Below are 57,671 nucleotides of genomic sequence, written 5' to 3' on the forward strand. Positions count from 1 at the left end.
AAAGCCTTACCTAATAATCTGACCAGATTATTAGGTAAGGCTCGATGATGCCAAATGACTAAATTTACTAACTCCAGTCCAAGCGTCCCAAGGGCTGAAGGCTATTTGAGTACTTTCAACCTTTAGTTAACAGGTTATCACTAACTCCCATCAAAATGGCCGCGGTCCTGCTCTGCTAACAATTGATTAAGCGCCATCATGGGGGAGCATTTCATATCACTCTAGAAATGAGCCCGCATTAATACCAGCTAGGCTTATCGCCGTCAGTTCCGGGCTTATCCAACCCAACACTCACATTCTGATAGGTGCTAGGATCTTGAATCACCTTAAAAGCAAAGTCAGCCACGCTCTGGCGGGAGACCTCAGTTCCCTTAAAACCTTCGGCGAGCGTCGTCACTTCGTAGGTCACCTCGTCGTTGTCCGTCAGCCAGGCCGGACGAATCTCCGTGTAGGTCAGGCCAGATGCCGCAACCAGTTCACCCATCTTGCGGTAGGTCCCCATGTAGGCCCCAATCATCTGGTTATTCCACTCGCCAAATTTACCAGGGACTTCATCATAAGCGCCCAACGAACTAATGTAGATGAACCGTTGCTTTTCGGCCTGCTTCATCGCCGTCACGATACTTTGCGTTTGCTGGTCCAAAGCAGCTCCACCGACGTTTGAGTAGACGATATCCACATCGGCCATCGTTGCAGCCAGCTTGGCCGTGTCACTCACGTCACCATCAACGACCGTCACCCGAGCATTGTCGGCATACTGGCTCAACCGCGCTGCGTTCCGCAAATACAGGACCAACGTGGCCGACGTTTCCGCTAGCAAACGGGCCGTCAAAATCCGTGCCATGGCGCCATTAGCACCAATAATCATCACTTTTGTCATTTGATAATCTCCTTAGATTCTCAGCGCGTTACGCCAGCGCTTGAGTTGCCTCACGCCGTTCATTTCTGGCCAACATCATGTTTACCCGACACTAGTCACCAACTGGATGCCAGCCATTGGGATCAGACAGCCGGTCTAGAAAGGCCATGTCCTTGTCGTTGATCACAAAGTCCAGTTCCGTATTGGCCTGAACATGCTGCATGGCACGACCCTTAGGAAGCGGTGCCACACCCTTTTGGACGATGTAGCGCAGCGCTAATTGGGGAATCGACACGCCATAGTTACCAGCGACCCGTTCCAATTCGGGGCTGTCGATCAACCCACCGGTAGCCAGTGGCGAGTATGCCTGAACCGTGATGTCATTGGCTTCCGCCGTCTTCACGATGGACGCCTGCGTGTGACCCACGTAGTATTGAATCTGATCAACGGCGGGCTTGACGGTCAAGCCCTCCCAAGTTAACAGGTTTTCCAGATCGTGAGAATTGAAGTTGGACACGCCAACTGACTTGGCCTGACCGCTAGCATAAATATCCTGCATGGCACGCCAAACGTCACGGTTCTCGGCGTCGTGGTTGGACCCCATTTGTGCCCAAGGCCATGGCGCGTGGATGATGTAGGAATCCACGTAGTCGAGATTCAGGGCGGCTAAGCTGCTCTTGAAGTCGGCCATTGCAGCATCGTACGATTTGGATTCTGCAGGCAACTTGGTCTGCACGAAGATATCTTCGCGGGCCACATCGCTGTCCCGTAAGGCTTCACCGACACTCTGCTCGTTGTTGTAAGCCTTGGCGGTATCGATGAATCGATAGCCGGCTTGCAGGGCATTGCTAACAGCATCGTAAGTTTCCTTACCAGGCCGCGTTTGCCAGGTTCCAAAACCGACCTTAGGCATCTTAAGCCCGTTGTTTAACGTAAATGTATCCGTAATTGTTGGCATAGCTAATCCTCCATTTTTTAAATGATAGATTCATTTTAGCCCCTTAGGCCCACTCTAAGGCAAATGATTTGCCTCCTGATTTTTCCATATTTTGACTGATTTCTGGTAGCTAGTACCCCAAATTAGGCAACATCGTCCAACCATCGCCTTACCGGCCGGCAAATATGGGCTGGAACGGGGCGAACACAACTTGAAGCCTCGAAAGTACCGAGTCTCCAAGCTTGGTTTTCTACTAAGCCAGTGGGAAAAACACCCTCTGACTAAGTAGAACGACGCGCCTGAGCCCATATCTGCCGACCTCTCGGCTTATGTGGTTGATCTGAGGCAACGTGGATTATACCTATAGAAACGTTATTGTTTTATGCTTAAACCCTAACACCCATATGGAATTCAGTGCTCGAAATTGACGTGCACAATCAGAGCCGGAGGCGGTCAGGGATGCAGCTAGCCGTGTCGACGATGTTAGTCGGTGCTTTCCCCGGCTTACATCGTGGGACTACCTGAGAGACGCCTGCACTTGGCGGCTTTCAGGCGAGCTGGAAGCCCGTCCTTTGGCTGGAGACGTTCCCCACAGCCAGTGGAATCCCTGGCCGCCGGAGTGCGACCATTGCCATTAATTTAGTGGTGACAAATCCTACGGTCGCAAGAGTAAGGTGAGCATTTTGGCTTCCAACCTTTAGTTAGCCAGCCCGGCCATAGATGACCCAGTCGGCCCACTGGTAAGGAATTATACCTAGAAAAGCCAGCCATATCCACAAGCCGATCAGAAATACAAGGCCATAGAGCGTTAGTAAAATACGCTGCCGGGTTGGAAGGTGTCGCCACCCCATCCGATAACCATGAATGCCATAGGTCAGGACACCAACAAACCCAACGATTCCCCAAATCAATAGTCCCATCAAGACTAAGAAGTCTGGATGAGACGGATCCTTTTGCGCCATCAAGACGTATCCATGAATCATAGTTGCCGCTGGTAAACCGATAGTCAGACAGGCAGTGACACCCGCAATCCAAGGCCGTATCTTTGCATATGTCTGCATACACCCCCCCTTAACTATAGAATGCGCGTTTCGCTTCTAGCCGTCAACGACGACTGGTGTTCACCGCAACATCACGGTGCGGCCTATGGTATCTGAGTTGAACCGACTAAATGCGTCCCATCATCATTGGCGACACCCTGATTTAGGTAGACGAAAGTGAGGCACAGTTGTAAAAAGGCTGGGAGATTTCTCCCAACCTTAGTTTACGCATTCTGATAATCCAAATACGCTTATTTTTCCCAGCCGCAGAGCTTGTAGTGGCGGCCCTTTGCCCACTTCAACGTCACGTGTTTGAGCTTGCCCGCGTGACTGAGGCCCCGACAGTTCTTGGCAAAGTGATACTTTTTGCTATGATTGGGCGCGATCCAAACTTTAGAAGCCTTAGCCTCCGCCGTCGTTGTCTAAATGGCTAGGGGTTCTGCAACTCCGGTCAACGTAAAGGTGGCGGCAATCAGCAGGGCCGCCTTCCGTAGTGTCTTCATGTGTCTCCTCCAAATAATCGCAAAATATATTTCTCTAAATTAATTAGATAGCGTACACACTAAAAACACAATTCAAATTTACCGCTTAACGTTGATAAACCAGGTCCTGTGGTCGTACGGCATGGTAGAGAGCAAAGGCGCCGTCCAGATTGACCACATCAAACCCGTGCTGACGCAGGATTCGCTCGGCAATATAGCTTCGCTGACCGCTGAAACAGCTGACCACGTATGGTTGTGCTGGATCCAACTCAGTCAGTCGCTGACGTAATTGATTCAACGGAATATTGTGTGCTTGTTTAAACTCACCGTCTGCCAGCTCATCGACATCCCGGACATCCAGCACCTGTCGCCCGGCCGCCAACGCCGCCGGCAACTGATACCACTGAATCGTCTTACTCAGGCCCTCTGCTATATTCATCGCGACATAACCTAACATATTCACGGGATCCTTGGCCGAACCGAACGGCGGCGCATAAGTCAATTCCAGCTCCGGCAGGTCATCGATCCCCATGCCGCCTTTGATAGCTGTAGCCAGCACATCGATCCGCTTATCCACGCCCTGTTCCCCGACGCCCTGTGCGCCATAGATCTCCCCAGAATCGGGATTAAAGACTAATTTCAACGTGAGCGGGGTGCTGCCGGGAAAATAACTCGCGTGACTGTCGCCGCGTACGTGAACCACACGACATGTGAGTCCAGCCTGCTGTGCCTGATACTCACTAAGACCCGTCGCCGCAGCCGTTAGCTTGAACGCCCGCACAATGGCGGTGCCCAAGCTCCCTTGGTCGAGATGCATTAAATTGGCAAGGTTGTCCGCAACCTGACGGCCCTGGCGATTAGCCGGCGATGCCAGGGGAATCAATGTCGGTTCGTCAGTGACCTGTTGTTCAACCACGATAGCATCCCCGACCGCATAAATATCCGCTTCACTGGTCTGATACTGACTGTCAACGAGGATGCCGTCGTGTAAGCCCAACTGAAGGCCCGCATCTTTGGCTAATTGACTGGCCGGCCGCACCCCAACTGCCATAATTGTGAGGTCGGTAGTGAGCCGCGTACCATCCGCCAAGATAGCCACTTTGCCAGCATCTTCGAATGACGCGACTGCCTGGCCGGTGATGACCCGCACACCGTTACGCATCAGTTCAGTCTGAACAAATGCCGCCATCTCGGTATCCAACGGGGGCAACACGTGCGGTGCCTGCTCGACGACCGTCACGGCTAGACCACTCAACACTAAGTTTTCAGCGACTTCTAACCCGATGAAGCCCCCGCCAACGACCAGCACGTGTTGCGTGGATTCGGCCTGCAACCCCGTCATGATGCGATCGAGGTCGGGAATACTCCGTAAAGCATAGACGTTCTTGGCGTCCGTAACACCCGGCAAGTCTGGCATGATTGGTTGTGCACCCGGTGCCAGAATTAGCCGATCATAGGACTCGTGCGTGAGCTGCCCCGCATACCGTACGATGACCTCATGACTGTCTGGTAGAATCTTGGTGACCTCATGGTTCGGCCGCACATCCAGATTGAACCGCTGCTGCAACTCTTCTGGCGTTTGAACGACCAAGTCTGCGTGGTTACTGATTTCACCGGATAGGTAAAAGGGCAGACCGCAGTTGGCAAACGACACGTAGGGCCCCTTCTCAAAAACGATAATCTCAGCATCTTCATCCAACCGTCGTAGCCGGGTCGCGGCCGACATCCCGCCGGCCACACCACCAATAATGACGACTTTCATCCACAAAACTTCCTTCCGTTTCCAGTTGATACCCCAACCGGTATCTATGCGCCAAGTATACCGGACCCAGATAGATTTTCAAGCATTTTTGAAACCGTTTTCCATTGCGTCCACTCTGGTTTCCGCCTACAATTGGATTAATGTCTGGTTTGTGCACTACCACCCGTGGTTAGCATTACACACAGCTTTTTTCTAAAACTAACTAAAAGTTGAAAGTTCCAAAATATCCATTATGACTGGTGCCACAACGATACTGGGCCTAAAATTAGTCAACATTGTCCAACCATCGCCTTACCGGCCAGCAGATATGGGCTGGAACGGTGCGAACACAACTTGAAGCCTCGAAAGTACCGAGTCTACAAGCTTGGTTTTCTACTAAGCCAGTGGGAAAAAGCACCCCCTGACTAAGTAGAACGACGCGCCTGAGCCCATATCTGCCGGCCTCTCGGCTACCGTAGTTGGTCTAATGCAATGTGGATTATGCCTATAGAAACGTTATTATTTTGTGTTTAAACCCTAACAACCACTTGGAATTCAGCGAGTGGAATTGATATGCACAATCAGAGCCGGAGGCGGCCAGGGATGTAGCTAGCCGTGTCGACGATGTTGGTCGGCGCTTTTTCCGGCTTACATCGTGAGACGACCTGAGAGACGCCTGAGCTTGGCGGCTTTCAGGCGAGTCGGAAGCCCGTCCTTTGGCTGGAGGCGTTCCCCACAGCCAGCGGAATCCCTGGCCGCCGGAGTGCAACCATTGCCACTAATTTAACGGTAACAATTCTTACGGTCGCAAAAGCAAGGTGAGCATTTTGGCTTTCAACCTTTAGATCCAATTGAATTGCGATGTAGCTAGACGTAGAAACTGCTCACGGAAGCAACAACTTTTACCGATAAACTAGAAGACAATAAAAATAAGGAGAATCCAAATATGGCCTACATAGAAGTCCGTAACGAAACGCGTCAATTTACCCAAGGTGATCAGGTCACCACCGCCAACCGCGACATCTCCTTTAGTGTCGAACAGGGCGAGGTCGTCACTATTCTGGGACCTAGTGGTGCTGGCAAATCCACGCTACTCAACGTTCTCGGGGGTATGGACAGTCCCACCAGCGGCCAAGTCCTGATCGATGGCAAAGATATCGCCCAGCTGACTGCTAAACAGCTCACAACCTACCGGCGGCAAGATGTCGGCTTTGTTTTTCAATTCTACAACCTCGTCCCCAACCTCACCGCCAGAGAAAATGTCGAACTGGCCTCACAGATCACCGCGGACGCCCACGATGTCAGCGAAACACTGGGGTTGGTTGGCTTAACCGACCGAGCCGCCAACTTCCCCGCGCAACTCTCTGGAGGTGAACAGCAACGGGTGGCCATTGCCCGAGCCATCGCCAAGAACCCCAAGCTCCTCCTGTGTGACGAGCCGACCGGTGCCTTGGATTACCAGACCGGTAAGCAGGTACTCCAAGTCATTCAGGACGGCGCCCGGCGCACCAACATGACCGTGATCATCGTCACCCACAACAGCGCGATTGCCAAGATGGGCGATCAGGTCATCCACATCAATGACGCACAGGTCCAGTCCTCCCAACGCAACCCGCATCCTACGCCAGTTGCCGAGATTGAATGGTAGGTGTCCTCATGACAAAAAGTTATCTCAAAGCTATATTCAGAGAAATCGCGCGTTCCAAGGCCCGTTTTCTCTCGATCATGTTGATCATCTTTCTCGGAGTTGCCTTCTACACCGGCATTCGGGCGACCGGTCCGGATATGCTGCAAGCTGCCGATGACTACTACGCACGGCAAAAGCTAGCAACGAACAGCGTGCAATCCACGGCAGGTCTCACCAAGCAAGATCTGGCCATTTTACATCAGCACCGTCGTCAAATCGCCTATCAGGCTTTAAAGTATCTCGATATTAATCAGCTCAATAATAATCAGACCGTCCGAGTGGCAGAAGTCCCCGCCAAGCAACAGGTCAATCGGTTAACGGTGGTCAGTGGGCACCTGCCGCGTAAGGCCAACGACATCGTTCTTGACCAGCAAGCACGAACCCTTCAGCCCCATCTAAAGTTGGGATCGACCTACAAGATTGCGACCACCTCGAAGCTGAACAAAGCCTTTAATCGCCGGACATTCACGGTCGTCGGCTTCGTCAAATCACCCCGCTACATCGAGAAGACAACCCGCGGTGTCACGACTGTCGGCAAGGGCACGCTAGATTATTTTGCACTGGTCAAATCGGGAACGTTGACCCAAAAGGTCGTCAGCCGGATCGACATTCAGTTCAAGAACCTCGCGACCGTGACGCCCTACTCCGCAACGTACAAGCGTCGTCAACGGACCAACACGGCCAAGCTGAAGTCCTGGCTCAAACCCGAGGCCGCTAAACGCCAAGCTCAGCTCCAGCGGCAGGCACGCGCGCAATTGGCGCCACAGATCCGACAAGTGACCCACCTGGCCCAGCAACTCCCGGCTAACTCACCAATCCTCATCAAAGCCCAGACGCAACTCAAGCAAGCCCAGGCCAAGATTGCTGCGATTGGTCAGCCCACCTACCTCTACACCAGTCGGAACGCCAATCCCGGTTATAGCGAGTACCACGAGAATACTCAGCGGGTCGTGGCCTTGTCCACGGTCTTTCCACTCTTCTTCATCGCCATCGCCGCACTGATCTGCCTCACGACCATGACGCGAATGGTCACCGAACTACGGATTCAGATGGGGACGCTCAAAGCTCTCGGCTACAGCAATCTCGCTATTGGCAGTGAATTCGTGCTCTACGGTGGTCTCGCTAGTCTACTAGGAACCCTCTTGGGCGTGGGCTTCGGGGTCAATTTCTTCCCACGCTTCATCGCCCAAGCCTATGGTAGTATGTACAACCTCCCCGCCATCACCGTGCAGTACCTGTGGCCGGACATCCTGATTGCGCTGGTCATTGCGTTGACCTGCACCATGGGGAGTGCCGCCATCGTTCTACGTGTTGACCTTCACAGCACTCCGGCAACGTTGATGCAACCCAAGGCACCCAAGGCCGGCAAGACTCTGTGGTTGGAACATTGGCGCGGTCTCTGGCAACGCTTGAGCTTCAACCATAAGGTCACGCTGCGAAATCTCTTTCGCTACAAACAACGCCTGTTGATGACGGTTCTGGGCATTGCCGGCTGTATGGCGATGATGATCACCGGCTTTGGCTTAAAGGATTCCATCGGCGACATCAGTATCAAACAGTTCAATCAACTCTGGCACTACGACGCCATTGTCGTGCGCAACGGCTCGCAGACTGCCCAACAACGCCGCGCCCTGCACCGACAAGCCTTATACAAGAACGATCTCGTTCTCAAGCAATCGCAAGTCACCGTGGAACGCGCAGGCGTGGCCAACCAAACGGCAACGTTGAGCGTGCCCCAGCGGCCGCAACAACTGAAGAAGTTCGTGGTGCTGCGTAACCGTCAGAGTCATCACGCTTATACGCTCAACAGCCAAGGTGCCATCATCGATGAGAAGCTGGCTAAGCTCTACGACGTCAAGGTTGGTGACCAACTCCCCGTCAAGCTGGGCAACCACACCATCAAGCACGTCCGGATCGCAGCCATTGCAGAGAACTACGTCAACCACTTCATTTACCTGTCACCCCAGACTTATCACCATGTCTTTGGCCAACAGCCCGTCTACAACGGCAATCTGGTTCAGTTCAAACATCACGGCCAAACGACCCAGAACCAATTTGCTAGCGACCTCCTAAAGACCAAGGGTATGCTCAACGTCAGTCTGTTGAGCACGGAGAAGAAAAACAATTTCCAGATGCTGGACACCATGAATCTGGTCGTGATCATCTTCGTAGTCGCTGCCGGAGCGCTGGCCTTAGTCGTCCTCTACAACCTGACGAATATCAACGTTTCCGAGCGCATTCGCGAACTCTCGACGATTAAGGTGCTGGGCTTCTACGACAGCGAGGTGACGATGTACATCTTCAGGGAAAATCTGATCTTAACGGTCATGGGCATCTTCGTTGGTTGCTTCATGGGCGACTGGCTTCACAGCTATATCCTCAATACGGCAGAGACCGACAGTCTGATGTTCTCGCCAGGCATTCATCCCATAAGCTACGTGTACTCAGCACTCTTGACGCTGGGCTTTAGCCTGCTGGTCATGTGGCTGATGCACCGCAAGCTCAAGCGGATCAACATGCTAGATGCCTTGAAATCCGTGGATTAACCCGCTTCGCCTCCGCAGGGCAGGGATTCCGCCTGCCATGGGATGAACCACCCGCCCTAACGCCATCGACACAGCCGGACTACACCCTGCCCTCCTGCAGCTACACTAGTTAGACCCATCTAGATTTCAACTCACCAGGTGTCATAACACTGATCGCCTAAAAATCATCACCTACACACCATGCAAAAATATTCTCGAACGAAAACAAGGTACGAAGCCAAGATAATCTGGTTTCGCACCTTGTTTTAGCTTACAGACTGACGAGAATAACGTTGCCTCAGAACTGTCACGAGATCCAACCACGCAAAAAGTCGTGCTCCCCATTCAAAGCTGAATGGGGAGCACGACTTTTTAACTTAATTTACTTTTTTAAACCGATCTGCTTACTTAGCAGCTTCTTTTTCCTCTTCAGCGTTCTCAGAGTGAATTTCAGCTAACTTAGCAGCGTTGGCGTTAACGCGCTTCTTACTCAATGGGTAGAAGAACAGTAAGACCAAGGCAGCTAGTAACAGACAGAAGGTAGGTACCCCAGTAGCTAACGTGTAGATGTGGTTAACAACGGAAGCTGACTGTTGTGCACCACCACCAGTAGATGACTTGTAACCGATGAAGGTCAACATGAACCCACCGAAACCACCGGCGATAGCTTGGGCAACTTTACGGGCAAACGAGTTGACACCGTAAACCACCCCATCTTCACGGACACCCGTCAAGACTTCATGATTATCGATAACATCGGTGATGAAGGCCCAAACCATCAGGTTGAAGACCCCGGCACCTAAGGAACCGAAGAATAACATAACCAGGTAGAACCCAGCACTTTGCGTCCGCATTAACATTAAAGTCCCGTAAATTGCGGCACCAATGAATAAGGCGACGATTGAACATTCCTTACGACCAAATGTCCGCGTCATCCAGTTACTGAATGGGGCTAACAGAATAACAGTCGCAAAGTTGAAGACCAACGCAATACTCAAGGCTTTAGTATCCTTGAAGTAATCGTTGAACAAGTACGTTAACAGCGTCCCTGACAAGTTTTGGTTAATAACGATTAAGATATCAACCAGAACTAAGACAACTAAGGCTTTGTTTTCAAACAAGCCCTTAACCAAACGTGATAATGGGACCTTTTCAGACTTTTCAGTCCGCACACGTTCAGTCGTTAAAGCAGTTGTTAACGTGTAGCAAGCCCAGGCGATGAAGGCACAGCCGACAACGACCCAGAAGAAACGATTCCCAGAAATCTTTTGGGAAGCACCCACGTAAATGATCAGTGGTAAAACGTAACTGGTCAACGCACTACCAACGGCAGAACCGATGGCACGGAACGTAGACAGTGAGGTCTTATCGTTAGGGTCACCACTAATAGCGGAGGCCATTGAGCCATAAGGGATGTTAACAGATGAGTAGAAGATCCCCCATGATAAGTACGTGATGAAGACGTAAGCCAAACGTGCTGGCATTGCCCAATCTTTAACGATTGGCACGAATGTCAAGATGAAGGCCAACATCAACGGGTACTTCATCCGGTTGATCCAAGGCTGGAACCGGCCACTCTTATGTAACTTACTGTTATCGACGAATCGCCCAACCATGATGTCGGCAAAGGCGTCAACGAACCGAGCAGTCAAGAACAAGATACCAACTTGAGCCCCAGTTAAACCAAGGACGTTGGTGTAGAAAATCATTAAGAACGAGTTGATAACGTTAAATGAGAAGTTGTTCCCAATATCACCAAACATGTAACCAATACGGTCTTTTATGTTAAAAGGCTCGGCAGCGATGGTAATCGTTTTTTGAGTTTTATCCAATTTTCCTGACACTTCCTAAAAAAATATAGTCTAAACGTGCGAAATAAGGGCTTAACTGAACGCTGTGGTAATCCTAGCTAGGGTATTTACGGTAACGCTCTCTTGCATAACTAATATACAAGTTAGGTTCAGCCTACCACGTGTAGAAATCGCTTTCAAGCACAAATTAAAAAAAAAATGTGCATTAGGTGTCGATTTACCTCCATTTGACGTGCTCTAATGCCTTGCTACATCAACGTTTATCGTTATACGTGTTGTTGTGATAAATTTTAAAATAAAAATGTTTCCGCTTTCACTAAAAACCAAGATTTAAGCATATTTTCCTTCTGATATACCACCTACGCACAAAAAGTAGTGATTATGACTACTTTCAGTTAGCAATCAACTACTCAGTATTCAGAATGGCCACTGACCGTACTCACCCAGCGCTTAAACTGCCGGTTATTGGTCGGTCGTGCTACCCTAGGCTTGCTGTAGCTGACGTAGCTACAGCCCCCCCAAGCAGATATTTCCCAAGAAAGATTGGCAGGTTGCCCTTGTCCCCGTCAATCTCTCGGAAAAACCGACCTCTTTTTTCTGAAAATACCCGATCCAACGCCACAAATTTCGCCATAAAATAGTCCGGACGAATTTCAAGCTTGCGGTATAAGTCGGACTATTCACCGGTGTCCTAGTCATTGCCATCGTTTTAGCTTATCAAATGATCAGATTTTTCCTTCCTATAAATAACGAAACCAGAAAAAAAGAACCGAGACAACTGTCCCGATTCCACTTGCTCGCATTGAGTTGGTTTAACTGTTAAAACAAACTAGCTACCGGTTGCTTCAACGCCGTCAACAGTTGATCGCTCGTCGACTTCGCTGTAAACACGACCCGTTCTGCAAATAAAGTCGCCGTCTGATCAGCCCGGTACGTGATCTGCTGCGCAGTACCAGTCTGCGTGTCGGTCACTGTTGCTTGTGCCACGGGATCCCCCGCATCGACCGTCCCCGAACTCAGTTGACTCGGTGTAAGCTTCGTTTCGACCTTCGTCGTGAGGCTGGCCGTTTTATCTTGGTACCAAACGCCAGCTTGTGAGGTCGTTGGCGTGGCAGTCACGGTCGTCGCCAGCCCATTGGCTAACGCAATTCGTTGCGAAGTTAACGGTGTCGTTTCCAAACTATACTTCTGCTTCAACTGTTTGATCAGTTTGTTCATGGCCGAGAACGTCGTGTCCCCACCCAGAATCGTGGCGACCATGCGTTGCCCATTAACCGTATAGGTCGCCGTGAAGCACAGCTTGGCATTCTCCGTATAGCCAGTCTTCAAGCCATCGATGCCGCTTTCCTTCTTATACTGCGACTTGCCTGGCAGACAACTGTTCTCGTTGTAGATTTCCGTTCCATTGATACTAGCTTCCGTCTGACTGGCGATCTTGGTAATCTCCGGGTCCGCCTTCAACAATTGTTGTGCCACTGTTGTGATGGCCTTGGCGGAAACTAAATTCTGTTCGTTCTTCCCAGTATCGGGTAACACCAGGCCATAGTCCTTAAGATCCGAGTTATCGAGTCCAGACGAGCTGATAAAGTGGGCTTCTAACCCCCACGCCTCACTCTGTTGATTCATTAATGCAATGAACTTCGCGTTACTTCCAGCAACGATCTCACCCAATTCGGTAGCCGCACTATTAGATGAAGCAATCATCGCTGCGGCAACCAATTGTTTGACCGTAAACTTCTCTCCCGCCTTCATTCGGAGAGAGGAATAGGCGTAGCTGTGACTGAGTTTCAAGAGGTTTTGTGGCATCGTAACTTCCCCATCCCAGCTGAGTTTCCCCTCGTTGATCGCTTTGACGGTGAGGTAAACCGTTAGTAATTTAGATAATGAAGCAATCGGATACCGTTTATCAGCATTCTGTTGATAAAGGACTTGGCCACTGTTTGCATCCATAACATAAGCGGCCCGTGCCGGCACCTTACTGACCGTCTTACTTGCCGCCTGGGCCGTTCCCGGCGCCAAAATGGTGACTATCAGGCCGACGATTGCCATGACGCGTAACCAGCGTTTTAAAAGAACCACGGGTAAATAAGCTCCCTTCGTGAACTAAACTTATCTTTCAATTATACAAAGTCTCTGTGGTAACACCACGATTATTGGGAAACTTGCGGAAATTTTAATGACTTATTAGTGAATTTGTAATCGAAAGGGACTTTTGTTCTTGACAGTTTGCGTTTACAGATGTAAACTTTAGTCGTTAATTAAACTACAACCGTAAACGAAGGAGTGACTCATCGTGGCAATCACCGAAAATACTGAAATTACCGAAACCATCACCAACGCCGAATGGTGTGTGATGCGGATCGTCTGGACACTGGGTGAGGCCGACAGCCACACCATCATCGATCTGGTCGGCCAACAACACGACTGGAAGGCGGCAACAGTTAAAACGTTAATTGGCCGACTGGTCAAGAAGGGCGCGCTAGGTACCACCAAGAATGGGCGGCAATTTATTTATACCCCGCTCATTCCGGAACAGACCGCCATGGATACGGCGCTCGCCGGGCAGCTCGACCAGATGTGTGCGATGTGTCGGGGACAAGCCTTCGTCCACGCCATCGACCAAACTGAATTGAGTCAATCGGATATTCAAAAATTAATTTCGCATTTACAGGAGAAATTAACCACGGCACCCACCACGATTACGTGTGACTGCCTGCCAGAGGGTTATGAAGGGAGCTGTTAATTATGAAAGAAACTGAACGGCACTTGGGGACGACCCACATGAATATGGACCATGACATGAAGAACATGGATCACGGACAAGCCAACCACGATGACATGAAAGATATGGATATGGGGTCCGGCCACGATCATCAGGACATGAGTAACATGAATATGAGCCACATGGATATGGACATGGGCGACGGACACATGATGCACATGGGGAATCTAAAACGTAAATTCTGGGTCTCCCTGATTCTCACAATTCCCGTAGTCCTGTTGTCCCCGATAATGGGGATGGTGTTGCCCTTCCAATGGAATTTTCCAGGGAGCGATTGGCTCGTCGCCGTTCTCGGCACAGTCCTCTTCTTCTACGGCGGTGCCCCATTCTTCAGCGGTGCCAAGGCTGAGCTTCAAATGAAGCGTCCCGCGATGATGACCCTGATCACCATGGGGGTTGGTGTGGCTTATATCTACAGTATCTATGCCGTCATTGCCAACAACCTCTTTCACGTGACACCCACCGTCAACAACTTCTTCTGGGAGCTCTCCACACTGATCGTCATCATGCTGCTGGGCCACTGGATTGAAATGAATACGGTCATGAATGCCGGTTCCGCTGTCGAAGCGCTTGGTAAACTTCTGCCACAGAGCGCACACGTCGTCGATGACCAAGGCAACACGACTGACGTTCAACTGAGCGACCTGCAAGTTGGTCAAACGGTTGCGATCCGCGCCGGTGAACAAGTACCAGCCGATGCTTTAATCCTGGATGGCAGCTCGGACATCAACGAATCACTCGTGACTGGTGAATCCAAAGCCATTCGTAAGACAGCCGGCGACCAAGTCATTGGTGGCTCCGTCAATGGTACAGGCACGATCACAGCAAAGGTCACAGGGACTGGTGATTCCGGTTACCTGGCCCAAGTCATGGCTCTCATCAAGGATGCACAGAAATCCAAGTCGAGGTCCGAAAATCTTGCGGACCGTGTGGCCGGTTGGCTTTTCTATGCCGCCTTCTTCACGGGCATTCTATCCTTCATCATTTGGATGACGGTCGCTAACCTGGCTGTTGCCTTACCAGTCGCCGTCGCTGTCTTCGTCATTGCCTGCCCACACGCACTGGGCCTAGCCGTACCTTTAGTTGTCTCTCGGAGTACTGCATTAGCCGCACAAAATGGCTTGTTGATTCGGAACCGGACCGCTATGGAACAAGTGAAGCAGATTAAGTTTGCTTTAATGGATAAAACGGGTACTCTGACGATGGGTGAATTCAAGGTCAACCACCTGGTCAGCTTCGATGCTCAACGCAGTGAGGAAGACATTCTGAGTCTGATGGCTAGCCTGGAAAAGGGCTCTAGTCATCCCCTCGCAACTGGGATCTTAACCGCTGCCAAGGGCAAGGACCTAACCTTCGCAGCTGCAACTGATACGCGTCAAGAAACTGGGATGGGCCAATTCGGTAACGTTGCCGGTACCACTTACGGCGTCGTCTCCGTCAACTACCTCGACCAGCATCAGTTAGCCTACGACCACGAGCAATTCACGAAATTTGCCGCTGAAGGAAACTCCATCAGTTACTTGGTTGCTGGCGATGCCGTACTTGGTTTGGTCGGACAAGGTGATCAGATCAAGCCGGCCGCTGCAACCCTGGTGGCTTCGTTGAAGAAGCAGGGCATTACCCCAGTTATGCTCACCGGTGACAACCAGGAAACGGCCACTAAAGTTGCCGCTTCCGTCGGGATTGACGACGTTCAAGCTCGCCTCCTACCGGAAGACAAGGAACGAATCGTGCAACAGTACCAAAAGGATGGCAAGGTTCTCTTTATTGGGGACGGGGTCAACGACGCCCCTAGCCTGGCCCGCGCTGACATCGGGATTGCGATTGGCTCCGGGACTGATGTAGCGATTGAATCCGCCGACATCATTCTGGTCTCCAGTGACCCCGCCGACGTCATTCAGTTCTTAGATTTAGCCCGGGCAACGCACCGCAAGATGACTGAGAACCTGTGGTGGGGAGCCGGCTACAACCTGGTTGCAATTCCATTAGCCGCTGGCGTATTGGCACCAATTGGCTTCCTACTGAACCCAATGGCGGGTGCAGTTGTGATGTCACTAAGCACGATTATCGTGGCTATTAATGCTATGACGCTTAAGATTAAGACGGTCGCTTAGACGGTTCGAAATAATTGGCAGCAATAACCAGGAAATCCACCGACTGGTATCAAACCAATTCTGCTAGACATTCAGTTGTTTTCAATTTTTAAACCTAGACCAAAAGTACCGCAATCCTCTAAACACGGGGAGTTGCGGTACTTTTTCGATTAAAAACTGAGGTTGCAAGTTCCAATGCACCTAGAAAGGTCCAGCTAATCGAGATTTAATCCACAAAATTAGTTGGAAATTATCACCTGCGGCTGCCAGAGATTCCGGCTGCTGTGGGGACCGCCTGCGGCCTGAGAAACGGTCCTCCGGCTCGGTTTGAAGCCTGACATAAACCGCCAGTCTCCAAACGCGTCCCACGCTGTAAGCTGGTTCCCAGCTAACACCGTCGACACAGCTACCTCCATCCCTGGCCACCTCCGGTTACGATTTGTTCTTTAACCTGACATTGCAGTGACAATCGCCGAACTGGCAACGTTAGTCCACGACGATTGGTCACTGTCTATGTAGGCGTGAGTGAGCCCAATTTAGGCTCAGCCGTGGGATTTTCCAAGTGGGTTAACTTGGAAAATGGCGACTTTGAAACGCGGGTTGTGCGGTTCAAAGCGAGCTGACCGACCGCTTCTTAGGCTGGCGGCGTCCTACCCACAGCGTTCCAGCCTAAATTTGGTGAACGGTAAGCCGGCTGGTTTCGACGACGTTGCCTAATTTTAGTCTCACTATCGTTGTTGCAACAGTCATAATGGGTATTTTAGATCTTTCAATCTTCAGTTAAAAAGAGGACCACCGCTTGGCAGTCCTCTCGGCAATTAATGTTTAGCGTTTCGGTCGCACGACTTCTAAGAAATCGGCGAGTGGCTGTGGGTCGATCAACTGGCGGTTACACTGCGCGCTATCGCGACAGATGTAATTGCCATTTCGTGTGAAGGTCCCCAGACCAGACTTCTTGGTCGTTGAGACGAACAGTGAGACATTACCGATTGTTTGGCAAATGGCACAAACCCCTTTAACGGTCTTGGGCCCCATGTCCCCCTGAATCCCAATGAGTCGGCCCTGATACGGCGCCACCAAATACTTTTTCTGACTGCCGCCATCATTCCAGCCGAGATAGGTTAGCTCGTGTAGATCGACGCCAGCCCACTCCGGTTGCTTTAATTTTTTTACCTTACGGAATAGCTTACTCAGTTGCTTCTGGCTCAGACTGGGAAACGGCACAACGAGCGGTTCAATGGTCGGTAACAGCTTGGCTGCGGCCTCACGCGTTAAGCGATCGGGTTGCAACTGCCGTAAGAAGTCCTGAGCGATGGGCTCATCTGCTGGCAAGTGACGCGCGATATTTTCAATCGTGGTATCGCGAATAACCCGACGCATACGTTTGTCGTTGACGGACAGGTAGGCACTGACGAGGGTATTGACTTGCTGAGTAATTTCACTATATTCGTAAGCGGTGATTGTTGGTTCCATAGATGTTTCTTCCTTTCAGATTTAAACCAGACACTTCTCTGAAAGGTTTTGCAGAAAAGTGTCGCTAACAGCCAACACTCTTCCGTACAAATAACGATGCCATCATCGTCGATCATCTCCTTGTATCCAGCAATTTCGCTGAATTGCTCACAATTATACCGAAACCATTGTGGAAAATCAAGATTCATTTGTTTTAGCCACCCGCAATTCGCCCCATAGTAAAAGGCCGCCCGACATTTTTGCCGGGTGGCCCCATTTCGTTATATTTCGGCAACCCCGACGACTCAGCTTAACGTGGAGATTAGCAACTGGCCGTGAGCGACAACTGAGACGTTCTACGCAAAGTTACTCCGTCCGGAAGCCGCGAAGAAAATTGATCATCTTCCGACCATTTAAGGACAACGCCATCACCGCGAGGATAATCAGCATCCCGCCAAATAAATCGTAACTGGTCAACTGAACGTTGAGAAAGGCCACGGAGAAGACCGTCGCCGCCAGTGGTTCGAAGGCATCCAGTAAGCTGGCCGTTGTCGGTAGGATGTAACCCAGTGCGTGAGCAAACATCAAGAATGGAATCACCGTACCCAGAATGATAATCACCAGGATCAGGACAACCTCCACCCCGGTCACAGTCACATGATCCCGCCAGACCGGCCCGAAGACATTCAGGCAGATACCGGCAACCAATAGGCCCCAACCAGTGACGGAAACGGCCCCAAACTTTGGTAGCAACGGCCGCGGAAGCAAGGTGTTCGTAGCCACACCGATGGCGGACAACCCGCCCCAGAACAGAACGACCGGCGAGATTGCCAGACTATTCAAATGGCCGTGAGTCACAATCAGTAGCGTCCCGAAGAAGGCCATGATCATTCCCAACGCCTCCGGCCGGGTTGGCGTGACGTGTTTAAATAGCAGAAAATAGAGACTAATAATGAACGGCCCAAGAAACTGAATGATGGTCGCAATCGGTGCGTTACCGAACTTCACAGCCTCAAAGTAACAGAGCTGAACCGGCACTAAACCCAGCAAGCCGTAACTGACGACACGTAAGGCCGTGCCCCGCTGACGCCAGATGGCAAACGGCTTCACGCCAGCAAATTGGCCAAAGACCAGTAGAATTAACCCGGCCGAAATCATTCTGACCTGCGTCAGCCACAGGGCCGTGACGTGGGAGTTCAGCATAAATAAACTGCTGGCCGCCACCCCTGAGATCCCCCAGAGGATACACGCCACACTGGCCAAGAGTACCCCGCGCAAATGATGTTGACGGCTCATCGTGGCCACTTCCCGTTAATCATTACATTTAATTTGAACATTCCCTAATCCCTCTTATTCACGTAAAATTAATCGTCCACCGTCCATTATAGCAAAGGGCCTCACGGGACCTCTAAAGAAAATGCGATTACTCACGCGATTATAATTTGGAATCGCTTCATTCTAACATTGCTATTAGAAACCAACCAAAAAGGCCCCCGCCCTCGCGGAAGCCTAGCTGACCCAGCCACGAATAGTGATCAGCATTGACCATGATGGTAGTCGTCCGACATTATCCGTTATATATTTTCGCTGAGCACAAACTCCGGAGGACAAACTTCCCCGTAGCTTTGTCATTTATTGTATGCCATCTCGCGCCATACTCCCCACCAAAGTACCCGGTTAGCTTAGCGAAGAAATTAAAGTCCACCACCACTGTGACCAGCAATTATCCGCTGATCTGATAATTTCACTGACAACTCATTTCGATTACCAGATAAATGGTAGCGTTTGCAATTAATCCGTACAAATTTACCCATCTATGCTACAATGATCGAAAAGACCTGGAGGCTATATCCTATGAAAACCGAAAAAGAAAAATTTATGGCGGGCGAGCCCTACAATATCATGGATCCTGAACTCGCCGCTGAGGAGACCAAGGCACGGCGTCTCTGTAAGATCATGAACGAACTAGATGATACAGCCGCCGCTGAGAAGGAACATGTTATTCGCCAGCTCTTCGGTTCCGTCGGCAAGACGCCATGGGTGCAGCCTAACTTCCGCTGCGACTTCGGCTACAACATCCACGTGGGTGATGCCTTCATGTGTAATTACGATTGTGTCATCTTGGACGTTGCTCCCGTCACCATTGGCGACCACTGTATGATAGCCCCTCATGTTCAGATATACTCTGCTTACCATCCGCTGGACCCAGCCGGACGCGATGCCTTCGTAGGTCTTGGCAAACCGGTGACAATTGGCGACCACGTTTGGATCGGTGGTGGCTCTGTCATCCTACCTGGCGTGACGTTAGGCAACAACGTCGTGGTAGGGGCGAACGCAACGGTCACAAAATCTTTTGGTGATAACGTTGTACTCGCCGGAAGTCCCGCCCGTGTTATCCGGGAAAACGTCCCAACGGAAAACTAAATGCGCGTATACGAAAGGGACTAGCCAATCGGCCAGTCCCTATTTTATTTAATGTCTAAAAGTTGAAGGCCCAAATACTCACTTTACTCTTGCGACCGTAGGAATTGTCACCGTTAAATTAGTGGCAATGGTCGCACTCCGGCTGCCAGGGGGTGATTTCCCCGCTGGCTTAGTAGAAAACCAAGCTTAGAGCCTCGCGACTTTCGAGGCTTCAAGTTGTGTTCGCAGCGATCCAGCCCATATCTACCGGCCGGTAAGGCGCTAGTTGGACAATGTTGCCTAATTTTAGGCCCACTATTGTTGTGACAACAGTCATAATGAGTATTTTAGAACTTTCACCCTTCAGTTAACGTAACAATCGTGCCACATCATCATGATCCACCTGTGACGATCCAATGGGCAGTAGCCGTTTGATCACCCGAGCAGGCACGCCCCCGACTAAGACATTGGCGGGCACATCTTTTGTCACGATGGCCCCGGCAGCGATCACGACATTACTGCCGATGGTGACGCCAGGCATGATGGCCACCTTGCCCCCGATCCACACATCATCGCCAATGGTCACGGGACTAGCCTGTGCCACGTAATTTCGGCGATCGTTCGCCACCAGCGGGTGATTAACCGTATAAATATCCACATTAGGTCCAATCATCACGTTGCGCCCGATGGTCACTGGCGCAATATCCAGGATCGTCAGATTGTAGTTACTCAAGAAATCCTCACCCACATGGATGTTGCGACCATTATCGCAGTTGAACGTTGCCTGTACCGAGACCCGTTCCCCATGGCCGCCTAGAATCTCCTTGATTTTGGCGGTCTGGGCAGCTGGATCGGTTGCCGGAATGTTGTTGAATTCCTGACAGAGCTTAGCCGCCCGTGCCTTTCGTGCGGCCACTGCCTTGTCGAGAAAGTGGTAAGGCTCACCCGCATCCAACTTTTCAATTTCAGTTTTTGCCATTAACCTTCACCTCACCATTAGCTTACCACTTACAGTTAAGTCTAAATCAAAAGGCGTCTGGAAAAATTCCAGACGCCCTTTGATATCTGAACCTATATTGTCGAAACGTGTTCCACAGAGCAACTAGTTCCGCTTAACCCCGATTGCCAACTAATTCAGAATCAGATTTTTCGCAAGCGACGTTAAGGCTCACTAGCTAACCGCCCGATATCTCACCTTTTTAACTAAGCGATCCACCCGAGATAAATCGGAATATCGATCTTACCCTGAGGAGAAATGGTCCCCTTGTAAGTCTGCCCGCGAAGATCAAACGACGCGACCAACTTGAATTTCAAAGTTGTGACTGGCGTAATTGCCTTGCTAGATAACAGCTTACCCGTGGCGCTTCGCGTAATCTTACGGACGGCCTTACCGTTCTCATACTCGTAGATGATGGTCTGGCTGTTCTGCTTCAGCATGACAACCCGCTGAATCTGGTCGTTGGCCGTTGCAATCCCGATCTTGATGTGGCCACTATCATCAAGCGTGGCGACCTTCTTAGTCGCCGTTAAACCACCACGGCTCATCTCGCGCTTCATATTATCCGGGTAAGTCCCCTTAACAACGGCACTGGTCGGCAGCCAGCCAATGGCCTTGCCCTTGGCCGTCTCAAAGTACAAGTAGTGCTTCTTAGTTGTCGTCGTCAGTGACTGCACAGCATAGAGCGTCTTGTAACCATAACTACTGCCAAAGTGACTCGCAGCTGTGATACCCAACGTCTTCGCCGGCATATTCCAGAAATCATGAATGGTCGTTGGCGTCCAATAGGCCGTCTTCTTGAGCGACTTCATCTGACTGATCTGCTGATGAAATTTCAGCTTACTCAGGGCAACGTAGCCCCCGGTAATCTTAGTCATCGCAACCGCAGTGGGTGTCACGACCTGACCGTGTTGCAACTTCGTGGCCGTCACACTGGCCAACCGCACGTAGCGTTTGCCGTTGATGGTCACCACTTTATCCACAGTCCACTGTTTCTTCGTGCTCAGGTTGGTCCCCAAAACCTTACTGTGCGCGTAGGCGGCGCGAGGATAACTGTAAACCTTGGTTCCCTTAGCCTTAAACGTAAATACCCGATGCTGCGGATATGCCGGTAGCGTGACTTTCTTCGCGGCCTGCGCCGTCGTCGTCACTCCCCACAAAGCCAATCCCAGGCTTCCGGCTAAAGCGAACTTCATCCATTTCATGTGTGGTCCTCCTAGTCTGTCCTCAACTTACTCTTCTGAATCAAAAACAGTCAACTCTTAGCTCATTGCCAACCATTTTACTTGAATCTGACTAATAATCAACCAATTGGAATCAGTTTATAGCAAAATAATTTCTAGTCATAACTTTCAACCGATAAGTTAAAGATTCTGACCTTTTTCCCACGCTGTCTTGGAGAGCAATAACCCTTGCTTAACCAAGTCGTTGAATAACGCGTGGGTCCGCTTGGAAACTTCGCCGGCAGTCTCAGCATTACTCTTGGTTAGGAAGGTCGTGGCATCCCCAGTGATGGCAGCATCCATAGCGGCAACTCGCGCCCGACCGTAGGATTGACACCCTTCGCGGAAGGCGTTAACACTCTCCACAAATTCGTGGAAGTGCGGTTCGATCAGGACGGATAAGGTCTTGTTCAACCAGTACACGTTATCCACGGAAACTTCGGTCGTGGTGTTCTTGTAGTCTTCTGGTGTGTCATTGATGTTGGTGAAGAATGGGACGTAAGGCGCGTAAGCGAAGAAACCCATGGCGATCCATTGAATGGCCGCGTGGTCATCGTCAACGTCGTTTCTGATCTGTAAGATTGAGGAGCATTGGTTCCGGTCCATGGCGATTGGCCGGTACTTTCTCTGGTCATTGGCTGAGCCGGACGCAAACGTCCCGAACGGATCATACGGCGTGCCATTATAGTGAGAAGAGAGGAAAAATTCAACATCTTCAATCGCAATCTTCTTGCTGGGTTGGCGAGTAAATGGCATGTCCTGGTCGGTTGGCTGTTGATCCGTAATTTCTGGATTGAACAGCTTCTGACCGTACCAGGTCCGTGGCGTGTTGTAGTAGGCATCGTCTTCACCGTGAGTTCCGAAGATTTCCCGGAAGTTAAACGTCCCTGGCGTTGGATTCAAGTGATATTTAGCCACAAAGTCGACGAGGTCGGTTGCCACTAAGAAGTTATCGCTATCGTTCAAGTTGACCTCTTGCATCAACGTTTGGTTGGGCGCAATGGCGTAGCTGTCTTCAGGCAAACGCATCGCTGCCCAATGATGGCCCCCGGCCGTTTCCAAATACCAAATTTCATTTTTGTCGTTGAAGGCAATACTATTGCTTTCACCAGTCCCGTACTTTTCCAATAGGGCTCCCAAACGTTGGGCACCTTCCTTGGCTGTCTTCACGTACGGCAGAACCAGTGTGATCATGGCTTCTTCATTGATCCCATCATTAACGAGTGGGTCGTAACCCAGAACGCGCGCGTTAGTCGCCGTCGTTTCGGTAGCGCTCATCCCCACGTTAAATTCGTTGATCCCAGCTTCTTCGTATTGACCATCACTTTGATCGGCCTGTGGCGTACCCGTATAGCGGTAAGCGTGGTCGGGCAAGGGTACGTTGACGCCGGTAACGGCCGACGTAAACGCTGCTTGCTTCTGGTCTGCGGCGGGATGCACCACAAACTTGATGGGGTTAATGGGCCCATACCCATCCTCGTTACGCGCTACAATCGTGGAACCATCCATGCTGGCGGCTTTACCCACTAAAATCTCGGTACAATCGGAACTTTTTTTCACAGTGTTCCGCCTCCTTTTCTTACAAGTATAGGATTATCGGGTGCTAAGGGCTAGGCTTTTCGCTAAATTTCACGAAATAACTGTTGATGAACTGGCAGACTGGTGAACTAGCGACTGTTAAGTGGCGCGCCTCCGATTAGAGCAGCAAAAAAAGTGCTACCCCTTCCAACACGTGGAAGGAGTAGCACTTCATGTTTAATTTCATTAGTAAACTTATCGCACAGGATCTGTCTGGCAAAACGGCTTCAAATCAAACCGTCAACACCACTTAAAGCGGCTTAGAAGTTACGCTGTTCGCGCGCCACAGTATGGTTGTCGATGCGATGGCGAATGGCCTTCGCAATTTCGGTAACCACCAGAACCACGAATCCCGCGATGATCGGAATCCACCACCCGTAGAAGAAATTGACGGACGTGGTGTGGAAGACACTCTGCATGGCTGGCCAGTAAATAATTCCGGCCTGCAAGATCAGTAGAATCGCCACGATCACAAAACTCATCTTATTGCGGAAGAAGTACTTCGACAGCACAGGATGGTCATTCTGCAAGTTGAAGAGGTAGAAGACCTTCCCGAAGATGATCACGTTTAACGTCATGGTACTGCCGATTACGGCAGACAACCCCTGGTTTGTTAAGAGATCGTAGGCAAACATCCCCAGCCCGGAAATCAGTAGCGAAACGTAGGTGACTTCGAAGACGTCCAACTTGGAAAGAATCCCGCGCGTCACGTCTCGAGGCCCACGTTTCATAATGCCACTTTCAGCCGGTTCGAAGATGAACGCAAACTGAATGGTCAGGGCAGAAACCATGTTGATCCACAACAATTGGGTTGGGAACAACGGCAACTCTTGATCCATCAGGATACTCAAGACCACGATCAGACCTTCCGCAAAACTCGTGGGTAGGAGGAAGCGAATCGTCTTACGAATATTATCGAAGACGTGCCGGCCTTCCCGCACGGCCCTCAGAATCGACGTGAAGTCATCATCGGCTAAGACCATATCGGCGGAATCCTTGGCAACATCGGTTCCCCGAATTCCCATGGCAACCCCAATGTCGGCCTGCTTCAGTGCAGGTGCATCGTTGACCCCATCACCGGTCATTGAGACCACGTGACCACGTTGCTGTTGGGCCTTAACGATTCGCAGTTTGTCGGCGGGCGTGGTCCGGGCAAACACGGTATACTGGTCAATCCTTTCGGCCAGTTCCGCATCACTCAACTGTGCCAGCTCGGGCCCCGTAATGGCCCGGGCCTTTTCGGACAGGTTCAGCTGTTGCGCAATGGCGGCCGCCGTTTCGGGGTCGTCACCGGTAATCATCTTAACCTTGATCCCAGCGTATCGCAACTGCTTCACGGCATCGCCAACCCCAGGACGTGGCGGATCAATGATACCGGCCATCCCAGCTAGGTGGAAGTTCTGACCCACCGTCACGTCAGCCACATCGGTTACGCCTGTGGCGACCGGTTGATAACCCAAGGCCACCACACGTTTTCCTTGTTGGGTCAATTGAGATAAACGGGTTTGCCAAGCCTGCTGGTCGACGGATTGCCCCTGTTCGCTCATCATCTTCATTAACGTTTGGGGCGCCCCTTTGACCAACAAGACGCGTTGATCCTTATGGTCCACCAACCGCGCAGAATATCGAATAGCAGAGTCGAATGGCAACGAGTCAATCTCTTGCGGATCGGGATCCGTTCCCACCAACTTGTGGTAGAGCGCCGTCAGCGCCCCATCAGTTGGCTCACCCGTCAGGACCCACTGGCCATCTTCCTCATGGAATTCGGCATCAGAGGTCTGACCGGCAATCTGGACCAGCCATTCGAGATCGGCGTCATGCTGCCAGGACACCGTTTGGCCTTCGTCATTTTCAATCTGACCGGTCGCATCGTAGCCAATTCCAGACACAGTATAGGTGTCGGCGGCCGTCAGCACATCGGTCACAGTCATTTCATTTTTCGTCAACGTCCCGGTCTTGTCGGTGTTCACGATGTCGACGGCGCCCAGTGTTTCAACGGCCGGCAACGTCTTGACGATCACATTTTGCTTGGTCATCGCCTGCGTCCCCATGGCTAAGACCACGGACGTACTAGCCGGCAGTCCTTCTGGCATGGACCCCACAACCATCGTAATCACAGCAATCAGTAGAGTTGGTAGGCTGTACACGTGGGTAATCATCCCCAGAATAAAGAGCAACGCGGCCGCCACCAAGATGGCGATCGACAGCCCTAGCCCCAGACTGTTTAAGTTCTTCATCAGCGGTGTCTGCTGTTGCTTAACTTCGGCCACGTTCTGCTGAATATGACCAATCTCAGTTTCCGTCCCGGTCACCGTCACGATTCCACGGCCGGAACCATTGGTCACGGCCGTGGAGGCAAACGCTTGGTTCGACCGTTCGGCCAACGGTAAATCAGTTGCCGCTAAGGGGTCTTCCCCTTTGAGCACGGAGTCGGTTTCACCAGTCAGTGCAGACTCCTGAGTCTTCAGGTTGTCAGCATCGATCAGTCGCAAGTCAGCCGGGACGGTATCCCCAGCTTCAAGTTGCACGATATCGCCGGCAACCAGTTCTCTGGCAGGCAAGGTGATTTTCTGCCCATCCCGAAACACGACGGCTTCGTTGACTAAGAGGGCCTTGATGCGGTCCAGCGCGTTATCCGCAGATTTTTCCTGAAAGTAACCGATAAAGGCGTTCGCGATGATCACCAATCCGATAACGATTGAATCGGAGTAATGGTGCATAAAGAACGTGAGCAAGGCGGCGCCCGCCAGAATATAGATGATACTGTTATTGAACTGCTTTAAGAATCGCAATAAATTGGATTGCTTCTTCGCGGTCAGTTCGTTAGGCCCGTTGGTCCGTAGGCGTTGTTGCGCCTCACCGGTACTCAGGCCATCATCTCTGTTCGTGGCATAATCTGCAAGTAAGGACTCAGTCGTTCGCTGCCATAGCGGCGGCTCCTGACTGGGTCCGGGGTCAGTACTTTCTGCGACTTCAGTCGGTGTTACAGTTGCTTCTGGATCTTTTGCCATATGTTGAGGTTCATCCTTTCTAAGACGAAAAATTTTAACGGTCGGGAATCGGTAGTGCAATATTCCGGTAGTGCAAGACGTCCACCTCCAAATCTAAATTTTTGATTAGTTAAGTTTACCAAGTTTTCATGAAAATTGCATCTCTTTCAGCTGTTTGCAATGTAAATTTAACATATAGGGTGAAAAAGTTGCGGTGATAATTAAAATAGGCCACCGTTCAGTCATTTGCTAAACGGTGGCCTATTGTGTTAGTCCTTAGTGCTCTTGGGTAACCATGGCAAGTCGCCAAATGTTGGCAACTGAAAACTTACCAATACTCTTAATCTTCATTTGAAGTGTCTTTTCAAGGCGATACAACGTTCCCACATCAACCAACGCCTAAACCCTTTTGCTTTGATTCTGCTTTGTCGTTTGCACACTATCCCTCCCATTTCAAGTTGTCATACTATGCAAACCGCAATTTAGCTAATTGAACGCCCTGATTTGAGTCTAACCGTAGTTATTTCTTGTGTAGGCCAATTACCAAAACAGGATATTTTCCATTCCAACCATTTTACTCTAAACTAAGAAACAGTAAATAACGTTAATAAGGAGCTAATATCACATGAAAGCATGGACTATTACTGGCACCGGCCCCCACGACCTTGCCGAACTGGAAATCCAAGAAATTGCTGAACCCGTCCCCGCCACCGGAGAACTTAAGGTTCACGTTCACGCGGTCGGGCTTAATCCCGCCGACTATAAAGTCATCGCTGGTGGCTCTTGGCCGACGCCCCACGTTATTGGAATGGACGCCATGGGAACGGTCGCCGTACTAGGCACCGGCGTTACTGGTTTTGCTGTGGGTGATCGGGTCTTCTACCACGGCGACTTGCGGCGGGCCGGGAGCCTCGCAGAATTCACGGTCACAACTAGTCTCAGCGTCGCTCACGTTCCCGACCAAGTCAGCGATGTACAAGCCGCGGCCAGTCTCTGTGGGGCGCTAACCGCCTACCAAGCCCTTCATCGTAAAGCCAATCTAGCAACGGCCAAAAGTATCCTGATTCACGCCGGTGGTGGCGCAGTCGGTCTAGCAGCCTTGCAGTTCGCCCGTCAACTCGGCCTACAGACAATCACCACCACTTCGGCGCGAAAACGGTCCCTCATCGACCAAATTGGGGCTGACACCATTATTGATTATCATCAAACTGACGTGACTGCGGCGGTTCTCACTGCTACCCAGGGTCGTGGTGTGGATATTAGTCTGAACACTATTGGTGGCGCCGAATTGGCAGCGGACACAGATCGCATGGCCTACAACGGTCAGATCATCGCTATCGGTGACGGCTATCCTGAGCATATTGACTTAGACGAACGCGCTCTGGGTCTAATTCGGTCCGGTCTGGGCGGTGTTTACCGTTCGCAAGACCCCACCGGCATCCACGACCTCGGTGTCATGGCGGCCGCGGTAGCCCAGCAGCTTGCGAACGGCCAGCTGGATCCCATGATTGGCAGCGTTTTGCCCTTTGATCAAGCACGATCCGGGCTACAACGGCTAGAACGTGGCGACCAATTGGGTAAAATTGTCGTGACACTCTAAAGCCTTTATCGCAAGAGACTTTAATCTGAAGGTTGAAAGGCCCAATGCACCTAGAAAGGCCCAGCTAATCGAGATTTAATCCACAAAATTAGTTATAAATTACCACCTGCGGCTGCCAGAGATTTCGGCGTCTGTGGGGACCGCCTCCGGCCTGAGAAACGGTCCTCCGGCTCGGTTTGAAGCCTGCCAAAAGCGGCAGTCTCCAAACACGTCCCACGGTGTAAGCTGGTTCCCAGCTAACACCGTCGACACAGCTACCTGCATCTCTGACCGCCTCCGGTTATGATTTGTTCTTTAACCTGATGTTGCCGTGACAATCGCCGGACTGGCAACGTTAGTCCAAGACGGTTGGTCACGGTCTATGTAGGCGTGAGTGAGCCAAATTTAGGCTCAGCCGTGGGATTTTCCAAGTGAACTAACTTGGAAAATGGCGACTTTGAAACGCGGGTTGGGCGGTTCAAAGCGAGCTGGCAGACCGCTTCTCAGGCTGCCGGCGTCCTACCCACAGCGTCCCAGCCTAAATTTGGTGAACGGTAAGCCGGCTCATTTAGACAACGATGCCTGATTTTAGTCTCAGTATCGTTGTTGCAACAGTCATGATGCGTATTTTAGACCTTTCAACCTTCAGCTTTAATCTTAAAGTACCAGAGCACATCCTAATGAGTGATGGCTCTGGTACTTTTTAACTGATGATTTTAAAGTTAGTTGGCTGCTGGCCAACAACCACGGGGTGTTGTTCGAAATAGGTCATGATTAGTTCGGGTAAATCAACATTCACTTCGCGAGTGATCTTCGTCGCGCTGAACATGGGATAATCACCGCCACCGTTTCCACGATATTGATTAACGGCAACACTGAGCATTTGATCGGGTTGGACCGGAACTCCGTGATAGTCCAACTGCACGACACGCTGACCAATCGGCTGATGTAGATCAAATGTATACGTCAAACCACTGTAAAAGTCATAATTATAGAGCTGAACCTTAGGCGTTGTGAAGGCCGGATTCACGGTAACCTTCCCCTCCGCGTTCAACAACCAGAAGCTAGCACACCGTTCCAAGGCAGCCCGAATATCCTGACCCGAGAGCTGTTCGACTACGAGGGTATTGGGATAACTGTAACTGTTCAGGAGTTGTCGAATCGTGGGTTGAACGCTTAGTCCCCGGACATCATCATTGAAGAGACTAGTTGCGGCAATATCAGTGCCTCCAGCTGCCATTTCTACAGTATTCACGAGCTGGAGATAGGGGTGACCGTGACGTCGCGCGGCCATCGCGTCCGTCACAGTCAGGCTATCACCGCTCAAGCTGCCGATTGGTTGGTCCAACCAGCGCTGGACACGACTTTCAGTCTCATCTGCTAACGTGGCTAGCCAGTCTGCTGGCTGTGCATCGGCCGTGGTCAGTAGGCGGGCGTCGTGGTCAATGATCTGCTTACTCTTATCCAGTACCAGATCGATCATCCCCACCGCAACACCCTTCTCACCGGGTTGCGTCGTGGGTACGCCCCGGTAAATATCCGCTAACTGCCGATGCTGATGACCCGTGATCAAGGCATCAATTCCTGAAACTTCCGTCAAGAGCCGATAGCCCTCATTTTCACCAGTTGCCCGTTCCGTTGGCTTACCCGTAGTTGGATCGGCCTCAAAACCGCCGTGATAGGCGACGACCACAACATCCGCTTGCTGGCGTAACCGAGGAACCCAGTGTTTGGCCGTCGTGACGATGGAATCAAACTGCAACCCCACGATATGCTCGGCCGTCTCCCATACCGGAATATAACTAGTCGTCAATCCTAGAATAGCCACCCGCACCCCCCGACGTTCAATAATGGTATAGGGGGCATCAACGATCCGTTGGGCCTCTCCACCCTCAATGTTGGCGCCTAATAGGGGATAGTCCCGATCGCCCTCGCAGGTTCGTAGGTAATCCAATCCATAATTGAATTCATGATTACCTAAAACGCCGGCATCGTAGTTGAGGGTTGTGGTCAACTGGCTCAAAAGCTCACTCGGTTCCTCTGGATGTTTGGCTAAGTACGTGGTGAGCGGGGAGCCCTGAATCCAGTCCCCATTCTCAATGGTAATCACGATTTCATCTGGCGCCGCATTCTGACGAATCCCATCGATAATGGTTGCCGCCTTGAGCAGGCCCAAGGGTTGATTATCTGCCGCATTCAGGTACTTCGTCGGGTACACATAGCCGTGAACATCGCTAGTCGAGAGAATCTTAACTTTCACCACTAAATCAACCTCTTTCGTAATTGTTCCGACAGGGAGTCAATCAATAGGACCATCAGGACAATCCCCAATAGGATAATACCAACCCGCGGCCAGTTACGCGTTTGAATGGCAAAGATCATGGGTGTCCCGATTCCACCAGCACCGACCATCCCTAAGATCGACGCCGAACGCACGGCAATCTCAAACCGGTAGAGGGTGTAGGAAATAAACTCTGGCATAATCGTCGGCAGCGTCGCCAGTATAAAAATCTGCGAGCTATTTCCCCCAGCACTTGTGATGGCCTCATCGGCACCACGATCCATGTTCTCAATGGCCTCGCTGAACAACTTACCCAGCATCCCAATCGAATGAATGCTGACCGCCAGAACCCCGGCGTACGATCCGGGACCAACTGCCTTGATAAACATAATGGCGAGCACTATCTCGGGAAAGGTTCGAATCAAAGTTAGCACGACCTTACCACTTCCCGATCGGACGTGTAGCCATTCCTTGCCACCACGAGCCGCCCAAAAAGCAAAGGGAACACTGATTAACGACGAGATAATCGTTCCCAAAAAGGCAATTGCCAACGTCTGCAGAATCAAAGACACTAGGTCTTCGCCGCTCCCGTTATAAACGTACGCCCAATCTGGTTGAACCAGGCCGTGCACAATGGAACGGGATACAGCTGCTGCGGATTCTTGCAGACCAGTGAAGTGCAGGCCCGTAATCGCCCAAGTATAGACGATGGCCACAATGACTAGCCATAAGAGCCAGTTCCACCGCCGCCATATTGTCAACGAGGTAGGCTTTTTCGAAATTGTTGTTTGCATATTAGAGTAGCACCCTCCTCAAATGATTGCTGATGCCATCGATGATCATGACCACCACGAGCGTTGCCAGAATAATGACCGCCGTTTGACTATAGTTGAACTCATTGAGTGATCGTTGTAGGAAGACCCCAATTCCGCCAGCACCCAAATACCCCAGCACCGTTGAAGCCCGCACGTTAATTTCCAAAGTATAGAGAAAATAACTCACGAATTGATTCATAATTTGTGGCAAGACCGCATACCAGATAATGGTTAGCTTGTTGGCGCCCACGGATTCTAAAGCTTCCAGTGGGCCCATATCAATCGTCTCAATGACCTCATAGAATAGTTTGGAAACCATTCCAAACGAGAAAATGGCCAACGTCACGACCCCCGCTGTAGATCCAATACCAAAGATTGCGACGAAAATAGCTGCTAAAAGTAGGTCTGGTAGCGTTCGAACGAGATCCAAGATTAAGCGAATGCCCCCTCTGAGCCACCGATTGTGGACCAGATTGCTGGCCGCCAATACGGCAAAGGGGACAGCGAAAGTGGCGCCAATCGTGGTTCCTAAGATCGCCATCTGAATGGTCTCGTATAGGGGATGGATGATGACGGGAAGATAATCCCAGGCTGGTCGTGACATACGCACGAGCAGATCCGTAAATTGTCCCAGGTTATTGAAGAACATGCCCACATCGACACCAGTCATTCGCGATGAAGCCACCAGTAGTGTAAGTATAATGAGCGTCCACCCAATAGGTTTCACGTGCCAGCGTTGTAGCCACGGCCGTCGTGGTACCTGTGTTGTCATCACTCTCACCTCCTAGACTGTCTGGTAGACCTGATTCAGGTCCGCCTCGGTCACAGCCGCAATCGGTTCATCGTAAACCACTTCGCCAGCACGTAACCCAACGATACGATCGGCATAGGTTCGAGCCAACGCCACGGAATGCAGGTTGACAATAACCGTAATGCCATCCTCTTGATTCAACCGTTTGAGGATGTCCATGACCGTCTTGGTCGTTAGTGGATCCAACGAAGCGATCGGTTCATCGGCCAAAATAATCTTGGGGTCCTGCATCAGTGTCCGAGCAATCGCGACCCGTTGTTGTTGGCCACCTGACAGTTCATCGGCTCGTGCATATAATTTTTCTGCCAAACTGACCCGCTGTAGAGCCTGCACGGCCTTTTGCTTATCTGTGGTGCTAAAGAAACCTAGGATGCTCTTCCAGGTCGGATAGTAACTGACCCGGCCTGAGAGGACATTCTTGGCCACGCTCGACCGCTTCACTAAGTTGAAATTCTGGAAAATCATGCCGATCTTTCGACGAAGTAACCGTAGCGACCGCCCCTTATAGGCCTTAATCGACTCGCCATCGATTCGAATATCACCGGATGTAATCTCATGCATCCGATTGATGGTCCGGAGCAAGGTACTCTTCCCCGCTCCAGATAGGCCAACAATCACTAAGAATTCACCTTGCGAAATCTCAAAGTTAATGTTCTTCAAACCAACTGTACCGTTACTGTAGACCTTATTGACGTTCTTAAATGAAATAATGGGTGTCTTGTCCATCCGTCTGGTTCCCCCTATGTAAAAGAGCAGCGAAGGCGCCGATACTATCGCTCCCCTGCTGCTCTTGCCGTCATTACATCAATACCATTTTACTTGTCGAGGGCCTTAGCCTTCTTGTCGTATTGACGAATAATATTAAAGTTACTGTCCTTGGCATCCGTGTAACCTTCATGCGAGTAAACGCTGGAAATGATGGCGTGACCCTTCTTAGTCTTCGCAATCTGTTTGAAGGCTGTCGCAATCTTCTTTTGCCACTTGCCAGTCATGTCACCACGAACGGTAATGGTGTCGTTTGGAATCTTCCCTGTGGTGTAGATTGGAACGACCTTACTCATGATATCCTTCTCGTCCTTCTTCACCAGGTTCCGCGCGCCTTGGAAGACAAAGGCAGCATCCGTGTTCTTGTTGTAGACGGATAAGACCCCTTGATCATGTCCCTTAACCGTGACCGTTTGAATACCATCCTTGTTGATGTTGACACCCTGATCCAACATTTCGACTGCTGGATAGATCCAGCCGGCTGTGGACGTCGTGTCTTGAACAGCAATTTTCTTGCCCTTCAAGTCCTTAACAGACTTGATACCGCTATCCTTACGTACCAGGATCTGAGAACGGTAATAGTCCACCAGCTTGGTCGTGGCCTTGTCCCCGGGTTCCGCTACCCCATAGCGTTGCGCTTGCAGCAAGACTTTGTCATGGTATTGCTTATGAGCCAAAACGTAGGCGTCAGGTGGCAGGAAGCCCACGTCAACCTTCTTGGACCCCATTGCTTCAACGATTGTATTGTAATCGGTCGAAACGCTGACCGTCACTGGAATCCCCAACTGCTTCTTCAGCAACCCTTCCAGTGGCTTGGCCTTAGCTTCAATCGTCCCCGCATTGGATGATGGTACGAATTCCACCGTCAATTTCTTAGGGGCGTATCCCTTCGATCCAGACGTGGATGCCGTGGTCTTCCCACAGCCCGCCAACGTCGCTGGTAAGATCAGTAACGCGGTGAAAACTAAGAGCCATTTTACCTTTTTGCTCAAGTGCATCTAGCTCACTCCTCAGTTATGTAGTAGTCCTCTTTGACCACCCCCAATACTAGCAGAAACCCGAACTTTTACAATTGTTTTCTGAAAATATGACGGATTATAAATATAATAATGGTGAAAGGTCGCCCTATTTTCAATAAGTAAACCGTAAAACCTGAACTATATATTTATTTTTAAATAAAAGTATCTTGTTAGCGAATTTAATGAGTCGGCCAACCACCCGTCAGCGGAATCACCCGTGTCGCTAATTATCATGACCAACAAAAAAAGTTGATCACACCTTACCAGTGCAACCAACTGCGTTATGTGTCTAAAATTTAGCCCTGTGTCCCATTGTGCTCATGGTTCTTGGCCGTATCGCTCATCGCATTTAATTTAGCCATATCCCCCGCATCAATTGAGAAGTCTAACTGTGCATTGGCCGCAATGTGGGCCGGACTCGTCGCCTTAGGCAGTGGCAATACGCCATTCTCTAAGACAAAGCGTAGGGCCAGCTGTGCCACCGAAACGTGGTATTTATTGGCCATTTCTTGAATCGCTACATTTCCCAGCATATCCCCAGTTGCCAATGGGGAATAAGCCTCCACCAACATATCGTGGTCCTGCGCAAACTTCGTGATCTTGGGTTCCGTGTAGCCAACGTAATACTGAATCTGATCGACCATCGGCGCAACCTCAGCATGCGTTAAAATATTCTGCAAATCATGGCTGTTGAAGTTCGATACCCCGATAGCTTTCGCCTTGCCACTAGTGTAAATCTTCTCCATCGCGCGCCAAACATCCCGATTACCGGCGTCACAATCCTTGCCGATCTCGTCCCATGGCCACGGTGCGTGAATCAAGTAGAGGTCAACGTAACCAATGTCTAGGTTCGTCATGGTCGTGTCAAAAGCATCCAGCGCCCCTTGATAGGTTTTAACTTTGGCCGGCAACTTCGTCGTCACAAAAATTTCCTCTCGTGGAATCCCAGAGTCGCGAATGGCCTTACCAACACTAGACTCGTTGGCATAGGCCTTCGCCGTGTCGATGTGCCGGTAACCGGCTTTCAGCGCATTAGCCACCGCGTTATAGGCCGTATCGCCACCAGGAATCTGCCAAGTGCCAAATCCAACCTGCGGAATCTGCGTCCCGTTAGCCAAACTAAACGTATCCGTTAAAACTGACATATTTGACCCTCCAATTTATTCAGTAACTGGGATAAGTATACGCTTCCTTTACACTTGCAAGGTCAAATTTGCTTTTGGACTTGTTCGGAATTTCATTCAGATTTCACGCAAATTTCGTTTCCGTGAATTTGTAATATTACAAATCACGAGAATTGCCCAAAACCCTTGATTTCTTTGTTATTATAAAGATGTCGTAAAACAATTGCTTAACAACCAGACGACAAACTAAAGCTTTTTTGGTAACAATTGTTAAGGTACCCGGAAAATGCCTTAGGAATTGATTGTCCAAATTGAATATTAGCCTCATTGAATCAGACTAAATCCCAGTTCGATTCAATGAGGTTAATTTTTTTACACTTTTTTAGCCAGTAGACAGTTAACCCCAATTCCCTTATATGGATACACATCCACTGAACCACCCGAAAACTTGCTGGCGCTTCTAATCTATGGGCGATGCCAGCACGAGTTGATTCAACCAACTTACTTCCAGCGACCCTCCATCTCTAAAAAGCCCATTCAGACCGAGATGCATACTTATTCATGATAGTCTTCCTTGTTGCCCGTCAACGTATCTGCTAATTGCTGTAGGACCCGTACCAATTCAGCACGGTCCGTATTAGAATAGCCCGCTAATTTTTCGCGTAATGCTGCCTCCCGAGCGAGCTTTATTTGTATTAATCCCCGTTGTCCCTGCGACGTTAACGTCACTTGTCGAACCCGTTGATCCCGACGTTCCGCCTCCGCTAGCCAGCCAGCCGTCATTAACTTATCGACCTGCCGACTGATGGACGAGTGATTCCGACCAATCTGATCGGCTAATTCGCCAATACTAATCCCCGGCTGACGACCGACACGCACCACAATGGGAAGTGCCGCCGATTCTAACGGAACATCGGCCTGTCGGAGTAAATGACGATCCTGCTGTGGTTGATTAAAAAACGTCACGATTTCAAATAGTGCTTCAAAAATTTCATTATCCATACTTGCTAGTATACCAGAAAGCTGTTAAGATGTGTGCATAGTGCACGGATAATTTTAAAACTTAAGGAGATTTTTGACACATGACATCTAAAATCGGCATCATTATTGGCTCCACCCGTCCATCTCGTATCAGCCCCGACATCGCAAAGTGGCTTCAAAAGACCGTTGCGCAACCAAATCTCACCGTTGACCTCATTGACTTGGCCGAAGTTAACCTGCCTTTTCTTGATGAAGTGGCACAGCCTTCGACAGGCGTCTATCATGAAGCACATACGCAACGCTGGAGCCAACTGATTCAAGGCTACGACGGCTTTATCCTGCTTTTTCCACAATATAACTGGGGCTACCCCGCACCACTGAAGAATGCGTTGGACTATCTCTACAAAGAATGGGCCGGTAAACCTGTTAGCATGGTCTCCTACGGCGGTCACGGTGGTTTTCAAGCTGCACAGGGCGTCAACCTCATCATTCGTGGGCTCAAGATGCAGCCCCTGAATAATAACCTCCAGATCAGCCTACATCGCACCGACATGGATGATCAAGGTCACTTCATTGATGCTGATCAGGCGCTTGCACCCTATACATTTAACGCCCAACAATTGGGTGCTGAATTTCAAAATTTACTCACCAAATAAATCGTTCGTTGAGTCCGGGACAAAACCCCAGACTCTTTTTTGCTCTCCAAAGCTATATTGCTGAAACGTGAGACAGAAGGCAGCTGACTCCGCTTAAAACTGATAGTCGAACAATCCAAACCCGAGATTATCCGACTATCAGCCTTAATGCTCGTCAGCTAACCGCCTTTTATCGCACTCTCTTCTCTTTGGATTGCTGTCAGGCTATCAACCGCCGCTAAAACGGCGCTGGCATTATCACTGATTGGTTGCCATCCCAATAGTGTTCGCGCCTTTTGATTACTAACGTTGTGACCCAAGCGCAGCGTCAAATCAGCTTCTCGAATGGTCTTATTCAATGGTGCCAACGCATGAATAAGAACCGCCGGCAAAAGATGGCGTGGCAAATGTTGCGCCACCGCTGGTCGTTGCTTTCTAATCAGGGCGATCATCTCCCGCATCGAAATCGCACCGTCTTCCACCGCTAAGAATCGCTGTCCGCTGGCTGCCGCGGTCGTCATTGCGCGTACGTGAATATCGGCCACATCTCGAACATCGGCCACATTAAAGACCAAGTTAGGTGAAACCTTGCCAGTCAACAAGCGTTGGACAATCCCAAAGCTTCCGGTGACGTGGGCGCCCAGTGCGGGTCCCAGCATGGCCCCTGCGTTGACCGTGACAAATTCCAAGGTAGAATGTGTTTCCGCCAAATACGCCCACGCGTGCTTTTCAGCCAATAATTTGGATTGCTCATAGGCGGAAAGCCCACTTTGCGCAGGATCCGTCCAATCGGCTTCGGTGATGACGTGTTGCGGATCAAAGCTACTGAATCCCACGGCACCCAAGTTAGCCGTCATCACGACTCGTTTAACCCCAGCAGTCTCAGCGGCTTTAATAATCCGCAGTGTGCCCTGATCCGCTGAGTTGGCGACCGTTGCGGACACGGGGCCATCGTTCACAAAGACTGGTGCTGCCACACTCATCACACCTGTCACGTTTTGCATGGCAGCCGCCCACCCGGTATCCTGCGACAAGTCAGCCTGTACAAAAGTCAGCCGTTCTAAATTGGGCGTTTGTGTCGCTGCAAGGGTCTCACGAACCCCGGCTGCCTTGGTCAGTGATCGTAACGTGGCACACACGGCATATCCCTGTTCTAACAATTTTTGAATAATATGGCTGGCCAAAAAGCCATCTCCACCCGTTACTAAAATTTGTGTTGTCATTAAATTCTCTCCAATCGTTTGTCATTTCATCACGAATTCGTTAATATGGTCACTATAAACCCTAGACTTAACTCTAGGGCAACCCATGGGAGTGATTTTTTGACTTATACGATCAAGGAAGTTTCTGCCAAAACAAATCTATCCATTTACACGCTGCGGTTCTATGACAAACAGGGACTTCTGCCATTCGTCTGCCGTAATCAATCTGGCTACCGCGAATTCACCGATGGTGACCTCCACCTGCTGAATACCATCTGCTGTCTCAAGAATACTGGTATGTCAATTGCCGATATTCGTCAGTACATTGCCTACGTCATGCAGGGACCAGCTTCAATTGCTCAGCGAAAGGACCTACTGCACGCGCATCGTGAGGCGATCATGCGTAAACAGGCGACCATCCAAGCCAACCTCAAAGAGATCGACATGAAACTCGACCTCTATGCTGCCCCCAATGCCGTCGATCTTGTCAACCAAGAGCTAACCGTCGCGCAGGCTGAAAAGGTTGCTAGTGGCTTACCCAATCCCTTCGCAACCATTTAAGAAGCCAATAAGTGCCCCGTTCTTTCACCGGAACGGGGCGCTTGTTTTAATTGGAAATCTGTTGTTTTACCTGCATCATCGTCACAAAGTCATCCGTAAAGATTCCGGCAACCTGTTGTCTCATAAGATCCACGGCCACGGTCGGATTATCAACCGTCCAGATGCGTTCGGTGATGGGCAGGCCTGATTGAAAGTGACTCAGGTGTAAGCCACTCAGATGCTCTTTGGCCACCAGCGTTGCCGGCTGTATCACTGGTTTATCGGTCAACCAACAATAACTCTCGTCGGGGGCGATTCGCTGACAAGTCTTCAATGTTGGTAAGTGAAATGATGAGAAAATCACAGCGTGTCGCAGAGGGGTCGCATGGACCATTCGCATGACGATAGCTTCGATGCCTGAATATTGAATCTTATCGGTCTTTAACTCCAAGTTGAGTTGGACGTCACGGTCGGTAACCAGTGCTAAAAATTCCGCCAATGACGGAATTGGCTCCTGATTGGCTAGTCGAAAATATCGTAGTTGCGCGTAGGTATAACTCTCAATCAAACCACTACCATCCGTGGTTCGGTCGATCCGCTCGTCATGCATAATCACTGGCACCCGATCCTTCGTCAAATGCACATCAAATTCCAAGCCTTCGATGCCATGATCCAAGGCATAGCTGAATCCCGCCAGTGAATTCTCCGGAAAATGCGCCGGATATCCCCGGTGGCCAAATACAGTCGTTGTCATCGTCACCAGTCACTCCCTACTTCAGTCTGATTTACTGCCATTAGGATACCTCTTATTTTACGCAATCTTTGTAAAGAATCACTGAGTTTTTGGTAAAGACCTGGTAAACACATTGGCGAACATAGTAGATAGTCCTATCAATGTGTATGCGTTGAATAAGTAGATGTCGTCTACGACTGCCAGAAGTCCGGCTGCTGGGGGGAATGCTTACAACCACCTACTTCTATCGTCTAAAAAGGCGACTCCCCGGCGTGCATTGCCGCTGAGCCACCTTTCAATACAATGGTTATCCCCAAACACTATCCGAAATTCGCTTGACCAGCTTTAACTTGGCCCACTGCTGGTCCTCCGTCAACTGGTTGCCTTCCTCGGTCGACGCAAACCCACACTGTGTGGAGAGTGCCAGATTGGCTAACGGCACCTGTTTAGCGGCATCCGCAATTCGCGCCTTCACGGCATCCTCATCCTCTAATTCGGGGAACTTAGACGTGATCAAGCCTAAGACTAAGCGCTTGCCAGTATCACCATTCCAGATCTTCTTCAGGGGTGCAAAACTACCAGCCCGATCACTGTCGTATTCCAGGAACAGTCCATCGTAGTGTAAGTCACCCAGGTAATCCGCCACGTCGTCGTATCCACCAGAGAACAAGTAGGTCGACTTGAAGTTCCCCCGGCAGATGTGGGTGGTAACCGTCAGATCATCCGGTAAGTCCTCTAATAAGCTATTGATGACGTGAACGGCATCCTCTGCCAGACCAACATACTTTTGGTGGGCGGTGGCATCGTCGGCCGTCTCGTTGAGCTTGCTGATCAGGAAGGCCCACGTCGTATCGTCCAGCTGTAAGTAGCGGCATCCTAAATCATAGAAATGCAGAATCGTTTCATGATAAGCCTTTGCCAGATCAGCTAGATAAGCGTCCCAGGTCTCGTAGAATTGATGCCAGTTATCACTCCGATTATCCCGGAACAGCATCGTTGGCGACGGGATGGTCTGCTTCACGACCACGCCATCTGGCACCAGGCTCTGTAAGTACGCGAAACTTTCGAAGAAGGGATGGTTCGGGTTAAAGGCAATCTTACCGACCAAGTCCGCGTTGTCCGTCCGGGTCTTGCTACCATGAAATTTATAACTTTGTTGATAATCATAATGTCCCACACCCGTCAGACCCCATAGAAAGTCCAGGTGCCACCAGCTGCGGTTAAATTCGCCATCGGTGACTGCTTTCAAGCCCAAATCGACTTGTTCAGCCACGACACGCTTCGTTTCAATCCGCTGAACCGTCTTCAATTCGTCCGCCGTAATCTCACCAGCCGCAAATTTTGCTCGAGCATCCTTCAAGTTTGCTGGCCGCAAGAGACTACCTACAACGTCATATCGGTAAGGAAATGCTTTTAAAGTCGTTGTCGTCATGATAAATTCCTCCTATATTTTTGTGATTTGTCATGGGACATAAAAAAACGCATGCGTCCCCAAACTAATTGCTTAGTTCAAGGGACGAATGCGTCGTTTTACCACCCTAGTTTACAAGACTTTCACAAGCCTTGCCTCAACGGTACCTATTGATACCCGGAAAGTTAACGGTTCCTACCGATCAAGTAGCGTGAACCACTTGATAGCTATCAGGAGCTCATCTTCACAGCTAGTCGTTGGCCCGTTCTCACTTACTGGGCTCACTGAACAACGACGTCACCACTACTCTTCTCCTAGCTTTTATGACAAATCGATTAGAAATTAATGATAGTTTAGTCCTCTCACCGGTCACTGTCAAGCCCCTTTTTAGGAAAGAACCACGACTTTTCCAAAACTATGGTGACTTGCCAGATACTCGTGGGCTGCCCGCATATCGCTCAGTGGAAAGGTTTTAACGGGCGTAACATCAATGTTGTGGCTTGTAATTAACTGCAAAAGGTCTTGAAGTCGCGTTATCTGCACATCCCCCGAATAGAACGAGGTCAGATAACAATCGTTGGGGATTCTCATAATCGGATCAAAGTCCGTCAGCGTCCATTGCCCGCCCAGTTGACCGGTTGAACTCACAATTCCACCAGCATTCAGATGAGCCAACGAGTCAGCAACCGTTGCTGGCCCAATCAAATCCAACACACGGTCAAACTTTTCCGCAGTGGCGAGCCGACCGTCCTGTTCTGCAATGACCGCATCAAACCCTGCCGCCAGTAATTGGTCCGTCTTTGCGAGTTGGCGCGTTGTCGCAGTGACGGTCACGTCTGCCATGGCATGTGCCAATTTTGCAGCAGCAACGCCAACCCCACTAGTTCCTCCACGGACCAAGACCTGATCACCACCTGTCAACCGCAAACCTAGCAGCGCCCCATAGGCCGTGTAGTAGGTTTCGGGCACCGCAGCCAGTGCAGGCCACGACAACGGTGTGGTTACCGGAAAGATCTGTGCGTTAGGCACCAGCACATACTCTGCATAGCTGCCATCATAGGCTCGCCCCATCTCGCCCATAAAGGTGATGACCGTCTGACCCACGGGTAACCGTGTCAGCGCAGTCGATTCAGCCACCGTCCCAACTGCTTCAATCCCCAGGATTCGTGGAAACGCAACGCTGGGCGACTTCCCCTCACGCGTAAATATCTCGGAATGATTAATCCCCCGGCCTCTGACTTGAATCAACGACCATCCCGGTTTGACTTGCGGCGTAGGAACCGTAACCTTTTCCAAGACTGCCGGTCCCCCTGGATGACGCACGATAACTGCCTGCATCCTGCTAACTTCCCTTCCTGGTTAATCCAGAAACCCATGACTCTTTAAATATTCCCGAGCAACGGTTGCGGCTTTTTCATGTTTCACAGTTACTTTGTAATTCATCTTCTGCATATCAGTCGTCGACACCTTCCCAGCCAGCTTATTCAATGTCGTCCGAAGTTCTGGATGTGCCGTCAACAACTTCTCCGTCATGAGTGGCGCCCCCTGATACGGTGGGAAGAACTGTTTATTATCCTTCAACACGACCAAATGGTACTCCTGAATTTCGGGGTCAGTCGTGTACCCATCGACCAGGTTGACCTTGCCATTCGCAATCGCCTTGTAACGAATCGATGGCTCCATGGTCTTAGCACTCGCAAACTTCAAACCGTAAGTCTTGCTCAGCCCCGGATAACCATCCTTGAGTTGGTGAAAATCCGGATCAAACCCCGCGTGGATCTGACCCTCGACCGCAATTAAATCGGAAATCGTCTTCAGATTGTATTTCTTAGCAAACTGCTTCGTAACCGCCAAGTCGTAGCCATTTTGATACTGCATGGGCTTCAAATAAGCCATCTGATACTGCGACTTCAGGGCATTCTTAGCGACCTTGTAGGTTGTCTTTGGATTATGGCTGGCCGACTTTTGGCCGGTAACCAACGACTCCAGCACCGTCCCCGTGAACTCAGGATAAATATCAACAGATCCTGACCGCAACGCTTTAAACAGGAAGGAAGTCCCCCCAAAGTTAGCCTTAGTCGTGACCTTCATATTCGGGTGATCGTGTTCAATCAGGTCCTTATACATGTTAATCAGGATCTCCGGCTCACTCCCCATCTTCCCAGCAATGGTAATGTCGGTCGCTGGACTGTCAATCTTGCGATAACCTGCAAAGCCCCCAATCAAGACAATCAGGGTCAGTAGGACGAGACCAGCCTTCTTAAACGACAACTTCCCCAGCCAGTCGATCCCGGCACCAAAGACCAGTGCAAGAATGGCCGATAAGACGGCCCCGATGATCAGAAGGGCATTGTTGTTGGTTTCGATCCCCAACAGGATATACGTCCCCAGTCCACCGGCACCAATCAGGGCAGCCAGTGTGGCGGTCCCAATGATCATGACCATGGCAATCCGAATCCCGGAAATAATCATTGGCATAGCCAACGGTAGCTCAATCCGGAATAATTTCATCCGTCGTGACAACCCGAATGCCGTCGCGGCTTCCTCCAGATTCGGATCAATCGTCGTCAACCCGGCATAGGTATTTTGAAAGATCGGCATCACTGCGTAGATCACCAGCGCAATAATCGACGGCACGGTGCCAATCCCCACGATGGGAATCAGAATTCCCAGCAGTGCCAGACTCGGGATCGTTTGGAGGACACTCGTAATCTGTAACATCACATTAGCTGAACGCTTGTGATTCATCAGTAGGATGGCTAGTGGAATAGCAATCACCGCCGCAATCAGTAGAGAAATCAAAGATAGGCCAATGTGTTGCCCAATAGCGCGGACGATGTCGTCGCCCTGCGTTTTAAAAATGTGAAGAATTGCTTGCAACTTAGTCCGCCTCCTTCGCTGCTAAATAGGCCAACAAATCAGGTGTACTGAGTACTCGAGGACCTTGAACAGTCGTCACGACTGCTGGCGTCCCCTGCTTCAATACTGCTGCCAGTTCGCCAATCGACGCGTCTGTTGCTAACGTGGCTGTGGCTGTTGTTGATTCGCCATAACCGGCGTTCAGTAGCGTTTGAATCGTGTCGGGTTGCAGCGCGTACTCATTTTGGAAAAAGCCGCGTACGAAATCGTTGGCCGGGTGCTGAATAATCTCCGCACTCGTCCCAACCTGCTGGATGTGTCCTAACCGCATCACCGCGATGTGTTGCCCGAGGCGCAAGGCTTCGTGCATATCATGAGTCACGAAAATAAAGGTCATTTTGAGTTCACGGTGCAACCGCAATACTAGATCCTGTAACTGTTTACGTGAGATTGGATCCAACGCGCTAAACGGCTCATCCATCAGCACCACCTTGGGTTTGATAGCCAATGCGCGAATAATACCGACCCGCTGCTGTTCTCCACCAGATAATTCGCTGGGCATCCGAGTCGCGTACTGGTCAGGATCAAGATCAACCTGAGACAGGAGGTGTCGCGCCCGTGCAATGCGATCCTTCCGTGACCATCCCAAGGATTCCGCCTGAATGGCAATGTTTTCCTGAATGTTTAGATTGGGAAAAAGGGCAATGTTTTGCAGCACATAGCCCATCTGTAGCCGCAATTGTTTCAAGTCGTAATCAATAATCCGTTTATCATCAAAGTATATGTTGCCATCGGTCGGCTCGATCAGCCGGTTCAGCATCTTAAGGGTGGTCGTCTTACCGCTCCCACTTGGCCCCACCAGTACGAAGAAGTCTCGGCTGGGAATCGTTAAATTCAGATTATCCAGTGCCAGATTATTCTCGTACTGCTTGCTCACATTTTTAAATTCTATCATGCTGACCTCCATGCCTTTTGTTTCAGTTGAGTGGTATTCCCGCCAAATCAAAAACTCACCCGTACCAGCCCTATCCATCACCCATTCAAGCGATGTTCTGACTAGCACCAAGCGAGCCCTGTATTGCTTAATTATACTAATGTTCTTGAAATTGCCTAGGAAAACGCCTTATAAATTTTGCACGACAATAATGTCTACTATACAGTTCCTTGACGTAACTGTTAATATTAAAAATAAAGTATTTCGCCCTAAAATATTAAAAAAGTAAGGTGTTGTCATTTGTTCGATCAAACTGATGCTCAAATCCTAAAAGAACTGGCCAAAAATTGTCGTATCAAGATAAATCACCTTGCCCAACGTGTCCATTTGACGGCTCCGGCCGTGACCGCGCGTATCAACCACTTAGAGTATATCGGTATCATCAAGCGCTATACAATTGAGGTTGATACCGAAAAGCTGGGCTACGACCGTCAAATCTTCATCCGTGCAGCCATGAAGGATGCCAAGCAACAAAACGAATATAATACCTTGATCAAGCACTATCGTAATGCCATTCGCCACCACTACCGTGTAACCGGCGACATGCCTTACCTCATCGAAGGGGCCTTTCATTCACGCGCGGAACTCAATAACTTTCTTTTAGAACTGGGGGAAGTCGCCACCTACAAGGTGATCGATGTCATCGACCAGCTGATCTAGTCGTTGTCTATAATAACTTGGCCCATTGTCCGATGTGCCATCACATAGTCGTGTGCTTCGCGGATATCAGCGAGCTTGAAGACCTTAGCAATTGGAATCTCTAACTGATACTTGGTGATCAGACGGAACATCTCATCCACTAACCCGTGTTGGACGTTGGTTGAATCAAAGAACGTCAGGTACTTATCCGCCAGTGTGAATGGACTGAATGCCTTAGCGACCCATTCGCCGGCCAACAAGCCAATCAAGGTGACAACGCCACCCTTGCTTAGGTGCGAGATTGAATCAGCCATTGTGACCGTCCCCACCATGTCAATGATGCCATCATACGTTTCTTCCGTTACCAATGTATTGTCGCGATCAAGGACAGCAGTGTCAGCCCCGTTCTTGACCAACTCTGACAATCTTTCTTCACGTCTACTTGTGGCCGTCACGGTCAGGCCCATCACCTTGGCTAACTTGATGGCCGACAGCCCAACCGCACTCGTTCCCCCACGCACCAGTAATGTCTGCCCTTCCTTGAGGGACAGTGACTTGATGGCCCCCAGAGCCGTGTAGAAGTTTTCGGGATATTGGGCCAACGTTACCCAGTCACCCCCGTAGTTAACCGGGAACAGATTAGTGTCATCGATCAACGCGTATTCCTGATAACTCCCATCAACTTCTCGACCTAGACCACCCATCATGGTGATGACTTTTTGACCGACCTTAAATTTGCCATTCATAGCCGCTTCGTAGATTTCACCTACGGCTTCAACTCCAATCACCCGGGGAAACTTCACATCAGGCGACCCACCGGCACGCGTCAGCACTTCATACCGGTGCACACCAAACGCGTGAATTCGTATGACCGACTGTCTCTGCGTGGCCTTGGGTATGGGCCGTTCAACAATGTTCATAACACTGCTATCCCCTGGTTCGTTAATGACAACTGCTCGCATAATGATTAACTCCATTCTAATTTAGAATTTGTCTACACTTTCAGTATAAGGTATCTCATACTGTTACAGTCAAGCAAACGTTTTTGAGATTTTCCTGCTAACGCTCTACCAGATACCGGAATCTCTGACAGCCAAGTGCGGCCATCGCCACTAATTTAGCGGTGACAATTCCTATGGCCGCAAGAGCAAGGTGAGCATTTTGGCTTTCAGCCTTTAGTTGCGTCAGTAAAAATCAGGTGACCACATTTTGCCCCATACTCTTAACATTAATTTTACCGAGATGGTTACCAGTTTCTTGACCACCCCCACAAAAAGTGCTGTAATCAAGTTAGTTATCACCCTGATTCGTCAAGAACGGGTGGCCATATTTAAAATGAGGTGGAAGAACATGGATGAAGTTGTTCAAGCGCTGAGCGATATCGTCAAGATGAATACCGTTAATGGTGCAGAAAAGCAAGTAGCAGACTACATTGCTGCACTCCTGGCAAAGCATAATATTGAAAGTAAATTAGTTGACTATGCTCCCGGACGGACCAGTCTCGTTGCCGAAATTGGTGACGGTAACGGTCCCGTCGTAGGATTCGATGGACACGCCGACGTGGTTGCCCTGGGCGATGCGTCAAAGTGGCGGGTCGATGCCCTCTCTGCCACGATCAAAGATAACCTGATGATCGGCCGAGGGACTTCTGACATGAAGTCCGGCTTAATGGCTGGTGTCTGGGCGATGATTCATTTGCAAGACCAACATATTCCATTACATGGAACCCTACGTCTGATGGCAACGGTTGGCGAAGAATACGGCCAATACGGCGCCAAACAACTCGCCGAAGCTGGCTACGCCAAGGACCTCGACACGCTGATCGTCGGTGAACCTAGTGGGGTCGCCAAGCAGTTACTGATGCAAAAGCAGATTCAGTACATGTTACAGGCCGACCAAGCTTCTGCTCAGAAGTTGTCCGACGCCAATCAAACTGGCGAACAACACTTTATCGAATTGGCACACAAAGGCTCATTGACCTACACGGTACATTCTAACGGGGTCGCTGCGCACAGTTCCATGCCTGAGATTGGTAAAAACGCCATCACACCTTTGATGGCCTTCTACCAAAAGGAAGAGGCATACTTCGCCTCCATCAAAAATTACCGCAACCCCGTCCTGGGACCCGTAACTCCCGTCGTCACGATGGTACATGGTGGGGAACAGATCAACACAGTTCCCGCTAGTGCCGATCTCTCCGTTAAGATTCGGACAATTCCAGAATTACCTAACGCCGACATGACGGTCGCCATCAAAGAAATCATCGCCGACCTAAACGCAGCCGGTGCCGACATGACACTAGATATTCTGAGTGACTTACGGCCCATGCATACCATGGAAGACGCCAAATTGGTCACGGTCGCCCGTGAGGTCGGGGAAAGTAATCTGGATCAGAAATTACCGCTGATCGGTGTCCCCGGGGGCACTGACGCCTCGTCCTTCCTGGCAAGCAACCCCGATATTGACGTCGTGATCTTTGGCCCCGGTAACATCACGGCCCACCAAGTTAATGAATACGTCGACTTGGATATGTACCACCGCTTCATTACCATTTACGAGCAAATGGTCACTAAATTATTGAACTAACAGCGACAACAATTATGTTCCTGCAAGACTGTGTCGACTCGGGTTAAAACATCCCGAGCTGATACAGTCTTTTTGTTATCCTGAACATACCAGCTCCCCCTACTTACTACTAATGTAATTTTGGCCAAATGAGTCTCATATTTTTTTATCGCTTACAAAGCTTATGCGTCATCTACTGGTCTAGAATGCCGGTATGACAAAGTTTTCAGGCTATTAGAACTAGTCAAAAAAAGATTTAAGGATGAAATGTTGACAACGTTACCAATTATGCAATTGTCACGGCAATGTCAGGTTAAAGAACAAATCAATAACCGAAGGCGGCCAGAGATGGAGGTCGCTGTGTCGACGGTGTTAGCTGGGAACCAGCTTACAGCGTGGGACGTGTTTGGAGACTGATGATTTGTGTCAGGCTTCAAACCGAGCCGGAGGACCGCTTCTCAGGCCGCAGGCGGTCCCCACAGCAACCGGAATCTCTGGCAGCCGTAGGTGGTAATTTATAACTAATTTTGTGGATTAAATCTCTATTAGCTGGACCTTTAACTGATAGAGCTGTCGTAGCAACGCATGCGCTGATGACAGACAAAATGGCGCCTAGGCTTTATGCCTAGGCGCCATTTCGTGGCTTTGATGAAACTTGATTAATCTGTTAGCGATTAAATCGCCTGCATATCAGCTTCTGTGGTAGGGTGATTCGTTTAAAATCTCCCAAATTGATTGACAGCTTGACCTACCCACCTAACAACTGAACGCTATCTAGCTTCGGTTAGATTAACATCCCTGATGAGCGGGCTTGGTTTTGAATACACCGTTGTAAGCGTTTTGTAAATCACGACCCGAATCAGATATCCCAATCCTGGCAACTTCCGAAACGTGCTCCGTTGGGCCGCCCTCACACTCTTACTGTGGTGCGTCCTCCAACGTCCAAGTGATGTCTCCAGAATAATTTCCGGGGGTCGTTCCTGCATCTACTGCAAGTAACACCCCTGACTTCTGTTCCCAATGCGCTGCAACGTTGAAGTTGCCGTCTAAGTCGGTATCATTCATGGTATGTGTCAGTACCGGTGTTGGGCTCGCGCCAATCGGCGTGACCCCTCGTTTACTGACATACACAGGACCACCGCTTAGCTTGGTGCCTGTCTCGCTAACGAACGGCGTTGTCTGCGCCATTAGCGTCCACTGCGCACCAGTTCCACGTGTATCCTGAACCACCAATTGCCAATCACCATCGCGGTGCACCAACTGATTCTTATCAGTCAACGTACTGCTCTTAAAACTTTCATTTGACGAAATATAACCAAACTTCAATTCACCAGTTACCGTGATTGTCACGGTAACCTGATTGGACTTGTCACCATCCGCCGTGACGGCCCTGAGCTTCAAGATATTCGTTCCTCGACGAAGCTGATCATTCGTCACCGGTAACGTAAACGTCCCGTCGGCATTAAGTGCAACGTCTGGAATCTTATCCTTGTTCAGTGTCCCCACGAGTTTGGCAATCGGCTTCGTTGCTGCACTGGTCGCCATGTCGACTCTCCCAGTCACAGTGGTTCCTTCTTGTGCTGTCACATTTACCGTCTGCCCACTGGTAACGGCCAGATCCAAGTCGACGTTCGGATTAATCGTGAACGCCGGCGTCTCAACCGTTCTAATCAAGGCGTTAGACGAGAAAGTACTTGATGCGCGGGTCACCTTCGTTGTCTTGGACACCGCTGCCACACGCCCGGTTAGGCTGATGGTTGCGGAGGGGTATGCGCTATCCATCGCATAACCCAACTCGGTCAGTAGTTGGTTGTCCTTGATTTGGCTGACATCCAAAATTTCGGGACGTCGGTCACCACTGTAGGTGATCTTGGCCTCTTCAAAATCAATGGACTCAGGAAGCTTCAACTTGGCAATAATGCTCGACCAAGGCTGCCGTCCATCACGATAATCCAAATGGTAATCCAGACGCACCCGGTCGTTAGCGACCGTTGTCCCGTGATCCTGGATCTCTCGTTCACGTGTCAGGTCGGTCAACGTGGTACTTGTGTTGGCCTTGACATTCCCTGGCGTATCTTCAAAGACGACGAGATTATTGCTCCACTTGGTTCCCGTGGTACCCGTAACGCCCCAGCGGACCTTATTCGTGCCAGTAGGATCAACAACCCGTTGGTCCAGCCGAACTGTCCGACTGACCCCCGGCTGTTGCTCCCCAGTTTGCGGATTCTTGTCATTAAACGTGTAGGTCATGGTCTCCGCCAGATCATTCCAATGAATGGTGACGTGATGCCATTGTCCATTTGCCAAGAACCCAGGATTCTTAGAATTGGTGATCAATCCATTGTGTTGGAGAGAATAGTAGTAATTGGTTTTCGAGAAGCCCCATGAACCAGGATCCACGTACTGATGATACGTCGTGGCTAGACCTGGATACGATGACGCAATATGATCAGTCGGGTAGCCGATATCAAATGAATTGGCTTGACCGGCAGCGTGCCCACCGGTTTGGTTGTTAAAGGCCGTATCAAATTCCACCGCCCAGCTATTCTGAATTGCTGTTTCTGCGATTCCCGCACTGGAACTTTGGACAGGATTCTTATCGACGCCCCAGGTACCCATCGTTTCCCCAATAATGCCAAAACGGCCAAATTTGGGACTCGCTGCAATACCATTCGGATCGTTTTGCAAGACGAAAGCCATGCCATCGGCCGCTTTCGTTCCGTTATCACCAAAGTACATCCACATTGAAACTGTTTCGTCCTCTTTTAGATTAAAGTAGTTATCATCCGTCGACCAGATAGCGCCAAATTGATTTGGACCGCTAGTCAGACGCGCTGCTTGCGTATTCGGAGCGGCCGGATTCGTTGTATCAACGACAGCAGCAGAGCTCATATTAGCTGTCCCTAAGGTCATAATAGCATCTGTCTTGTTTAATAGAATTCCTTGCGGCGCCGTTGCCAGCGCGTGCGAGTAGTCACTATCGGCATGAGCCGTTAGTCCACTGCTTAGGGCCACTGCTAGTAGAATCAAGCCGGCGCTCAACCACCGTTTGTGCAACGTCATTCCTCCTTACTTCGTGTCGGGTGTGTGTCGGTTGCGATAAATGAGATAGCCGATAACGGCCAACAGGATGACGATCAAGAGCAAAAGTAACAGGTACAACAAGTAATTTGGTTGGGTCGGCGTCAAAGCATGCCGGTTCAGTCGCTTGATGGTTGGACCGTTGATCGCGAAGTTGCGGACGAACTGCCACTGCTGATCTCCGGATTTTGCCGTCAAATACAACGTATAATTACCGGCAACTAATGACTCGTTGCCCCAAGGAATGCCAAAATTAAAGTTGCTGTTAGGTGCCATCCCCATCTGTCCTTGCTTCTGAGACAACAGGGTCTGGTTACTGCCCGCCTTAGTCACCCGGGCGTTAACGGTTAACTTCTGCAGAATTCCGGGTTGAAAATTCTGGAGGTTAGCTGTCACGTAATTCCGGGCGTTGATCTGCGCAGTTGCCACGCGGTCTAATCGAAGATCAGGCTTTACGGTTGTCCCCTCCTGCAGGGACAAACCGATGGCATACGCAAAGGCGTTCTTGACCATAATCTGACCATCAGACTTCGCGTTCTCAGGATTCAATTGGGCGACATAAATACCACCCAAAATAATGCCACGAATCTTCTTCGCGGGCATCGTATAGCTTAAACTAATTTGCTTCTGTCCATTTGCCGGAATTGTGACCGTTTGCGCGGTACCTTTGGCAAAGATATCAGCAATGCCCACCTTCAGGGACGAATCCCGTTTCGGATTGCGCTGACTATAATCGATGACCCCGTTATTATTAGTGACTGCCTGATTCACGCTAATTTGAAATTTCTGGCTCCGGTTACTGGTATTCGCGACCACAACCTGCAGGCGTTGCGTTTGACCCGGCTTCACCCGTAAATCAAAATACGATACCTGCTTTGTGATCTGATTTGCAGGTAATACCGGACGTACCGAGTACCCCACGTTGTTTTCTGCCGTTTTAGCGGCTCGCGCCGTGGGTAAACTCCAAATCATCGCGACTAGCGCAAGACTGATTGCCAACAAAATCTTCCATCCACGTCTCATCACTGACGCCCCCTCATCACACAATAACGCTCCCTAAACGGCACAAATCAACGGTCACTTCATTGTGGCGTATCGTTCAGCTGCCACGTCATGGTTGAGCTGTAAGTCCCACCAAGTTGCCCTGCTGGAACCGCTAACGTAACCTCAGCCAAACCGTAGTTGGCATCCCAAATACCTAAGCCGCCCTTAGCAGCTGCACTGTAAACGACCGCATTTGTGCCGGTACCATCCAGCTTAAATGCTGCCGCGGTTGGTGCAGTGGAAGGGTTGCCAGTGTTGGCAGCCGCAACGTCAGGTTCACCCAACGAAAGGACAGCGCCCTTCAAGGTGTCCCCAGCAGTATCCGTAAACGGCGAGTTCTTCACTTGAACGTTCCAACCACTTGGTAACCCAGGGTTGGAAACTTCAACTGGATTGTCTGCCGTTGTTGCGGAATACGTCATATCAATCTTACCGTTTGGGGTGGCGTTAGCACCAAAACCGATATTAGGTGCCGAATCCAGCGCAATAGCTGCGTTAGGATTCGTATCGAATTCGGCCGTGGTCTGGGTCGTCTGTGAGGTTGGTCCCACACTGCTATCGCTGGCACTAGCACTGGACGTACCGGTCGTTGCCGCAAAGGCTGGGCCTGCTCCAATACCCAATGCTAAGGCTGCAGCACCACTTAATAGTGCAGCCTTCATTAACTTTCGAGTCATACTACTCACTCCTCATATTTGCTAAATATACCTCCTGATTACCCGTTTTAGCAAACATGGATGGCCCCGGTAATGGCTAAGCCACCCGTGACGTTACAGACGAAGTTATTCCATGCTGGCCACCTTGTTCACCAGCCGTCTGTCCGAAGCCGTGTCTTACTTGTCTTCTACATGCTTGATTCACTAGATGATGATACCTGGTAGTAAATAAAAAGGCCAGCTTTTAGCTGACCTTTCGTACCTAGTCACTTAGTGATGGAAATCGCCCACCGTTAAGCCCCTTAAATCATTCAGCCACTGGGTGGTTGCCTGATCCGTTCCTGCGGTGACCTGAAAACCTAGGGGGGTAAATAGCGCTGCTATGGCGGCCCATTGTAACCGACCGTCAATTAGAAAGCTAGCTGCTAACTGATCACGTTGTTTAACGGTCACAGGAACCGCACTAACCGTTAATAAGTTCACCGCCAGTTGTTCGGCAATCAGCTGATTCCACGCCGTTTCACTGAGTGGGGACATCACCTGCCGTGGTATTGTTAACGGTACAACTGGCCCCTCACGTAGGAGCAGCCGTTGCCAGTGCATCGCTTGTCCAGATAGCAGCCCGTAGAACTGCCAAGGCACCTGATTCCCTATACGCTGAAGGGTCCTCTCCGTCAAGGTTTTAACCGCCCACTGGACCTGGTCTTCACCCTGTGCTAGCGCCGTTTGAAGCCACTCACTAAAGAAACGCTGGACAGTAGCATCGACGAGGGGGGGCAGTTTACTCCCCTGCACCAAGTGATACCGACCGAGCAAGAAGTCTTCGACCTGGTCCCAGCCAATGGTTCGGCTGGTTTGTTGCTGTTTACGCCGCCGAATCTGCCGCAGTTGTTTGAGACGACTCGACTTGCCATAATTACCTGGACGACTCATGTTTTGCCTCTTTTCTTTCGATTTTTGACTGTAAATTGACTTGAATTTAGCTAATCCCACACCCAAATACGGTGCAGATTTGGATGTACATCCAATGAGAATTGACGGTTTATTTTGTGTAAAGCGCCATTAAGACCCAATTTCTATTAAAACATGCTAGACGTATTATAGTCATTTTTAACAAAAAATAGCCAGCTTATACAACACAGATTGTGCAGTAAGTAGCTGACTAGCTTTGATTTTACACACATCCAACCACCATTGACGAGATACCCAACTGAAAGAGCATAACGCCGGTATCGACGACACGCTTCAGCTAGTGCCCAGTTACAGCGTCTTTTCTGCGTTCTCACGGGGTTGGTACTTCTTAAAGTAGATAATGGTCATGATAGCCAAGAAGACCACCCCAACTAAGATCGATACCCGCGTCTCAGGATTCAGGAACATGAAGATCAGCGTAATGGCCAAGAAGACCAGCGTAATGTAGTTTGACCAAGGGGCAAATGGCATCTTAAACGGATGCGTTGCCATTTCTTTGGGATTCTGCTTGCGAAACTCGACTTCACTAATCAGAATGACAAACCATGGTACCATGCCGGGCAGGACACTTGAACTGTAGACCATGACAAAGATCTGCGTGGCATCCTTAAAGAACATGGGTAAGACCACGTTCAAGACGATCCCAATACCGATCCCAATAGAGATTGCGATCACAGCGTACACGGGTACCCCATGACGGTTCAGTAGCGTCACTTTCCGTGGTAATTGTTTCTTTTCGGCTAGGGTAAATGCCATCCGGCTGGCGCTGTAGATCCCGGAGTTCGAACCGGACAGAGCAGCGGTAATGACCACAAAGTTAATAATGGAAGCCGCGGCAGTAATGCCAATCTTAGCAAACGTCTGCACGAAGGGTGATCCAATCTGATTCAACTGGTCCCATGGGTAAATGCTGACGATCACGAAGATGGCGCCCACATAAAAAATTAGGATTCGGGCAACGGTCGACCGAATCGCCGTCACCAGCGTGTGTTGGGGATTCTCGGCTTCACCAGCCGTAACCCCAATCAACTCAATCCCCTGATACGACGCCAACACAATGGCCAACGCGAAGATAAATCCTTTGGCACCGCCGGTGAAGAAACCACCGTGCGTCCAGAGATTGCTGATACCGACCGCGTGACCACCATTTCCAAAGCCGAACAGAATGACCCCAAGGCCGGCAATAATCATCAGCACAATTGTGACGACTTTGATCAGAGCGAACCAGAATTCCAGCTCCCCAAACATTTTGACCGAAATCAAGTTAGCGATACAGAGGAAAGTAATCGCCACCAGACCCGGAATCCAGTCCGGTAAGTTCGGCCACCAGAAACGGAAGTAGCCACCCAACGCAATCATTTCACTCATTCCCACAACGATGAATTGGAAAATATTACTCCAAGCCGTGAGATACCCAAAGACTGGGTGCATGTATTCGGAAGCAAAGGTTGAGAAGGATCCGGTTGTGGGGTGAACGTAGAGCATTTCCCCCAAGGCCCGCATAATTAAGTATAGGAAAACACCAGAGATAATATAAGCGATGAGGACGGACGGCCCCGTCCACTTGATTGTGGAACCAGACCCCATAAATAATCCAACGCCGATCGTCCCGCCCAACGCAATCATCTGCATTTGGCGTGCACTTAGTCTTCTTTGCAATCTAATTCCTTCTTTCTATCCCTATGTCAGGATTATTTCAAATTAAAGATTAAAACTATATGAGAATATGCTACCTGGTTCTGAGCAATTAAGCAACTGCTTTTTAAACAACCGGGTGAATATTCATGAATGCTAATCCCAATTATGCCGCAACGGCGGCGTTTATTCAAACTCACTGTATAAAAAAAGAAGCCACCGCCGGCACTAGACCGGTAACGGTTTCCCTTAAAATTATTTTTTTCGTATAAACGTTTCGTTAAACGCAGTTCGTTTGGTGACTACCGACTGTTCGTCAGTACAACCTAGATGAGCTTTTCGTAAACGAAGCAGACATCATCGGGATGGTAGACCCCATCGATTTGGCCAACCTTTTTAAAGCCAAACTTTTCGATCAAGTGTTGCATCTTCAAGTTGTCTCGATGGGTATCGATTCGAATACTCCGTGCTTCTGGATGATGTTCATCGATGTAGTCGAACAAATCCCGGAACAGTTGGGACGCGTAGCCCTTACCTTGATGATGGGAGAAGATAGCGACCCGGTGAACCGTCACGTATTTCTTGGTATCGGAGAGCCAGTCACCTTTCATCGTATCATAGGCGTGGTCCGGCGCTTCAATCACGGCAGCGACCCCTAACGTTTCGTGGTCATCACTGTTATAGATAACGGCCCGGCCATCTTCAATGTCGCCCTCGATAACGGCACGGTTCGGATAGTTATTCTGCCATTGATCGATCCCGGCATCAGCGAGTTGCTGCTTGCCGTCTTCAATAATGTCACAAACTAAGTCGATTTCTTCTGCTTTTGCTTTACGTAAATACATCCTGGTTTCACCTCGTTAAATTTTCCTCTTAATCTTCAAAACTCTTTAATACGCGTTGGGCGAGTTGATCCACACGGGCCAAATCGCCATCGTCTGGATCTTGGTCGATCTTGACGGAATCCGCCACCTGTTCACCATTGCTGGAATTCAACTGAATCGTTAAATAATCCACGGCCCGGCCAAAATGCAGATGCTTTTTGGAGCTAGACCCGAGAACGGCAAACTTTGTCCGATTCAGATCAACTTCCTTTAGATCCTCGAAGAAGTCTTGGGCCTCATCTGGAAGCTCACCATCGTGATAGGTATAACTGATCACGATAACTGCATCCGCCTGCGACAAATCAAAAGCATCAGCTTGCGAGATTTCCGTAATCACCGTTTGGGCTCTGGACGCAAGCTGTGCTTGTACATGGCCAGCGAGTGCGCGATTACGACCAGACATACTGGCAAAAATAATTTGAATATTTGGGGTCATAGTTGTGTAGATTCTCCTTAATCGTAAGCATTGAATGATGGCACGTCTGGTGACCAGGTTAGCGGGTAACTCACGCCAACCGATGGATCAACGGCCAAATAATGTCGCGAACCCAATGAGGAAGCTCGCTATAGACTGCTGAGTATTATAGACCTTTTTTCCGCGATTCCCTAGCAAAAAGCAACGACTCTCAGAAAATTATAATTTGGCTTCGCTTACATAAGAATAGTGCTAAAAAGGCATTACAACGGGCTTATAGAACTCTCTGCCATCGCAATGCCACTTCAAAAAAGCTAATATCTGAGTTGATTTAGCTCTGCCCTATCGAAGTCGGCGGGAACTCCCGGAACGTCAAAACCACTCAACTGACGGAATTCCCGCCGATATTGCTGATAACCCAGTAAATCAGGCGTAAAGGTAGCTGGCGTAATCTCTGGCAAAATTCTAACCACTTGATCTTGTGTCGCTGCCGAAAGTTCCGCCGCATCCGGTCGTAATCGGCCCAAGTCATCGACCTGACGTTGCCGGCCGTAGACCATGTCCCGGAACAGTCGGTCTTGGTGTTCCACCGTTGTTTCATGACTTCCAATGGCCTGTTCAGCCTGCAACAGCGCCAATAAATAACGCGAGAAGCCCGGAATAATGGCTGAGGCTTTGGTCGTTGCCGAACGGTTCACACTGATTAAGGCCTCTCCACCAGTTGGCGCCAATACCGCCTGCAACCGTTGCGCACTGGCTTCGGCCGCGCGTTTTGCCTGTCCTAAAGTGCCATCGTGATAAATCGCCGCTGTCGCCGCTGGTCCCTCGTAGGAGAACAGAATCGTCTTACAATTGGGCGCCAAAACGCCAGCCGTCTTGAGAGCTGCCACCCATAACTCCCAGTCCTCGCCACCCATGACGTGAGTCGTTGCCGTAACCTCTTCTGAAGTTGCAGGCATCAGCGTTTGCTTCATTAGTTTTTCATGTTCCAAATCCACTGAAAATTCAGTGATCGGTGTGCCAATCGGCTTAATTACGGAACGCCACACTTCAGCTGAATTCTCCGGGTTGACCCGTTTCGGTGCTGCAACCGCATACACTAACAGGTCGATTGGCCCGTCCAAGCGTTGCTGAATATAGTCGATCACCAGTTGCTTCGTGCTCGTCAGAAACGCGTTGGCGTTAAAATTCTGCGCAACCAGGCCGGCGCGTTCCGCGGCCTGGTTGAAATACACCTGATTCCACCAACCAGCCGCGCCGAGAAAAGTATCGTGAGGTGGCCGCGCATACCCGACTGAAATCGTAGTGGCACCCTGACCAAATGCCGCCGTCAATCGACTGCCTAAGCCATAGCTAGCCGAACCACCGAGAATCAATGCCCGCTTTGCGCCAGCATAGGTGCCTCGACGACGAACAGTGTCAATCTGCCGA

Annotated in this window: 45 protein-coding genes (1 of these 45 running past the window's edge); 11 read left to right on the plus strand and 34 right to left on the minus strand. The window is 50.2% G+C overall.

Translation table 11 applies throughout. The features are described 5' to 3' along the window. Positions 1-238: 238 nt before the first annotated feature. The 4 genes from ACKTSF_RS09965 to ACKTSF_RS09980 all read right to left on the minus strand — a co-directional run bounded on the left by ACKTSF_RS09965 (position 239) and on the right by ACKTSF_RS09980 (position 5,080). Positions 239-880, minus strand: a complete 642-nt coding sequence (locus ACKTSF_RS09965) for an NAD(P)H-binding protein (RefSeq protein ID WP_407889030.1) — start codon at positions 878-880, stop codon at positions 239-241. 91 nt (positions 881-971) lie between these two features. Further along, positions 972-1,817, minus strand: a complete 846-nt coding sequence (locus ACKTSF_RS09970) for an aldo/keto reductase family protein (RefSeq protein WP_407889032.1) — start codon at positions 1,815-1,817, stop codon at positions 972-974. A gap of 680 nt (positions 1,818-2,497) precedes the next feature. Further along, entirely contained in the window at positions 2,498-2,857 is a 360-nt protein-coding gene (locus ACKTSF_RS09975; RefSeq protein ID WP_407889034.1) for a hypothetical protein, read from the minus strand. Positions 2,858-3,424: 567 nt separating this feature from the next. After that, positions 3,425-5,080: an FAD-dependent oxidoreductase gene (locus tag ACKTSF_RS09980; RefSeq protein WP_407889036.1), complete on the minus strand. Its 1,656-nt coding sequence runs from the start codon at positions 5,078-5,080 to the stop codon at positions 3,425-3,427. A 925-nt stretch (positions 5,081-6,005) separates the two neighbouring features. Between ACKTSF_RS09980 and ACKTSF_RS09985 the strand changes: the two genes are divergently transcribed. Together ACKTSF_RS09985 and ACKTSF_RS09990 are read left to right on the plus strand one after the other, a co-directional pair. Further along, positions 6,006-6,707, plus strand: coding sequence for an ABC transporter ATP-binding protein (locus ACKTSF_RS09985; RefSeq protein WP_407889038.1), 702 nt, complete (start codon positions 6,006-6,008; stop codon positions 6,705-6,707). Between the two features lie 8 nt (positions 6,708-6,715). Beyond that, entirely contained in the window at positions 6,716-9,292 is a 2,577-nt protein-coding gene (locus tag ACKTSF_RS09990) for an ABC transporter permease (protein ID WP_407889040.1), read from the plus strand. Between the two features lie 383 nt (positions 9,293-9,675). Here ACKTSF_RS09990 and ACKTSF_RS09995 read toward each other — a convergent pair whose 3' ends face one another. After that, positions 9,676-11,103, minus strand: coding sequence for an MFS transporter (locus ACKTSF_RS09995; protein ID WP_407889042.1), 1,428 nt, complete (start codon positions 11,101-11,103; stop codon positions 9,676-9,678). 798 nt (positions 11,104-11,901) lie between these two features. Continuing rightward, positions 11,902-13,161 carry a D-alanyl-D-alanine carboxypeptidase family protein gene (locus ACKTSF_RS10000; RefSeq protein WP_407889044.1) on the minus strand — a complete coding sequence of 420 codons (1,260 nt, stop codon included), beginning with the start codon at positions 13,159-13,161 and terminating at the stop codon, positions 11,902-11,904. 214 nt (positions 13,162-13,375) lie between these two features. Between ACKTSF_RS10000 and ACKTSF_RS10005 the strand changes: the two genes are divergently transcribed. Next, positions 13,376-13,825 (plus strand): CopY/TcrY family copper transport repressor, encoded by a 450-nt coding sequence (locus tag ACKTSF_RS10005; protein ID WP_407889046.1) that lies wholly within the window; start codon positions 13,376-13,378, stop codon positions 13,823-13,825. Positions 13,826-13,920: 95 nt separating this feature from the next. Further along, positions 13,921-15,978 carry a heavy metal translocating P-type ATPase gene (locus tag ACKTSF_RS10010; protein ID WP_407889147.1) on the plus strand — a complete coding sequence of 686 codons (2,058 nt, stop codon included), beginning with the start codon at positions 13,921-13,923 and terminating at the stop codon, positions 15,976-15,978. An 804-nt stretch (positions 15,979-16,782) separates the two neighbouring features. Here ACKTSF_RS10010 and ACKTSF_RS10015 read toward each other — a convergent pair. Next, complete coding sequence (locus ACKTSF_RS10015; RefSeq protein WP_407889048.1) at positions 16,783-17,430, minus strand: FusB/FusC family EF-G-binding protein; 648 nt, start codon at positions 17,428-17,430, stop codon at positions 16,783-16,785. Between the two features lie 345 nt (positions 17,431-17,775). Further along, positions 17,776-18,705 carry a DMT family transporter gene (locus ACKTSF_RS10020; protein WP_407889050.1) on the minus strand — a complete coding sequence of 310 codons (930 nt, stop codon included), beginning with the start codon at positions 18,703-18,705 and terminating at the stop codon, positions 17,776-17,778. Positions 18,706-19,263: 558 nt separating this feature from the next. On the opposite strand from ACKTSF_RS10020, the gene ACKTSF_RS10025 reads away from it, so the two are divergent. After that, the gene (locus ACKTSF_RS10025) at positions 19,264-19,833 is read left to right on the plus strand and encodes a sugar O-acetyltransferase (RefSeq protein ID WP_407889052.1); all 570 of its coding nucleotides are present in this window, start codon (positions 19,264-19,266) and stop codon (positions 19,831-19,833) included. Positions 19,834-20,179: 346 nt separating this feature from the next. Here ACKTSF_RS10025 and ACKTSF_RS10030 read toward each other — a convergent pair whose 3' ends face one another. The 4 genes from ACKTSF_RS10030 to ACKTSF_RS10045 form a co-directional block, all read right to left on the minus strand. Next, positions 20,180-20,791, minus strand: coding sequence for a sugar O-acetyltransferase (locus ACKTSF_RS10030; RefSeq protein ID WP_407889054.1), 612 nt, complete (start codon positions 20,789-20,791; stop codon positions 20,180-20,182). Positions 20,792-21,015: 224 nt separating this feature from the next. Next, positions 21,016-22,014 (minus strand): GW dipeptide domain-containing protein, encoded by a 999-nt coding sequence (locus ACKTSF_RS10035; RefSeq protein ID WP_407889056.1) that lies wholly within the window; start codon positions 22,012-22,014, stop codon positions 21,016-21,018. 159 nt (positions 22,015-22,173) lie between these two features. Next, entirely contained in the window at positions 22,174-23,592 is a 1,419-nt protein-coding gene (locus ACKTSF_RS10040; protein WP_407889058.1) for a C69 family dipeptidase, read from the minus strand. Positions 23,593-23,870: 278 nt separating this feature from the next. Then, positions 23,871-26,621, minus strand: coding sequence for an HAD-IC family P-type ATPase (locus ACKTSF_RS10045; protein WP_407889060.1), 2,751 nt, complete (start codon positions 26,619-26,621; stop codon positions 23,871-23,873). Between the two features lie 604 nt (positions 26,622-27,225). On the opposite strand from ACKTSF_RS10045, the gene ACKTSF_RS10050 reads away from it, so the two are divergent. Then, positions 27,226-28,200 carry a zinc-binding dehydrogenase gene (locus ACKTSF_RS10050; protein WP_407889062.1) on the plus strand — a complete coding sequence of 325 codons (975 nt, stop codon included), beginning with the start codon at positions 27,226-27,228 and terminating at the stop codon, positions 28,198-28,200. Positions 28,201-28,882: 682 nt separating this feature from the next. On the opposite strand, the gene ACKTSF_RS10055 is transcribed toward ACKTSF_RS10050, so the two are convergent. The 7 genes from ACKTSF_RS10055 to ACKTSF_RS10085 all read right to left on the minus strand — a co-directional run bounded on the left by ACKTSF_RS10055 (position 28,883) and on the right by ACKTSF_RS10085 (position 35,996). Beyond that, on the minus strand, positions 28,883-30,439 hold the full coding sequence (locus ACKTSF_RS10055) for a bifunctional metallophosphatase/5'-nucleotidase (RefSeq protein ID WP_407889149.1): 1,557 nt from the start codon (positions 30,437-30,439) through the stop codon (positions 28,883-28,885). Positions 30,440-30,441: 2 nt separating this feature from the next. Further along, positions 30,442-31,254, minus strand: coding sequence for a phosphonate ABC transporter, permease protein PhnE (gene phnE / locus ACKTSF_RS10060; RefSeq protein WP_407889063.1), 813 nt, complete (start codon positions 31,252-31,254; stop codon positions 30,442-30,444). Between the two features lies 1 nt (position 31,255). Beyond that, positions 31,256-32,047 carry a phosphonate ABC transporter, permease protein PhnE gene (phnE, locus tag ACKTSF_RS10065; RefSeq protein WP_407889065.1) on the minus strand — a complete coding sequence of 264 codons (792 nt, stop codon included), beginning with the start codon at positions 32,045-32,047 and terminating at the stop codon, positions 31,256-31,258. A gap of 12 nt (positions 32,048-32,059) precedes the next feature. Further along, positions 32,060-32,812 carry a phosphonate ABC transporter ATP-binding protein gene (phnC, locus tag ACKTSF_RS10070; protein ID WP_407889067.1) on the minus strand — a complete coding sequence of 251 codons (753 nt, stop codon included), beginning with the start codon at positions 32,810-32,812 and terminating at the stop codon, positions 32,060-32,062. An 89-nt stretch (positions 32,813-32,901) separates the two neighbouring features. After that, the gene (locus tag ACKTSF_RS10075) at positions 32,902-33,849 is read right to left on the minus strand and encodes a phosphate/phosphite/phosphonate ABC transporter substrate-binding protein (RefSeq protein ID WP_407889069.1); all 948 of its coding nucleotides are present in this window, start codon (positions 33,847-33,849) and stop codon (positions 32,902-32,904) included. Between the two features lie 317 nt (positions 33,850-34,166). Next, a complete protein-coding gene (locus ACKTSF_RS10080) occupies positions 34,167-35,015 on the minus strand; it encodes an aldo/keto reductase (protein WP_407889070.1) in 849 nt (282 codons plus the stop codon). 534 nt (positions 35,016-35,549) lie between these two features. Then, positions 35,550-35,996 carry a MarR family winged helix-turn-helix transcriptional regulator gene (locus tag ACKTSF_RS10085; protein WP_407889072.1) on the minus strand — a complete coding sequence of 149 codons (447 nt, stop codon included), beginning with the start codon at positions 35,994-35,996 and terminating at the stop codon, positions 35,550-35,552. A gap of 80 nt (positions 35,997-36,076) precedes the next feature. On the opposite strand from ACKTSF_RS10085, the gene ACKTSF_RS10090 reads away from it, so the two are divergent. After that, positions 36,077-36,631 (plus strand): NADPH-dependent FMN reductase, encoded by a 555-nt coding sequence (locus ACKTSF_RS10090; RefSeq protein ID WP_407889074.1) that lies wholly within the window; start codon positions 36,077-36,079, stop codon positions 36,629-36,631. A gap of 158 nt (positions 36,632-36,789) precedes the next feature. On the opposite strand, the gene ACKTSF_RS10095 is transcribed toward ACKTSF_RS10090, so the two are convergent. Further along, complete coding sequence (locus ACKTSF_RS10095; RefSeq protein WP_407889076.1) at positions 36,790-37,833, minus strand: NAD-dependent epimerase/dehydratase family protein; 1,044 nt, start codon at positions 37,831-37,833, stop codon at positions 36,790-36,792. Between the two features lie 99 nt (positions 37,834-37,932). Here ACKTSF_RS10095 and ACKTSF_RS10100 point away from each other — a divergent pair, with 99 nt between their 5' ends. Next, entirely contained in the window at positions 37,933-38,373 is a 441-nt protein-coding gene (locus ACKTSF_RS10100) for a MerR family transcriptional regulator (RefSeq protein WP_407889078.1), read from the plus strand. A 46-nt stretch (positions 38,374-38,419) separates the two neighbouring features. On the opposite strand, the gene ACKTSF_RS10105 is transcribed toward ACKTSF_RS10100, so the two are convergent. The 5 genes from ACKTSF_RS10105 to ACKTSF_RS10125 all read right to left on the minus strand — a co-directional run bounded on the left by ACKTSF_RS10105 (position 38,420) and on the right by ACKTSF_RS10125 (position 44,310). Beyond that, positions 38,420-39,106 carry a glycerophosphodiester phosphodiesterase family protein gene (locus tag ACKTSF_RS10105; protein ID WP_407889080.1) on the minus strand — a complete coding sequence of 229 codons (687 nt, stop codon included), beginning with the start codon at positions 39,104-39,106 and terminating at the stop codon, positions 38,420-38,422. Between the two features lie 286 nt (positions 39,107-39,392). Then, positions 39,393-40,517, minus strand: a complete 1,125-nt coding sequence (locus ACKTSF_RS10110) for a vitamin B12 independent methionine synthase (protein ID WP_407889082.1) — start codon at positions 40,515-40,517, stop codon at positions 39,393-39,395. Between the two features lie 366 nt (positions 40,518-40,883). Then, the gene (locus ACKTSF_RS10115) at positions 40,884-41,834 is read right to left on the minus strand and encodes a zinc-binding dehydrogenase (RefSeq protein WP_407889084.1); all 951 of its coding nucleotides are present in this window, start codon (positions 41,832-41,834) and stop codon (positions 40,884-40,886) included. A gap of 21 nt (positions 41,835-41,855) precedes the next feature. Continuing rightward, on the minus strand, positions 41,856-43,376 hold the full coding sequence (locus tag ACKTSF_RS10120; RefSeq protein ID WP_407889086.1) for an ABC transporter permease/substrate-binding protein: 1,521 nt from the start codon (positions 43,374-43,376) through the stop codon (positions 41,856-41,858). A gap of 1 nt (position 43,377) precedes the next feature. Continuing rightward, positions 43,378-44,310 carry an ATP-binding cassette domain-containing protein gene (locus tag ACKTSF_RS10125; protein WP_407889088.1) on the minus strand — a complete coding sequence of 311 codons (933 nt, stop codon included), beginning with the start codon at positions 44,308-44,310 and terminating at the stop codon, positions 43,378-43,380. A gap of 279 nt (positions 44,311-44,589) precedes the next feature. Between ACKTSF_RS10125 and ACKTSF_RS10130 the strand changes: the two genes are divergently transcribed. After that, on the plus strand, positions 44,590-45,009 hold the full coding sequence (locus ACKTSF_RS10130; RefSeq protein ID WP_407889090.1) for an Lrp/AsnC family transcriptional regulator: 420 nt from the start codon (positions 44,590-44,592) through the stop codon (positions 45,007-45,009). Here ACKTSF_RS10130 and ACKTSF_RS10135 read toward each other — a convergent pair. Further along, positions 45,006-45,965, minus strand: coding sequence for a zinc-binding dehydrogenase (locus tag ACKTSF_RS10135; protein ID WP_407889092.1), 960 nt, complete (start codon positions 45,963-45,965; stop codon positions 45,006-45,008). The two genes, ACKTSF_RS10130 and ACKTSF_RS10135, sit on opposite strands and share 4 nt — an antisense overlap. Before the next feature lie 373 nt (positions 45,966-46,338). On the opposite strand from ACKTSF_RS10135, the gene ACKTSF_RS10140 reads away from it, so the two are divergent. Further along, a complete protein-coding gene (locus ACKTSF_RS10140; protein ID WP_407889093.1) occupies positions 46,339-47,574 on the plus strand; it encodes an ArgE/DapE family deacylase in 1,236 nt (411 codons plus the stop codon). An 897-nt stretch (positions 47,575-48,471) separates the two neighbouring features. Here the strand turns inward: ACKTSF_RS10140 and ACKTSF_RS10145 are convergent. From ACKTSF_RS10145 to ACKTSF_RS10155, 3 genes are read right to left on the minus strand one after another with little or no spacing between them, the layout of a single operon-like run. Then, positions 48,472-50,610 (minus strand): WxL domain-containing protein, encoded by a 2,139-nt coding sequence (locus tag ACKTSF_RS10145; RefSeq protein ID WP_407889095.1) that lies wholly within the window; start codon positions 50,608-50,610, stop codon positions 48,472-48,474. A gap of 12 nt (positions 50,611-50,622) precedes the next feature. Beyond that, entirely contained in the window at positions 50,623-51,657 is a 1,035-nt protein-coding gene (locus ACKTSF_RS10150; RefSeq protein ID WP_407889097.1) for a WxLIP family cell surface protein, read from the minus strand. A 59-nt stretch (positions 51,658-51,716) separates the two neighbouring features. Next, complete coding sequence (locus tag ACKTSF_RS10155; protein WP_407889099.1) at positions 51,717-52,355, minus strand: WxL domain-containing protein; 639 nt, start codon at positions 52,353-52,355, stop codon at positions 51,717-51,719. Positions 52,356-52,427: 72 nt separating this feature from the next. On the opposite strand from ACKTSF_RS10155, the gene ACKTSF_RS10160 reads away from it, so the two are divergent. Beyond that, on the plus strand, positions 52,428-52,559 hold the full coding sequence (locus ACKTSF_RS10160; protein WP_407889100.1) for a hypothetical protein: 132 nt from the start codon (positions 52,428-52,430) through the stop codon (positions 52,557-52,559). 45 nt (positions 52,560-52,604) lie between these two features. On the opposite strand, the gene ACKTSF_RS10165 is transcribed toward ACKTSF_RS10160, so the two are convergent. The 5 genes from ACKTSF_RS10165 to fabV form a co-directional block, all read right to left on the minus strand. Continuing rightward, positions 52,605-53,267, minus strand: a complete 663-nt coding sequence (locus ACKTSF_RS10165; RefSeq protein ID WP_407889102.1) for a hypothetical protein — start codon at positions 53,265-53,267, stop codon at positions 52,605-52,607. 327 nt (positions 53,268-53,594) lie between these two features. Further along, positions 53,595-54,965 carry an amino acid permease gene (locus tag ACKTSF_RS10170; protein ID WP_407889104.1) on the minus strand — a complete coding sequence of 457 codons (1,371 nt, stop codon included), beginning with the start codon at positions 54,963-54,965 and terminating at the stop codon, positions 53,595-53,597. A 302-nt stretch (positions 54,966-55,267) separates the two neighbouring features. Then, positions 55,268-55,786, minus strand: a complete 519-nt coding sequence (locus ACKTSF_RS10175; RefSeq protein WP_407889106.1) for a GNAT family N-acetyltransferase — start codon at positions 55,784-55,786, stop codon at positions 55,268-55,270. A 28-nt stretch (positions 55,787-55,814) separates the two neighbouring features. After that, positions 55,815-56,261 carry a flavodoxin domain-containing protein gene (locus ACKTSF_RS10180; protein WP_407889108.1) on the minus strand — a complete coding sequence of 149 codons (447 nt, stop codon included), beginning with the start codon at positions 56,259-56,261 and terminating at the stop codon, positions 55,815-55,817. Positions 56,262-56,554: 293 nt separating this feature from the next. Then, positions 56,555-57,671 carry the 3' portion of an enoyl-[acyl-carrier-protein] reductase FabV gene (gene fabV, locus ACKTSF_RS10185; RefSeq protein ID WP_407889110.1) on the minus strand. It continues 74 nt past the right edge of the window, so only the last 1,117 of its 1,191 coding nucleotides appear in the window; its start codon lies off the right edge, out of view; the stop codon is at positions 56,555-56,557.

Source organism: Levilactobacillus muriae (genome assembly GCF_045862015.1).
GTDB lineage: Bacteria > Bacillota > Bacilli > Lactobacillales > Lactobacillaceae > Levilactobacillus > Levilactobacillus muriae.

Excerpts from the sequence above, each read along its gene's own strand:
- ACKTSF_RS10095 (WP_407889076.1), bottom strand. The coding sequence starts at position 37,833 with ATGACAACACAAATTTTAGTAACGGGTGGAGATGGCTTTTTGGCCAGC.
- ACKTSF_RS10180 (WP_407889108.1), bottom strand. The coding sequence starts at position 56,261 with ATGACCCCAAATATTCAAATTATTTTTGCCAGTATGTCTGGTCGTAAT.
- ACKTSF_RS10090 (WP_407889074.1), top strand. The coding sequence starts at position 36,077 with ATGACATCTAAAATCGGCATCATTATTGGCTCCACCCGTCCATCTCGT.
- phnE (WP_407889065.1), bottom strand. The coding sequence starts at position 32,047 with ATGACAACACAGGTACCACGACGGCCGTGGCTACAACGCTGGCACGTG.
- ACKTSF_RS10020 (WP_407889050.1), bottom strand. The coding sequence starts at position 18,705 with ATGAGCCGTCAACATCATTTGCGCGGGGTACTCTTGGCCAGTGTGGCG.
- ACKTSF_RS10155 (WP_407889099.1), bottom strand. The coding sequence starts at position 52,355 with ATGACTCGAAAGTTAATGAAGGCTGCACTATTAAGTGGTGCTGCAGCC.
- ACKTSF_RS10010 (WP_407889147.1), top strand. The coding sequence starts at position 13,921 with ATGAAAGATATGGATATGGGGTCCGGCCACGATCATCAGGACATGAGT.
- ACKTSF_RS10165 (WP_407889102.1), bottom strand. The coding sequence starts at position 53,267 with ATGAGTCGTCCAGGTAATTATGGCAAGTCGAGTCGTCTCAAACAACTG.
- ACKTSF_RS10105 (WP_407889080.1), bottom strand. The coding sequence starts at position 39,106 with ATGACAACGACTGTATTTGGCCACCGGGGATATCCGGCGCATTTTCCG.
- ACKTSF_RS09965 (WP_407889030.1), bottom strand. The coding sequence starts at position 880 with ATGACAAAAGTGATGATTATTGGTGCTAATGGCGCCATGGCACGGATT.
- ACKTSF_RS10045 (WP_407889060.1), bottom strand. The coding sequence starts at position 26,621 with ATGGCAAAAGATCCAGAAGCAACTGTAACACCGACTGAAGTCGCAGAA.
- ACKTSF_RS10080 (WP_407889070.1), bottom strand. The coding sequence starts at position 35,015 with ATGTCAGTTTTAACGGATACGTTTAGTTTGGCTAACGGGACGCAGATT.
- ACKTSF_RS09975 (WP_407889034.1), bottom strand. The coding sequence starts at position 2,857 with ATGCAGACATATGCAAAGATACGGCCTTGGATTGCGGGTGTCACTGCC.
- ACKTSF_RS10030 (WP_407889054.1), bottom strand. The coding sequence starts at position 20,791 with ATGGCAAAAACTGAAATTGAAAAGTTGGATGCGGGTGAGCCTTACCAC.
- ACKTSF_RS10160 (WP_407889100.1), top strand. The coding sequence starts at position 52,428 with ATGGCTAAGCCACCCGTGACGTTACAGACGAAGTTATTCCATGCTGGC.
- ACKTSF_RS10085 (WP_407889072.1), bottom strand. The coding sequence starts at position 35,996 with ATGGATAATGAAATTTTTGAAGCACTATTTGAAATCGTGACGTTTTTT.
- ACKTSF_RS10125 (WP_407889088.1), bottom strand. The coding sequence starts at position 44,310 with ATGATAGAATTTAAAAATGTGAGCAAGCAGTACGAGAATAATCTGGCA.
- ACKTSF_RS10050 (WP_407889062.1), top strand. The coding sequence starts at position 27,226 with ATGAAAGCATGGACTATTACTGGCACCGGCCCCCACGACCTTGCCGAA.
- ACKTSF_RS09990 (WP_407889040.1), top strand. The coding sequence starts at position 6,716 with ATGACAAAAAGTTATCTCAAAGCTATATTCAGAGAAATCGCGCGTTCC.
- ACKTSF_RS10175 (WP_407889106.1), bottom strand. The coding sequence starts at position 55,786 with ATGTATTTACGTAAAGCAAAAGCAGAAGAAATCGACTTAGTTTGTGAC.
- ACKTSF_RS10150 (WP_407889097.1), bottom strand. The coding sequence starts at position 51,657 with ATGAGACGTGGATGGAAGATTTTGTTGGCAATCAGTCTTGCGCTAGTC.
- phnE (WP_407889063.1), bottom strand. The coding sequence starts at position 31,254 with ATGCAAACAACAATTTCGAAAAAGCCTACCTCGTTGACAATATGGCGG.
- ACKTSF_RS10135 (WP_407889092.1), bottom strand. The coding sequence starts at position 45,965 with ATGGAGTTAATCATTATGCGAGCAGTTGTCATTAACGAACCAGGGGAT.
- phnC (WP_407889067.1), bottom strand. The coding sequence starts at position 32,812 with ATGGACAAGACACCCATTATTTCATTTAAGAACGTCAATAAGGTCTAC.
- ACKTSF_RS10110 (WP_407889082.1), bottom strand. The coding sequence starts at position 40,517 with ATGACGACAACGACTTTAAAAGCATTTCCTTACCGATATGACGTTGTA.
- ACKTSF_RS10035 (WP_407889056.1), bottom strand. The coding sequence starts at position 22,014 with ATGAAATGGATGAAGTTCGCTTTAGCCGGAAGCCTGGGATTGGCTTTG.
- ACKTSF_RS09985 (WP_407889038.1), top strand. The coding sequence starts at position 6,006 with ATGGCCTACATAGAAGTCCGTAACGAAACGCGTCAATTTACCCAAGGT.
- ACKTSF_RS10025 (WP_407889052.1), top strand. The coding sequence starts at position 19,264 with ATGAAAACCGAAAAAGAAAAATTTATGGCGGGCGAGCCCTACAATATC.
- ACKTSF_RS09970 (WP_407889032.1), bottom strand. The coding sequence starts at position 1,817 with ATGCCAACAATTACGGATACATTTACGTTAAACAACGGGCTTAAGATG.
- ACKTSF_RS10115 (WP_407889084.1), bottom strand. The coding sequence starts at position 41,834 with ATGCAGGCAGTTATCGTGCGTCATCCAGGGGGACCGGCAGTCTTGGAA.
- ACKTSF_RS10140 (WP_407889093.1), top strand. The coding sequence starts at position 46,339 with ATGGATGAAGTTGTTCAAGCGCTGAGCGATATCGTCAAGATGAATACC.
- ACKTSF_RS10015 (WP_407889048.1), bottom strand. The coding sequence starts at position 17,430 with ATGGAACCAACAATCACCGCTTACGAATATAGTGAAATTACTCAGCAA.
- ACKTSF_RS10075 (WP_407889069.1), bottom strand. The coding sequence starts at position 33,849 with ATGCACTTGAGCAAAAAGGTAAAATGGCTCTTAGTTTTCACCGCGTTA.
- ACKTSF_RS09980 (WP_407889036.1), bottom strand. The coding sequence starts at position 5,080 with ATGAAAGTCGTCATTATTGGTGGTGTGGCCGGCGGGATGTCGGCCGCG.